General features: G+C 57.1%; 50 protein-coding genes and 2 tRNA genes (1 of these 52 only partly in view). 41 read left to right on the top strand and 11 right to left on the bottom strand.

From position 1 onward, the window contains the following. The 15 genes from leuD to LVD14_RS12530 form a co-directional block, all read left to right on the top strand. Positions 1 to 370, top strand: the 3' portion of a protein-coding gene (gene leuD, locus LVD14_RS12600; RefSeq protein WP_237134416.1) for a 3-isopropylmalate dehydratase small subunit. 284 nt of this gene lie to the left of the window's left edge; the window shows 370 of its 654 coding nt (coding positions 285-654); its start codon lies off the left edge, out of view; it ends in the stop codon at positions 368 to 370. A gap of 97 nt (positions 371 to 467) precedes the next feature. Next, positions 468 to 1,487 carry an aspartate-semialdehyde dehydrogenase gene (locus LVD14_RS12595; protein WP_237134415.1) on the top strand — a complete coding sequence of 340 codons (1,020 nt, stop codon included), beginning with the start codon at positions 468 to 470 and terminating at the stop codon, positions 1,485 to 1,487. Between the two features lie 42 nt (positions 1,488 to 1,529). Then, positions 1,530 to 4,022, top strand: a complete 2,493-nt coding sequence (locus LVD14_RS12590) for a FimV/HubP family polar landmark protein (RefSeq protein WP_237134414.1) — start codon at positions 1,530 to 1,532, stop codon at positions 4,020 to 4,022. 15 nt (positions 4,023 to 4,037) lie between these two features. Continuing rightward, complete coding sequence (truA, locus tag LVD14_RS12585) at positions 4,038 to 4,829, top strand: tRNA pseudouridine(38-40) synthase TruA (RefSeq protein WP_237134413.1); 792 nt, start codon at positions 4,038 to 4,040, stop codon at positions 4,827 to 4,829. Positions 4,830 to 5,070: 241 nt separating this feature from the next. Continuing rightward, the gene (locus LVD14_RS12580; RefSeq protein ID WP_411268282.1) at positions 5,071 to 5,739 is read left to right on the top strand and encodes a phosphoribosylanthranilate isomerase; all 669 of its coding nucleotides are present in this window, start codon (positions 5,071 to 5,073) and stop codon (positions 5,737 to 5,739) included. Between the two features lie 55 nt (positions 5,740 to 5,794). Next, the gene (trpB, locus tag LVD14_RS12575; protein ID WP_272907336.1) at positions 5,795 to 6,970 is read left to right on the top strand and encodes a tryptophan synthase subunit beta; all 1,176 of its coding nucleotides are present in this window, start codon (positions 5,795 to 5,797) and stop codon (positions 6,968 to 6,970) included. 26 nt (positions 6,971 to 6,996) lie between these two features. Continuing rightward, positions 6,997 to 7,809, top strand: coding sequence for a tryptophan synthase subunit alpha (trpA, locus tag LVD14_RS12570; protein ID WP_237134411.1), 813 nt, complete (start codon positions 6,997 to 6,999; stop codon positions 7,807 to 7,809). Positions 7,810 to 7,891: 82 nt separating this feature from the next. Beyond that, positions 7,892 to 8,770, top strand: coding sequence for an acetyl-CoA carboxylase, carboxyltransferase subunit beta (gene accD, locus LVD14_RS12565; RefSeq protein WP_237134410.1), 879 nt, complete (start codon positions 7,892 to 7,894; stop codon positions 8,768 to 8,770). A gap of 3 nt (positions 8,771 to 8,773) precedes the next feature. Then, positions 8,774 to 10,225: a bifunctional tetrahydrofolate synthase/dihydrofolate synthase gene (gene folC, locus LVD14_RS12560; protein ID WP_237134409.1), complete on the top strand. Its 1,452-nt coding sequence runs from the start codon at positions 8,774 to 8,776 to the stop codon at positions 10,223 to 10,225. A gap of 65 nt (positions 10,226 to 10,290) precedes the next feature. Then, on the top strand, positions 10,291 to 11,004 hold the full coding sequence (locus LVD14_RS12555) for an SPOR domain-containing protein (RefSeq protein ID WP_237134408.1): 714 nt from the start codon (positions 10,291 to 10,293) through the stop codon (positions 11,002 to 11,004). Positions 11,005 to 11,007: 3 nt separating this feature from the next. Continuing rightward, complete coding sequence (locus LVD14_RS12550) at positions 11,008 to 11,484, top strand: CvpA family protein (protein WP_237134407.1); 477 nt, start codon at positions 11,008 to 11,010, stop codon at positions 11,482 to 11,484. A 30-nt stretch (positions 11,485 to 11,514) separates the two neighbouring features. Beyond that, positions 11,515 to 13,023 carry an amidophosphoribosyltransferase gene (gene purF, locus LVD14_RS12545; RefSeq protein WP_237134406.1) on the top strand — a complete coding sequence of 503 codons (1,509 nt, stop codon included), beginning with the start codon at positions 11,515 to 11,517 and terminating at the stop codon, positions 13,021 to 13,023. A 271-nt stretch (positions 13,024 to 13,294) separates the two neighbouring features. After that, the gene (locus tag LVD14_RS12540) at positions 13,295 to 13,756 is read left to right on the top strand and encodes a hypothetical protein (RefSeq protein ID WP_237134405.1); all 462 of its coding nucleotides are present in this window, start codon (positions 13,295 to 13,297) and stop codon (positions 13,754 to 13,756) included. 50 nt (positions 13,757 to 13,806) lie between these two features. Next, positions 13,807 to 14,001: a hypothetical protein gene (locus tag LVD14_RS12535; RefSeq protein ID WP_237134404.1), complete on the top strand. Its 195-nt coding sequence runs from the start codon at positions 13,807 to 13,809 to the stop codon at positions 13,999 to 14,001. Between the two features lie 53 nt (positions 14,002 to 14,054). Further along, positions 14,055 to 15,260, top strand: a complete 1,206-nt coding sequence (locus tag LVD14_RS12530; RefSeq protein ID WP_237134403.1) for a DUF418 domain-containing protein — start codon at positions 14,055 to 14,057, stop codon at positions 15,258 to 15,260. A gap of 636 nt (positions 15,261 to 15,896) precedes the next feature. Here the strand turns inward: LVD14_RS12530 and yciH are convergent. Genes yciH through LVD14_RS12495 form a run of 7 tightly spaced genes read right to left on the bottom strand, consistent with a single transcriptional unit; the run spans position 15,897 to position 23,575 of the window. Then, the gene (gene yciH / locus LVD14_RS12525; RefSeq protein WP_237134402.1) at positions 15,897 to 16,280 is read right to left on the bottom strand and encodes a stress response translation initiation inhibitor YciH; all 384 of its coding nucleotides are present in this window, start codon (positions 16,278 to 16,280) and stop codon (positions 15,897 to 15,899) included. 8 nt (positions 16,281 to 16,288) lie between these two features. Beyond that, complete coding sequence (locus LVD14_RS12520) at positions 16,289 to 18,061, bottom strand: BatD family protein (protein ID WP_237134401.1); 1,773 nt, start codon at positions 18,059 to 18,061, stop codon at positions 16,289 to 16,291. A 39-nt stretch (positions 18,062 to 18,100) separates the two neighbouring features. Further along, positions 18,101 to 20,032 (bottom strand): VWA domain-containing protein, encoded by a 1,932-nt coding sequence (locus tag LVD14_RS12515; RefSeq protein WP_237134400.1) that lies wholly within the window; start codon positions 20,030 to 20,032, stop codon positions 18,101 to 18,103. Further along, complete coding sequence (locus LVD14_RS12510) at positions 20,029 to 21,066, bottom strand: vWA domain-containing protein (RefSeq protein WP_237134399.1); 1,038 nt, start codon at positions 21,064 to 21,066, stop codon at positions 20,029 to 20,031. Before LVD14_RS12510 ends, LVD14_RS12515 begins: the two co-directional genes overlap by 4 nt. Then, positions 21,059 to 21,604: a DUF4381 domain-containing protein gene (locus tag LVD14_RS12505; protein WP_237134398.1), complete on the bottom strand. Its 546-nt coding sequence runs from the start codon at positions 21,602 to 21,604 to the stop codon at positions 21,059 to 21,061. Before LVD14_RS12505 ends, LVD14_RS12510 begins: the two co-directional genes overlap by 8 nt. Further along, complete coding sequence (locus LVD14_RS12500; RefSeq protein ID WP_237134397.1) at positions 21,583 to 22,557, bottom strand: DUF58 domain-containing protein; 975 nt, start codon at positions 22,555 to 22,557, stop codon at positions 21,583 to 21,585. Before LVD14_RS12500 ends, LVD14_RS12505 begins: the two co-directional genes overlap by 22 nt. A gap of 58 nt (positions 22,558 to 22,615) precedes the next feature. Then, positions 22,616 to 23,575 carry an AAA family ATPase gene (locus LVD14_RS12495; RefSeq protein ID WP_237134396.1) on the bottom strand — a complete coding sequence of 320 codons (960 nt, stop codon included), beginning with the start codon at positions 23,573 to 23,575 and terminating at the stop codon, positions 22,616 to 22,618. A gap of 194 nt (positions 23,576 to 23,769) precedes the next feature. Between LVD14_RS12495 and LVD14_RS12490 the strand changes: the two genes are divergently transcribed. Both LVD14_RS12490 and LVD14_RS12485 read left to right on the top strand, forming a co-directional pair. Next, positions 23,770 to 24,783 carry a quinone-dependent dihydroorotate dehydrogenase gene (locus tag LVD14_RS12490; protein WP_237134395.1) on the top strand — a complete coding sequence of 338 codons (1,014 nt, stop codon included), beginning with the start codon at positions 23,770 to 23,772 and terminating at the stop codon, positions 24,781 to 24,783. After that, positions 24,780 to 25,055, top strand: coding sequence for a glutaredoxin family protein (locus LVD14_RS12485; RefSeq protein WP_237134394.1), 276 nt, complete (start codon positions 24,780 to 24,782; stop codon positions 25,053 to 25,055). Before LVD14_RS12490 ends, LVD14_RS12485 begins: the two co-directional genes overlap by 4 nt. A 12-nt stretch (positions 25,056 to 25,067) precedes the next feature. Here LVD14_RS12485 and LVD14_RS12480 read toward each other — a convergent pair whose 3' ends face one another. Beyond that, positions 25,068 to 25,862, bottom strand: coding sequence for a TatD family hydrolase (locus LVD14_RS12480; RefSeq protein ID WP_237134393.1), 795 nt, complete (start codon positions 25,860 to 25,862; stop codon positions 25,068 to 25,070). Positions 25,863 to 25,976: 114 nt separating this feature from the next. Between LVD14_RS12480 and LVD14_RS12475 the strand changes: the two genes are divergently transcribed. Both LVD14_RS12475 and topA read left to right on the top strand, forming a co-directional pair. Continuing rightward, positions 25,977 to 27,029 (top strand): branched-chain amino acid aminotransferase, encoded by a 1,053-nt coding sequence (locus tag LVD14_RS12475; RefSeq protein ID WP_237134392.1) that lies wholly within the window; start codon positions 25,977 to 25,979, stop codon positions 27,027 to 27,029. Between the two features lie 137 nt (positions 27,030 to 27,166). Then, entirely contained in the window at positions 27,167 to 29,791 is a 2,625-nt protein-coding gene (gene topA, locus LVD14_RS12470) for a type I DNA topoisomerase (RefSeq protein ID WP_237134391.1), read from the top strand. 302 nt (positions 29,792 to 30,093) lie between these two features. On the opposite strand, the gene lexA is transcribed toward topA, so the two are convergent. Further along, positions 30,094 to 30,720, bottom strand: a complete 627-nt coding sequence (gene lexA, locus LVD14_RS12465; protein WP_237134390.1) for a transcriptional repressor LexA — start codon at positions 30,718 to 30,720, stop codon at positions 30,094 to 30,096. 131 nt (positions 30,721 to 30,851) lie between these two features. Between lexA and nagZ the strand changes: the two genes are divergently transcribed. From nagZ to LVD14_RS12440, 5 genes are all read left to right on the top strand, one after another. Further along, entirely contained in the window at positions 30,852 to 31,880 is a 1,029-nt protein-coding gene (gene nagZ, locus LVD14_RS12460) for a beta-N-acetylhexosaminidase (protein ID WP_237134389.1), read from the top strand. 21 nt (positions 31,881 to 31,901) lie between these two features. Continuing rightward, a complete protein-coding gene (locus tag LVD14_RS12455; protein ID WP_237134388.1) occupies positions 31,902 to 32,447 on the top strand; it encodes a hypoxanthine-guanine phosphoribosyltransferase in 546 nt (181 codons plus the stop codon). Positions 32,448 to 32,480: 33 nt separating this feature from the next. Next, positions 32,481 to 33,074 (top strand): DUF1285 domain-containing protein, encoded by a 594-nt coding sequence (locus LVD14_RS12450; RefSeq protein ID WP_237134387.1) that lies wholly within the window; start codon positions 32,481 to 32,483, stop codon positions 33,072 to 33,074. A gap of 127 nt (positions 33,075 to 33,201) precedes the next feature. After that, positions 33,202 to 33,951 carry an electron transfer flavoprotein subunit beta/FixA family protein gene (locus LVD14_RS12445; RefSeq protein ID WP_237134386.1) on the top strand — a complete coding sequence of 250 codons (750 nt, stop codon included), beginning with the start codon at positions 33,202 to 33,204 and terminating at the stop codon, positions 33,949 to 33,951. A 15-nt stretch (positions 33,952 to 33,966) separates the two neighbouring features. Next, entirely contained in the window at positions 33,967 to 34,896 is a 930-nt protein-coding gene (locus LVD14_RS12440; RefSeq protein WP_237134385.1) for an electron transfer flavoprotein subunit alpha/FixB family protein, read from the top strand. Between the two features lie 119 nt (positions 34,897 to 35,015). On the opposite strand, the gene rne is transcribed toward LVD14_RS12440, so the two are convergent. Beyond that, positions 35,016 to 38,093, bottom strand: coding sequence for a ribonuclease E (gene rne, locus LVD14_RS12435; protein WP_237134384.1), 3,078 nt, complete (start codon positions 38,091 to 38,093; stop codon positions 35,016 to 35,018). Positions 38,094 to 38,775: 682 nt separating this feature from the next. Here rne and LVD14_RS12430 point away from each other — a divergent pair. From LVD14_RS12430 to LVD14_RS12350, 17 genes are all read left to right on the top strand, one after another. Continuing rightward, on the top strand, positions 38,776 to 39,477 hold the full coding sequence (locus tag LVD14_RS12430) for a recombinase family protein (protein WP_237134383.1): 702 nt from the start codon (positions 38,776 to 38,778) through the stop codon (positions 39,475 to 39,477). Positions 39,478 to 39,479: 2 nt separating this feature from the next. Continuing rightward, positions 39,480 to 40,709, top strand: coding sequence for an FtsX-like permease family protein (locus tag LVD14_RS12425; RefSeq protein WP_237134382.1), 1,230 nt, complete (start codon positions 39,480 to 39,482; stop codon positions 40,707 to 40,709). Between the two features lie 20 nt (positions 40,710 to 40,729). Further along, a complete protein-coding gene (lolD, locus tag LVD14_RS12420; RefSeq protein ID WP_237134381.1) occupies positions 40,730 to 41,437 on the top strand; it encodes a lipoprotein-releasing ABC transporter ATP-binding protein LolD in 708 nt (235 codons plus the stop codon). Next, positions 41,430 to 42,749 (top strand): lipoprotein-releasing ABC transporter permease subunit, encoded by a 1,320-nt coding sequence (locus LVD14_RS12415; protein ID WP_237134380.1) that lies wholly within the window; start codon positions 41,430 to 41,432, stop codon positions 42,747 to 42,749. The genes lolD and LVD14_RS12415 overlap by 8 nt, the downstream gene beginning before the upstream one ends. A 56-nt stretch (positions 42,750 to 42,805) precedes the next feature. Beyond that, positions 42,806 to 45,328 (top strand): DNA internalization-related competence protein ComEC/Rec2, encoded by a 2,523-nt coding sequence (locus LVD14_RS12410; protein ID WP_237134379.1) that lies wholly within the window; start codon positions 42,806 to 42,808, stop codon positions 45,326 to 45,328. 4 nt (positions 45,329 to 45,332) lie between these two features. Then, positions 45,333 to 46,037: a MotA/TolQ/ExbB proton channel family protein gene (locus tag LVD14_RS12405; RefSeq protein WP_237134378.1), complete on the top strand. Its 705-nt coding sequence runs from the start codon at positions 45,333 to 45,335 to the stop codon at positions 46,035 to 46,037. Beyond that, positions 46,034 to 46,495, top strand: coding sequence for an ExbD/TolR family protein (locus LVD14_RS12400; protein ID WP_237134377.1), 462 nt, complete (start codon positions 46,034 to 46,036; stop codon positions 46,493 to 46,495). Before LVD14_RS12405 ends, LVD14_RS12400 begins: the two co-directional genes overlap by 4 nt. Then, positions 46,488 to 48,341 carry a lipid A export permease/ATP-binding protein MsbA gene (gene msbA / locus LVD14_RS12395; RefSeq protein WP_317622720.1) on the top strand — a complete coding sequence of 618 codons (1,854 nt, stop codon included), beginning with the start codon at positions 46,488 to 46,490 and terminating at the stop codon, positions 48,339 to 48,341. The genes LVD14_RS12400 and msbA overlap by 8 nt, the downstream gene beginning before the upstream one ends. Then, entirely contained in the window at positions 48,341 to 49,402 is a 1,062-nt protein-coding gene (gene lpxK, locus LVD14_RS12390) for a tetraacyldisaccharide 4'-kinase (RefSeq protein ID WP_237134376.1), read from the top strand. Before msbA ends, lpxK begins: the two co-directional genes overlap by 1 nt. Next, positions 49,395 to 49,580, top strand: a complete 186-nt coding sequence (locus tag LVD14_RS12385) for a Trm112 family protein (RefSeq protein ID WP_237134375.1) — start codon at positions 49,395 to 49,397, stop codon at positions 49,578 to 49,580. Before lpxK ends, LVD14_RS12385 begins: the two co-directional genes overlap by 8 nt. A gap of 53 nt (positions 49,581 to 49,633) precedes the next feature. Further along, positions 49,634 to 50,371: a 3-deoxy-manno-octulosonate cytidylyltransferase gene (gene kdsB / locus LVD14_RS12380; protein WP_237134374.1), complete on the top strand. Its 738-nt coding sequence runs from the start codon at positions 49,634 to 49,636 to the stop codon at positions 50,369 to 50,371. Beyond that, positions 50,371 to 51,465, top strand: coding sequence for a UDP-N-acetylmuramate dehydrogenase (gene murB, locus LVD14_RS12375; RefSeq protein WP_237134373.1), 1,095 nt, complete (start codon positions 50,371 to 50,373; stop codon positions 51,463 to 51,465). Before kdsB ends, murB begins: the two co-directional genes overlap by 1 nt. Further along, entirely contained in the window at positions 51,462 to 53,459 is a 1,998-nt protein-coding gene (gene uvrC / locus LVD14_RS12370; RefSeq protein WP_237134372.1) for an excinuclease ABC subunit UvrC, read from the top strand. Before murB ends, uvrC begins: the two co-directional genes overlap by 4 nt. 49 nt (positions 53,460 to 53,508) lie before the next feature. Further along, positions 53,509 to 54,054 carry a CDP-diacylglycerol--glycerol-3-phosphate 3-phosphatidyltransferase gene (gene pgsA, locus LVD14_RS12365; protein ID WP_237134371.1) on the top strand — a complete coding sequence of 182 codons (546 nt, stop codon included), beginning with the start codon at positions 53,509 to 53,511 and terminating at the stop codon, positions 54,052 to 54,054. A gap of 104 nt (positions 54,055 to 54,158) precedes the next feature. Further along, positions 54,159 to 54,234, top strand: a tRNA-Gly gene (locus tag LVD14_RS12360). Between the two features lie 63 nt (positions 54,235 to 54,297). Continuing rightward, a tRNA-Cys gene (locus LVD14_RS12355) sits at positions 54,298 to 54,371 on the top strand. Positions 54,372 to 54,493: 122 nt separating this feature from the next. After that, positions 54,494 to 55,393, top strand: coding sequence for a serine hydrolase (locus LVD14_RS12350; protein ID WP_237134370.1), 900 nt, complete (start codon positions 54,494 to 54,496; stop codon positions 55,391 to 55,393). 41 nt (positions 55,394 to 55,434) lie between these two features. Here LVD14_RS12350 and LVD14_RS12345 read toward each other — a convergent pair whose 3' ends face one another. Continuing rightward, a complete protein-coding gene (locus tag LVD14_RS12345) occupies positions 55,435 to 57,432 on the bottom strand; it encodes a TonB-dependent receptor plug domain-containing protein (protein WP_237134369.1) in 1,998 nt (665 codons plus the stop codon). Positions 57,433 to 57,671 lie beyond the last annotated feature (239 nt).

Here is a 57,671-nt window from a genome sequence, read left to right as displayed (position 1 = left end):
CCCCTGGGCGCTGGATGATTATGGATTTCGCGTACTCATCGCACCTAGCTTCGCGGACATATTTTTTAATAATTGCTTTAAGAATGGCATATTACCCATTGTTTTAGATAAACAAACTGTCGATCAGCTGTTCAAGGAGGTTGAGGCCAATGAGGGCTATCAACTGACGGTTGATCTGCCTGCGCAAACCATTACCAAGCCCGATGGCAGCACCATCAGTTTTGACGTTGATGCGTTTCGCAAGCACTGCCTGCTGAACGGTCTGGACGATATCGGGCTGACGCTGGAAGATGCCGACGCCATCAGCGCGTTTGAATCCCAGTGGCGTGAGAAATCGCCCTGGTACTTTGGTACACCAGCGAAGTCCTGAGCGTACAAGTGATAGCCGAAGTGCCAGCCGCTGACAGCTGGCACTCAGGCAAACGCAGACCTGACAGCAATGATCCTCACCACTGAAGGGAGATGATATGAAAAAGTTCAATGTGGCCGTGGTCGGAGCCACCGGCGCCGTCGGCGAAACTCTGATCAGCATTCTGGAAGAGCGTAATTTTCCGGTAAACGAACTGTTCCCATTGGCCAGCGAGCGCTCTGCGGGCAGCACGGTCATGTTCCATGGCAAGCCTGTGACAGTTCAGAATCTGGCCGAGTTTGATTTCAGCAAGGCGGATATTGGCCTGTTCTCAGCTGGCGGCAGCATCTCCGAAGTCTACGCCCCCAAGGCGGGCGCAGCAGGCTGTATCGTGATCGACAATACCTCGCAGTTCCGCTACGACGACGACATTCCTTTGGTGGTCCCGGAAGTCAATCCGGAGGCGATCGCGAACTACACCAACCGCAATATCATTGCCAATCCGAACTGCTCCACCATTCAGATGCTGGTGGCATTAAAGCCGATTCACGATAAAGTGGGCATTACCCGTATCAACGTGTCGACCTATCAGGCAGTTTCCGGCACTGGCAAAGAGGCCATCGAAGAGCTGGCGGCCCAGACAGCTGCACTGCTGAATGGCAAAGAAGCAGAATGCAATGTGTATCCAAAGCAGATCGCCTTTAATGCGCTGCCGCACATTGATGTGTTCCTGGAAAACGGTTACACCAAAGAAGAAATGAAGATGTCGTGGGAAACCAAAAAGATCCTCGACAAAAGCGTTGAAGTGAACGCAACCTGCGTCCGCGTTCCAGTGTTCTTCAGCCATTCCGAAGCGGTGCATCTGGAGACTCGCGAGCCCATCACTGTCGAGGAAGTGCGTGAACTGATCAGCAAGGCACCTGGCGCCAAACTGATGGATGAGCGCAAAGACGGTGGCTACCCGACAGCGGTAGGCGACTCCGCTGGCAAGGACGAAGTTCTGGTCGGTCGTATCCGCAAAGATATCTCACATCCTAACGGTATCGATCTGTGGGTGGTGGGTGACAATGTCCGCAAAGGCGCGGCATTGAACTCCATCCAGATTGCTGAAGTGTTGATAAAAGACTATTTATCATAAATACTTGAGCCTGTTTCTCAGCACGCTGTCGAAAAGGATGCAATGATGGTAAAACGGCTGCTCCCACTAATTACCGCGCTGGCACTGCTGGCAGGCGGGCGGGCGGCAGCCGTTGAGCTGGGTGATCTGACACTGACCAGTAACAGTGACGAACCGCTGGTCGCCACCATCAGTCTGCTGGATATCGAAGGTCTGGATGCAGAGGCCATCCGGGTTATGGTGGCGGAATCCGAGGATTTCGAACGTCTGTCCCTGGAGCGCGACCCGGTCCTGGACAATCTGCAGTTTGACGTCAATCTTAACGCTGCTGGCGGACCAATCGTCACGCTGAGCGCTCCCGTTACGATTGATGAACCCTTCATCAGCCTCCTGTTGGACACCCGCTGGCCCAGCGGCCGTGTGCTGACCGAATATACCCTGCGACTGGAAGCCCCGGCGTTCACCGCCCAGACCGGCAATATATCCGAGTTTTCGCCAGTCCGTTCCGTGGTGCTGGATGTGCCGGAAGAGGAATCACAAGCTCCCGTCGAAGACTCCGCGGAGCAGGCCGAAACCGCTCCGGCTCAAACCCTTGCTGAGACATCCGGCACCGTCGAGACGGCTGCTCCCACTGATGCTGTCGCACAGCCAGACGAACAGACTTCTGCCAATAACGTAAGCTCAGAGCCAGCGACACCAACATCAAATGCGGCCAGCACACCCGATCCGGAACTTCTGGCCAACGCCAGCACCCTGACAGTCAATGCGGGCGATACCTTATGGGAGCTTGCACTGCGAGCGCGTCCCGACAGTTCGGTCAGCGTGCAGCAGACCATGCTGGCACTGCAGCGACTGAATCCTGAAGCCTTCATAGGCGGCAATATCAATCAGGTGCAACGTGGCGCCGTGTTGCGCGTGCCCGAACTGGACGAGATACGTCGTCTTGCCAATGCCGAGGCGGTGCAGGAAGTTCAGCGCCAGAATCAGGCGTTTGCCAATCGGGGAACCGCGCCTCAGCCGACGCAGCCGGCTACGTCAACGGCCAGCGGCAGCACCAATCAGGGTGAACTGCGCGTGGTCGCCGTCGATGAAGATGAAGAATCCGATGATCAACCTGACACCAGTGCCGCCGGAAACCAGGATGCTGAGCGGGAACGTCGTCTGAATGAGCTGGAAGATCGACTCGCCGTTCGTCAGGAAGAGCTTGACGAACTGGACTCAGAGAATCGCGAGCTGAACGCGCGCCTGGACATGCTGCAGCAACAGATTGCCTCCGCCCAGGAAATCATTCGCCTGCGCGACCTGGAACTGGCGCAATTACAGGAGTCACTGGCCGACCAGGACTCTGCACGAGCCGATGAGGCGGATCAGCCGGATACGGTTGTCACCATGGCGCCAGAGGGCGGACCGGTTCAGCAGTTCCTTAATATGATGATCAGCAACACCTGGTTGCTGTTGAGCCTGCTGGCGGCACTGGTGCTGTCGATTGTGGCCTTCCTGGTATGGCGCAACCGGGCCGCAAGGGCAGCTGAGCAGGAATCACAGCGCAGCAATGACGAGATGAAGCTGGGCGATGAGGATTCCGATGAAATGCTGTTTGCCGGTGTCGCCGCCGCGGCAGCCGAGGCGGATGCCAGCCGGCAGGCCGACTCAGTTGTTGACGCTGATGGCGAAGCGGCAGCCGAACAGGAAGACAGCGATGATGATGACGATGGTGTTGTCTACACGCCCAGTACCGCCGCGGCAACCATGGCGCAGGCCTATGAAGAGGTCGAGTCGGAACAGCAGGAAACTGACCAGGCTGACAGCGACCCGTGGCAGACCCCAGAAGAAGACACCGACGAGGCTATGGTCTTCGATGACGAATCGGCACCAGAAGACGCCATCGCCCAGTCACAGAGTTCAGAAACCCAGGTTTTCAGTGGCGACGACCTGAGTGATGCGGACAGCGCCTGGGATGATACTGATGCGTCTGCCTATGACCTCGATGATGAATTCGACCTCAACCAGCCTGATGAGTCGACAGTTGAGGCCGAGCCGGCGTCGCCGTCGGAGTCCGACTTCGAGTCAGAACTTGATGCCGAGCTGGAGTGGCCGGGGCAGGAGCGGGAGCAGGAGCAGTCGTTTGAGTCCGAGCCGGAGCCTTTCGCTGAGCCAGAACCGGAACCCGAAACTGTCATGGAGCCAGAGCCAGAGCCAGAGCCCGAACCAGAGCCTGAGCCAGAGCCAGAGCCAGAAACAACTGCCATTGCAGATGACTACGACCTCAGTGAGCCGGACGTCAAAGCTGATGCCAGCTCCACCAGTACCGATGAGTTTGATGATCTGGCCTTCATACCCAGTGAAGAAATGACCGAAGACGATGCGGCGGAAGACGAAGACGACTTCCCGCTGCTGTCGGACAGCGATGAAGCTGCAACCAAGCTTGATCTGGCGCGTGCCTATATCGACATGGGCGATGAAGCGGGTGCCAGAGAAATTCTGGGTGAAGTGCTGGAAGAGGGAACTGAGACCCAGCGCCAGGAAGCCCAGTCATTGCTTGACCGTCTGGAATAATCTGCAGGAATCGAATTGACTACCCGTATTGCTCTGGGCGTTGAATATAATGGCGCCCGCTTTTCCGGCTGGCAGCGCCAGGCCTCGCCACCACTGCCGACAGTCCAGGGCCAACTGGAAACGGCGCTCTCGCGTATCGCAAACCAGCAAGTGGCGATCAGCTGCGCGGGCCGCACTGACGCCGGTGTCCATGCCACGGGCCAGGTTATCCATTTCGACACAGCCATAGACCGGGGCGCCAAGGCCTGGGTAATGGGCACCAATACCCATCTGCCGCCTGAGATTCGTGTGCAGTGGGCCACGCCGGTTGATGATAATTTCCATGCCCGTCATTCGGCCCGCAGCCGCCGCTATCGTTATGTCATCTATGATCAGCCAGTCAAACCAACTGTGCTTGTGGGTCAGCTGACACACGTGCGTCAGCCTCTGAATGTTGCGATGATGCATGAGGCGGCCCAGCATCTGCTGGGCGAACATGATTTCAGTTCGTTTCGGGGCTCTGGTTGTCAGGCCAATTCACCGTTCCGGGAGATTCGCTCAATCGCGGTTTACCGGCACAACCGTTTTATCATTGTTGAAGTCGAGGCAAACGCCTTTCTGCTGCATATGGTTCGCAACATCACGGGTACATTGTTGCAGGTGGGCTTCGCCAGACAGCCCACAGACTGGGTGCGCGACGTGCTGATGAGCCGGGACCGCAAGAAGGGTGGCGATACGGCACGTCCCGATGGCCTGTTCCTGGTTCATGTTGGCTATCCCGATTATCCGGATCTGCCGCAGTTGCCGCTGGGGCCATGCTTTCTGTAGATTCTCGCCTGTGGCGCTGGCTGCAATTGCGCTGACGCAAAGTGTACACAGCAACATCCCTTGAGCATTTTTCCCCTCAGTCCCGGTTATACTCACACATGAACGCGTGTTCTCTGGTAAAATCCGGGCCCCTGCCTTGTGTCGAAACAGAGCTTGATGCAATCAGGCAGGACCTGAATGACGGCGCATGGCAGCGTCGATTTGCTCCCGGAAAAACAACTGAACGACCCTCAGGATGAGCATGACATTGCGAACACGCGTAAAAATCTGCGGCATAACCCGTCCTCAGGATGCCGTGCTGGCCGCCAGACTGGGTGCGGATGCACTGGGTCTGATGTTCTATGCCGGCAGTAAACGCGCCATCACACTGAGGCAGGCTGCCGAAATTCGCGCCGCAGTGCCAGCATTTGTCAGTGTTGTGGGTCTGTTTGTTAACCCGCAGCGTATTGATGTGGAGTCCACCCTGCAGGCGGTTCATCTGGACTGTCTGCAATTTCATGGCGATGAGGACCCCGCGTTCTGTGAGTCATTTGCCATACCCTACATCAAGGTTGTGCGCGTGCCGGCAGAAGCTGACGAGAGCGGCCACGGGAAGCTTCTGCAGCAGGTCGAAAAGCAGGCTGAGCAATTTTCCGGGGCCAGTGCCATATTGCTGGACACCTACGACCCGCAGCAGCGCGGCGGGACAGGTAAACAATTTGACTGGATGCTGGCGCGGCGCTGTGTAGAGCAGATTGCCGCACCGGTTGTCCTGGCCGGGGGGCTGAGCGCTGACAATGCCGCCCGTGCCATCAACGAGGTTCGACCCTGGGCGCTGGATCTCAGCTCCGGGGTGGAAAGCGAGCCGGGTATCAAAGACCCGGATAAACTGCAGGCATTTTTTGAAGAGGTTAACCGTGTCCGTATCTGAGTCAGAACATGTTGCCACTACGGCAACCGCGCAGGATCCGTTCAGTGGTCCCGACCTGACCGGCCATTTTGGTCGATTTGGCGGGATCTTTGTTGGCGAAACGCTGATGGCAGCTGTAGAAGAGCTCGATCGCGTCTATCGTCAACTGTCTGGCGATCCGCAGTTCTGGCGTGACTTCGACTACGACATGGCGCATTACGTTGGCCGGCCATCGCCGCTGTATCACGCTGAAAGACTGAGCGAACATGCCGGCGGCGCAAAGATCATTCTCAAGCGGGAAGATCTCAATCACACCGGTGCGCACAAGATCAACAACACCATCGGGCAGGCACTGCTGGCCAAATACATGGGCAAGCCGCGCATCATCGCCGAAACCGGTGCCGGTCAGCACGGAGTGGCCAGCGCCACGGTAGCGGCCCGGCTGGGGTTGGAGTGTCATGTCTACATGGGAGCCGAGGACGTCAAACGTCAGGCAGCAAACGTCTACCGCATGAAACTGCTGGGAGCCAATGTTGTGTCTGTGACTTCCGGGTCCCGCACTTTGAAGGACGCCATGAATGAGGCACTGCGCGACTGGGCAACCAACGTAGATAACACCTACTACATTATTGGTACCGTGGCCGGCCCACACCCTTATCCCATGCTGGTCCGAGATTTTCAGGCCATCATCGGTCGCGAAGCCCGTGAGCAGTCGCTGGCCGAGTACGGTAAATTGCCGGACGCGCTGGTTGCCTGTGTGGGTGGTGGATCCAATGCCATTGGTCTGTTCCATCCCTTCCTGCGCGACAAAGATGTGGCGATTTATGGTGTCGAAGCTGGTGGTGACGGCGTCGAGACCGGCCGTCATGCGGCGCCGCTGTCGGCGGGCAAGCCCGGCGTATTGCACGGCAACCGTACCTACATCATGAGCGATGACAACGGTCAGATTCTGGAGACGCATTCGGTTTCAGCCGGTCTGGACTACCCGGGTGTGGGCCCTGAACACGCCTGGCTGAAAGATGCCGGTCGCGCCAACTATGTGTCGGTCACAGATACCGAAGCACTGGATGCATTCCGCTTGCTGACACGCAAGGAAGGCATCATCCCGGCCCTCGAGTCGGCGCATGCGATAGCCTATGCTATTAAGCTGGCAGCGACCATGTCGCCTGATCAGACGGTTCTGGTCAATCTGTCCGGTCGAGGCGACAAGGATATCCATACGGTTGCCGGCATTGATGGCATTACCGTCTAGCAGAGCACAGGGAGAGGCAAGCGAACATGAGTAGAATCAGCAAAACGATTGCGGCCGCCAAACAGGCGGGCCGCAAGGTTCTGGTACCTTATCTGGTGGCTGGTGACCCCGACCGGGACACCACGGTGACCCTGATGCACCAGCTGGTCAGCAACGGCGCTGACATCATCGAGCTGGGTGTGCCATTCAGCGACCCATCCTCTGACGGTCCGGTGATTCAGCTGGGCGCCGAGCGCGCGCTGCGCCAGGGCGTGGGCATGAAGACCGTGCTGTCCATCGTCAGCGAGTTTCGTCAGAAAGATGACAAAACGCCAATTGTGCTGATGGGTTATCTGAACCCACTGGAAGTCATGGGTTATGAGAACTTCGTCAGCCAGGCCAGCTCGGCAGGCGTTGACGGCGTGCTGGTGGTGGATCTGCCGGTCAGTGAGGCGAAAGAACTGCTGGCACTGACGCAACCGGCCGAGATGGATATCATTTTCCTTGTGGCTCCCACGACAACCGAAAAGCGCCTCCAGGGTATCTGTGAGCACAGTTCAGGTTACCTGTACTATGTGTCGCTGAAGGGCGTCACCGGGGCTGCCATCACTGACGCAGACTCAATTGCCGAGCGTGTTAAAGCGCTTCGCGAGCGCACTGAGCTGCCTGTCGTGGTGGGCTTTGGCATCAAGGATGAGGCCAGCGCAACATCAATGGCAGCTATCAGTGACGGGGTTATCGTGGGTAGTGCACTGGTCCAGAAAATCGGCGAGCTGACTGACTCTGGCGCCCGTGATGAGGCCGCTGTAGCGCAGGCCTGCGAGCTGATCGGGCGTCTGCGCAAGGCGCTTGACGCATAGATTGGCGGAAAATGTTATAGTACCCGACCCGAGGCCATAACTTGGGCTTTAAACATCAGGAATCGATTGACAGGAATCAGGTATGAGCTGGATTAACAAAATCCTTCCCTCCATTCGCAACAGCAGTGCGGCGCCCGATGGTGCCAAACAGAAATCCAGTGTGCCCGAAGGGCTCTGGAAGAAATGCCCACGCTGTGAGGCAGTCCTGTATCGTCCCGACCTCGAGCGTAATCACGATGTCTGCCCCAAGTGCGACCATCACATGCGTATTACCGCACGGCGTCGTCTGGACCTGTTTCTGGACGATGACAGCGCACAGGAGCTGTTCGAGGATATCGAGCCCGTAGATATCCTGAAGTTCAAGGATCTCAAAAAGTACAAAGATCGTCTGTCCGCCGCGCAGAAAAGCACCGGTGAGAAGGATGCCCTGGTGGTTGTGCAGGGCAAGGTATGCGATGTCGAGGCAGTTGTTGCAGCCTTCGAATTCGGCTTTATTGGTGGTTCCATGGGTGCCGTGGTGGGTGAGAAATTTGTGCAGGCGATCAACACCTGCATCCAGCAGCGCCTGCCGCTGATCTGTTTCTCCACCAGTGGTGGCGCCCGTATGCAGGAAGCACTGGTATCCCTGATGCAGATGGCAAAAACTTCTGCTGCGCTGGAGCGTCTGCGTGGCGAAGGTCTGCCGTTCATCTCCGTGCTGGTCGATCCAGTTTACGGCGGTGTCTCGGCCAGTCTCGCGATGCTGGGTGACATTAACGTCGCCGAACCTCGCGCTCTGGTAGGTTTCACAGGTCCCGACGTGATTCGTCAGACGGTTCGCGTCAAACTGCCGGAAGGTTTCCAGCGCAGCGAGTTCCTGCTGGAGCATGGCGCTATCGATATGATCGTGCATCGCAAGGATATGCGCCGCACCGTCGCTGGTCTGGTTTCCAAGCTGATGCAACTGCCGCCGGCTGCCTGATAAATGACGCAGGCCGCCACCCTGGCGCAATGGCTGGACTATATCCAGCGTTTACACCCTTCTGAAATCGACATGGGCCTGGACCGGGTGCGTGAGGTCGCGCAGCGACTTGGCGTCACCCGACCGGCGCCTACCGTAATCACGGTTACCGGCACCAACGGCAAGGGCAGCCACGTGGCGGCGCTGGAGGCGCTATCGCTGGCCCTGAAGCTCCGTGTCGGTACTTATACCTCCCCGCACATCCTGAACTACAACGAACGTGTGCGACTCAACGGTCAGGACATCACTGACCAGCCATTGATCGATGCTTTCGAGCGCATCGAGCAGATGCGCGGTGATATCTCTCTCAGCTATTTTGAGTTTGGTACGCTGGCAGCACTGATGATTTTTCAGCAGTCGCCGCTGGATGTCGTGGTATTGGAGGTCGGTCTGGGTGGTCGACTCGATGCTGTGAACATCATCGATGCCGACGTCGCCATCATCAGCAGCATCGGCCTGGATCACCAGGAATACCTGGGTAACAGCCGCGAATCAGTGGCGCGCGAAAAAGCAGGCATCATGAGAGCCGGCAAACCGGTTGTTTGTGTTGATGCCAATCCGCCAGCCAATCTGCTGGAGATAGCCGAATCGCTGGCTAGCCCGCTTTATTTGATTGGTCGGGAATTTAATGCGATCGACGACGGTCCCGTGTGGCGCTGTGAATTGACGGTTGCCAGCACGCACTCTGGCGTCGCCGGCACGGCGGCAGACTCCCTGACGAGTGCAGGGGGTGAAAGCCGCGTGAGCGGGCCCCGGTGGCAACTGAACAATCTGCCCATGCCACGCCTGCAGACGCGCAATGTTGCTGGTGCTTTGCAGGCCGCGGTGCTGAGCGGCTTGATTACTGACCAGGAACAGCTGAACTCAGTCCTGCTGTCCATGTTGCCGACGCTGCAACTGGCCGGACGACTGCAGTACCTGACAATTGCCTTTGATCAGACCACAGATCCGGCACAAAACAAAAGCAGAACAGTACTGCTGGATGTGTCCCACAACCCCCAGGCGGCACTGTCGCTGGCAGCAGAGCTGGCGAGCTGGCGCAAACGGGATGGACAGGCGGGGCAGGGTAGCGAGACACCAGCGGTCGGGCACAGCCCCAGCATCCGGGTGATTTTGGCGATGATGCAGGACAAAGATCATATTGGATACGTTTCGCCTTTAGAAAAGCATGTCGATTTCTGGTATATTGCGCACGTCGATATGCCGCGCTGCATCGGTGCCGAACAACTCGCCGGGCGGCTGCGCGAAGCGGGTATTGGTGAGACCGCTGATACCGCCAGCATTCGTGCCTTTACGGATGTCGGCAGTGCACTCGACTCAGCCTGTCGTGAAGCGTCGCCGCATGATCTGCTTGTTGTATGTGGTTCTTTTTTCACCGTATCCGATGCGCTGCACTGGTTATCGCCGAAGACCTGATCAGCGTCGCCCGGAACACAGAGACAGACAGTGACAGCAACTGTTAAAAAAGAGGCCCTGCCGCTTTGAATCAGAACACCCGTCAACGACTGATTGGCACGCTGGTACTGGGCCTGCTCGCCCTGATATTACTGCCGATGATTTTCGACGGCGAAGGCAGTTACCAACCACCACTGCAAACCAATATTCCTGCAGAGCCAGCTCGTCCCGATGTTACCCGGGAGATGCCGACTCGACCGGTGATTACGGCCGATACGGATGCCATCCGCATAAGGCCACAGACCGAGCCTGAACAAGAACCCGCCCAAGCAACGGACGAGCCAGCTTCAGCCAGCGAACAGACTGAAGCGGGCACTGACAACGCAGGCCTCGCGCAGGCTGACTCCGGCTCAACAACGAGCGACACCGCCGAAGCCGAGCCGCAGACTGCTGAAGCCGCTCCAGAAACTGCACAGGCCGCTGCTGAAACTACACAAGCGACACCGGCCGATCAGCAGGCAGAAGTGACGTCGGCGCTTGATTATCGAGGACTGCCCGAAGCGTGGAGTGTGCGACTGGCATCGTTTTCCAGCCAGGCTAATGCCAGCAATCTGTTGAACCGCCTGGTGGGAGATGGGCATCGTGCCTACACACGGCAGATCGATTCAAGTCAGGGGCCGTTGACAGCTGTGTTTGTTGGGCCACTGGTAGACCGTGCCGCAGCCCAGAGTCTGCTGGAAATGCTGCGCTCCGATTACGAGCTCAATGGGCTGGTGGTGCGCTACCAGATTGAGGAGTAACAGATGCTGAACTGGGTCGATGTAGCAATCCTGATCGTGGTGAGCATCTCCGCAGTCTTTGGTATCTCGCGCGGATTTGTGCGCGAAGTACTGTCCGTGCTGGCATGGATCGCCGCCATCGTCGTGGCGCGGCTTTACAGCCCGCATCTGGCACCGTTTTTTACAGTTACTGACAATGAAACCGCCCGTTACGCGCTGGCCTTTGCCGTGCTGTGTCTGCTTACTCTGATCGTCGGCGGCATCATCAATCATTTCATGGCGCGACTGGTCAGCATGGTGGGTCTGCAGATGACCGACCGGTTGCTGGGCACTCTGTTTGGGGTGGCGCGCGGTGTGATCATTGTTGCCATTGTTGTCTATTTTGCTGCCAGCTCCTACAGCCTGGAGCTCTGGTGGCAGGAGTCTGTTGCCATTCCTTACATTGAACGTGTTATCGAATGGGGACAATCCATGCTCGGCAGCGATCCTGCCGCAGTCTGATTTTTTACGCTGGTTTATGGAGTATTTTGCATGTGTGGTTTAGTTGGCATCGTTGGCAACTCAGATGTGGCCGTTTCACTCTACGATACACTGACGGTGTTGCAGCATCGCGGTCAGGATGCGGCAGGTATTGCAACCTGCGATAACGGCAAGCTGAATTTGCGCAAAGACAACGGCCTGGTTAAAGATGTCTTTCGAACCCGACATATGCGGCGCCTGACCGGCAAGATGGGTATTGGCCATGTCCGCTATCCCACCGCCGGCAGCTCCAGTCCGGCGCTGGCGCAACCGTTTTATGTAAACTCTCCCTACGGCCTCTGCCTGGCCCATAACGGCAACCTGACCAACTCCGCCAAACTCTCCGAAGAACTGTATTCCGAAGACCTTCGTCACATCAACACCGATTCCGACTCCGAAGTCCTGCTCAACATTTTTGCCCACGAACTGCAGCAGGTTGGCCGCGTTGCGCCGACTGCTGAAGATGTTTTCCAGGCAGTGGAGGGTGTTCATCGTCGCTGTCGGGGTGGTTATGTCGCACTGGTCATGATCACCGGTTACGGCATTGTTGGTTTCCGCGACAAAAACGGCATTCGTCCACTGGTGTTTGGCAAGAAAGAAGTGGCAGGCGGCCAGACCGAATACATGCTGGCGTCAGAGAGCGTCGCGCTGGACTCGCAGGGTTTTGACCTGGTGAGAGACGTGGCACCTGGTGAGGCCGTGTACATCGACTCCAAGGGCAATCTGCACACCCGTATCTGCTCCGAGCCCGCGCCCTATGCCCCGTGTATCTTCGAACATGTCTATTTTGCGCGACCTGACTCCCTGATGGACGGAATCTCGGTTTACAAGGCACGTCTGAGAATGGGTGAGCGCCTCGCCGACAAGGTCAAACGCCTGCGTCCGGACCACGACATCGACGTGGTCATTCCGATTCCCGACACCAGCCGCACCTCCGCGCTGGAACTGGCCAACCATCTGGGCGTCAAATACCGCGAAGGTTTCGTCAAGAACCGCTACATCGGCCGTACCTTCATTATGCCGGGTCAGAGTGAGCGTCGTAAATCCGTGCGCCAGAAACTCAATGCCATCGAACTCGAATTCCGCGGCAAGAACGTATTGCTGGTCGATGACTCCATCGTGCGTGGCACCACCTGTCGCCAGATCATCCAGATGGCCCGCGAAGCCGGTGCCCGCAAAGTGTACTTCGCTTCTGCAGCACCACCCGTGCGTTACCCCAACGTCTACGGAATCGACATGCCGGCAGCCTCCGAGCTGATCGCTCATGATCGTACCGAACTGCAGGTACAGGAACTGATCGGCGCCGACTGGCTGGTTTTCCAGGACCTGCCCGACCTGATCGCGGCTGCCCACGAAGGCAACCCAAAGATCAAGCAGTTTGAATGTGCGGTCTTCAACGGTGAATACATCACCGGCGATGTCGATCAGCAGTACCTCAAGGCCCTGGAAGCCGCCCGCAACGACGCTGCTAAAAAAGCCCGCGCCAACACCAAGGCCGAGCCGGCTAACGATGAGGCGTGACGCCGATCAGCGACCAACTGATAAACCATCTTTCTTGCTCGAAAATCACCTCCCTTTACCCAATTGGCTAATAGGGAGGTAGTTAGTTTCGGGCTAAGATTCAGCGAATTGACAACTATAGCCTATAAAGTCCTACTGTGGTTTGGCAGTGATTAGAAAAATTGGATCTATTCTCCGTATACTGATTCTAGACCTTCCCAGTCGGGATCGGCCTAACAGAGTTTTGTTTGTTGGGGTAGCTCGCTTAGTTGGGTTTCTCTGTTTCATCATCGTGTGGCAAAACTTCCTCAACTTGATAAATGGGAACCCTACACCGGATGAAGTAGCTAGCTATAGCGGTGTTCTCTATGATGCAGGCGCGTCACGGTATGGTCGGTTTGTTGTTATTGATGGCGATGAAGGCTTCAAGTATTTTGAAGCTTTTTTACCAATCCGTTCAACCGATGGTACGCCCAGTATTGAGACGCTCCAAGGGATGCTAGGTGTGGAGGTCGACGTACTGTATGAGGTTAGATTTGGTACTTTTTTTGAGCAGGAAGTCCTGTTGAGACGACTGCAGATCAAAGGAACCGACTTATATGATTACTGGGATTTTGAAGGAAGATTTGTAACACGGACCGTACTTGGCCGCTTGGGTGCAATATCGGCATTACTACTATTTCTGATTGCCGTCTTTATATACATAACGATAACTAAATCACGGAGCGATCATGGGGTTACTACTGTTTCATAAAGGAGTAGACGAAGAAAAATATTTTAACTGCGTAAAGTAGTGCTCAGGTCGTGCCCGATCTGAACGCCGCCGCCCACGAAGGTAACCCCAAGATCAAGCAGTTTGAATGCGCGGTCTTTAACGGCGAATACATCAGCGGTGATGTCGACGAGCAATACCTCAAGGCCCTTGGAGCCGCCCGCAACGACGCTGCCAAACAGGCACGTGCCAATACCAAGGCGGAGCCGGCTAACGAAGAAGCATGACGGTCACGCTGTTTGTGATATAAGAGAGTTTCTGCTGACAGGAGCTCTCGATCATGCAACCAACGACGCAACGCATCGAAACACTGGACGTCCTCCGTGGCCTGGCGGTTCTGGGTATTCTGGTCATGAATATCCAGTCCTTCGCCATGCCCATGGCAGCCTATCTTAATCCTGCGGCTTTTGGCTCCCTGGAGGGGATCAACGGACTCGTCTGGTCGATCGGCCACCTGCTGACCGATCAGAAGATGATGGCGCTGTTCTCCATGCTGTTTGGCGCCGGCATTCTGCTGTTCTGCGAACGCGCTGAGGCCTCCGGGCGATCTGTTGCCAAATACTATTACCGTCGAAATCTATGGCTGGTGGTCTTCGGTTTATTGCACGGTTACCTGCTGTGGTCTGGCGATATTCTGTTCCTTTACGGAATCTGCGCCTGTCTGCTGTATCCGCTGCGCCGCAAATCGGTGCGGACCCTGATAATTCTGGGAGTGCTTGCGCTTTCAATCTCATCGGCGCTGTATCTGTTGACGGGAGTCGCTCTGAACGCGATGCCTCCCGAAGAAGTGACGACCACGATCCTGCCTGGGTGGCAACCCGCCCCACAGCAGATGAGCGAAGAAATTGCTGCATTTCAGGGTAACTGGGTCACTCAGATGCAGGCCAGAGTCCCGGCAACTCAGGAGATGCAGGGGCTGGTGCTGATGATGTGGGGATTCTGGCGCGCAAGCGGCATGATGCTGCTGGGCATGGCACTGTACAAAACCGGCATCATAACGGGCAGGGCAGAGCGTGTCGTTTATTTGCGACTGCTGTGGCTGGGTCTCGCGGCAGGCTTGCCACTGGTTGCCTTCGGCATATTCTGGAACTTCAGCAATGACTGGCAGGTTTCCTCGATGTTCACCGGCTCCCAATTCAACTACTGGGGCAGTGTGCTGGTCAGCCTGGGCTGGATGGCGCTGATCGTGCTGACGCTCAAGGGCAAGCGACTGACTGCCCTGACTGACAGGCTGGCGGCTACCGGTCGCATGGCGTTCAGCAACTACATCATGCAGACGCTGATCTGTGGTTTCATTTTCTACGGCCACGGGCTGGGACTGATCGGTCAGGTGGAGCGCTGGGGGCAGATCCTGATTGTGTTTGGGGTGTGGGTGCTGCAGCTGTGGCTATCGCCTGTCTGGTTGCGGCACTTCCGGTTCGGTCCGCTGGAATGGCTCTGGAGATCACTCACCTACGGCCAGCTGCAACCGTTCCGGCGCTCTTAAGTACTCTTGATTCTGGAGCGGGCCGAGAGGTGGGTGTCAGATCGCGCCCGGATCGCATCCTTTCACCTGGCGCCCGGCGGTGCGGAACTCGACCTCGCTCGCTACGCGGGCTCGGGACTCGAACAGTCCTACCCGCTTATCGGGCGCCATGCAAAAGGATAAAGCGCGCCAACCGCCATGGATGGCGGGAATGCAGGTTTTGCAGGAGCAAAAACCTGTCTGATGGAGATGCTGACACCCACCTCCCGGCCCTCGTGCCGCATTTTTAGCTCAGAACAAAAATCGCACTGACGCCGCTGCACCGGCTTCAATGCCTCGGGGGTCGCTTTCGAAAAGGCGATGCTCCTCGCCAGGTTTTTCTCGCTCGCGTTGCATCGACCGTAAGCGCATAGTGCTTTTACCGATCTATAGTGTGGCCGACGCTAGCACAAGGGCAGGGTGGCGGGTAGCAGATTACGACCAATCAGGGCGCGCTTATCCTTTTGCCTGTCACCCGATCAGCGGGAGGACTGTCTGAGTCCCGAGCCCGCGAAGCGCGCGAGGTCGAGTTCCGCCCCGCCGGGTGACAGGCGAAAGGATGCGATCCGGGCGATGATCAATACCCGCCTTCCGGACCGTAGCTGAAAGCGCCGATGCTCAGCCGCCGGCAATTTTGGCAGCGATGCCGCGTTCGGCCAGGAGTTGCTGGATCAGTGTGCGCTGGTCGCCCTGGATTTCGATTGTGCCGCCCTTGACTGCGCCGCCGCAGCCGCAGCGCGTCTTTAAATCTTTAGCCAGCTTCTCCAGATCTGATGCATTCATCGCCAGTCCCTCGACAATGGAGACACCCTTGCCCTTACGGCCTTTGGTTTCGCGGCGGATTCTGACCCTGCCGTCGCCCAGTATCTGTTGGGAGGCGGTTTCGGCACAGCGGCAGTCGTCGAGTGGCATCTGGCACTCAGGGCAGAGGCGTCCCTTGTCGGTGCTGTAGACCGAGCGCGTGGAGAGGCCGGCAAGTTGTTCCTGCAGCGTCTTCTTCATAACTGGTGTCAGTTGCGGTAGAGCGGGGGCAAAGCGTAGGGTGCGGCCTGGCGCTCCGCGCGGCGTTGCTGCGCGTTCTGGTCGCGGTAACGTGTCAGCAGATCAAGCAGGCGCTGGCGTTGCTCACTGGTATACGCGTCTTTGCCACTGTTGCCGCTGTACAGGGATGCCTGCAGCTGCGTAAAGGCATCACGTATGTCTACACTGTCCAGTCGTGCCGCCAGGTCGTCCAGGTTGTAGAGACCGGCGTCCATGAAGTACTGACGTCCCCAGGCAATCAGTTGCAGGCGGATCTGCTGAGCGTCGGCATTTTTCAGGCGGTTGCCCAGTTCAGTAAATGCCTGTTTCTCCTGGCCGTCTTCGATGTCGCTGGCGTAGGCTTCAGTCTTGTGAATGACAGGTACTTCTGTCTGCTCATTGCGCTGCTGCTGACGTCGCCACAGCCACCACATCATGCCCAGTACCACAACAATCACCAGAGCCATCAGATTCAGTATCCAGGCCGGCGTCTGAACTTCGCTGATCAGTTCATCCTGCAGCGAGTCGAGAGAGGCCAGGGTCAGATCGCTGCCTTCCTGGCCGGCTTCAACGGCCTCTTCTGCAACACCGCCCACAGGCGCGATGCGGATAAACGACGACGGTATGACGGCCTCGCGCTGTTCATCTTCGTCTGTATCCCACCAGGGCAGATTGATTTCCGGAATGACCACTGAACCGGCCTCGGTTGCTACCAGCTCGTAGCTCTCTACCCGAGTACCAACAACATTGCCGTCGATAACCGTGCGCTCGATGTCAGCCGGTTCCGGGTAGACATTCATGCCTTCGATTTCGTTTTGCGACAGTGGCGGCAGGGCGGCACCATCGAGGCCACTGGCGACCACGGTGATGGTACGCCGAACTGAATCACCGGGCTGCATGGTGGTGATGTCGCGACTCCAGTTTTCGGTAATCTGTATGTTCTGGGCGGGCAGCCAGGTGTTCTCCGGGAAGCCGGCAGGCCTTTCTTTCACTTCCACCGTGTAGCCATCGGCGAAGGCGGTGATCGGGCGCATATTGGGGTTGCGGAACACAAAGTTACTGGAGCCGTCGGTCAGCTCGCCGCGGAAGACAATATCGGGGATTTCCAGTTCGCCACTGCGCTGTGGGAAGATCACATAGTTGATTTCGTAAACGCCGTAACGCGTGCCATCGATCAGCCGCTCATATTGATGGGGTGGACCCAGCGTCTGGACCACAGCACCCTCCGGAGCGACTTCCGTAAAGTTGGGATTGCGGATGCCGGCAATCGTGTAATACAGGCGGATTGTGTAGAGCAACTGCTCCTGAACATAAATGGAGTCTTTACTTAGCACTGTCTCCATAAACACATCCTGGCCGTTGCCAGGGCCGGTGCCGGTTGGCTCGGTTACAGTGATTGTGTAGGAAGGGGTCTGTTCGCCCGCGACAGCGATAGGGGGTATTTCCTGCTCACCCAGGTTGCGGGGAAACAGTACCAGTCGGTAGTCAGTCCAGGATTCGATGCGGTTATTGACCGAGCGCAGATGGCTGGCAGAGCGCGTGGATACGACTTCAAAGGAATCGCGCAGTGGCTCCAGGTCAATCTGCACGCCGCCTTGCTGGCCATGCACGCGAACGGTCAAGGTGACGGTTTCGCCGCGCACGAGCTCGGTGCGGTCAAGCTGGGTTTCTACCCGCGCCTGTTGCCCCAGTGCAGTGGCACTGAACAGCAGAACCGTCATCAGGACGGTCAGTAGGCTTGTCAGGCTAAGCAGACGTTTCATAGTTCACCGTGTCATGTGTATCGTATTGTTGCAGGCATCTCACTGGCTTGCCTGGCGACGTTCCAGCATGCGACGTCGCGACTCGAACTGGAACTTGCGCTGCAGCAGTTCACCAGGATTGTCTTCAATGCGCCGCAGGAACTGTTCAAGAGACTCCTGGTCTTCCTCAAACTCGGTGTTCTCGCTGCGCTGATTCTTCTGCGAATCGTCAGTCTGGGCGTCTTCAGTTTCTTGAGGCGGTGTTTCCTGCTCCTGGGGTTCCTGAGGCTCCTGCTCCTGAGGCTCCTGTTCATCCTCCAGCGCAGGCTCGGCTTCTTCCTCGTTCTCTTCGCTCTCAGCCTCAGCCTCGGACTGCTCCTGCTGTTCCTGTTCCTGCTGTTCCTGCTCCTGTTGCTCCTGCTGTTGTTGCAACAGTTGTTCTACAATTTCTTTGTTGTGCAGCGCATCGGCGTGATCAGGTTCCTGGGCCAGGACGCGATCATAGGCGGCGATGGATTCTTCAAAGCGCTCCGCGTGAGCCAGGGCATTGCCGAGGTTGTAAAGAGAGCGTACGTCGTCTGACTGGCTGAAGCCTTCAATGGCGGCCTGGTAGTTACCGGCTTTATAGTTAGCCGCTGCACGCCAGGCCTCATTCTCGAACAGCATGGCTGCCGCGGCCGGGTTGTCTTCTTCCAGCGCGCGGGCGGCGCGCTGATCGCTGTTCAGATAGATGGCACGCCAGTCAAACTCGGGCGGGCCAACCGGCATCTGCATGTCCTGTGGAGCACCGCCAATACCCATTTCCTGGGTCAGACCCTGAACCTCGTCTGGCGTGGGCAGTTGTGTCTGGCTTTGCGTTTGAGTCTGCACCTGGGTCAGCGGATCAGTTGAGTCGGGCTCCTGCTCATCCTGCTGTGCCATCACAGGTGTCGGCTGCGCCAGGGTGGCCAGCAGGCCGGCAGTAAGCGCCACTTGCAACACCCAGCCGCGACGGAAGCACAGCGCGCAAAGTGGCAGCATCAACAGCAGCAGCCAGGGCCCGGCATCGCGCCACAGCTCAACTTCTTCTTCAGTTTCCAGGAAAGTATCGTTTTCGCCACGACGCAGGCTCTCTGCCAGCACGGTTTCCAGATCGTTACCGTCAACGGTGATGTCATGATAACGGCCACCCAGTGTCGCGGCGACATCCTGCAAAGCACCGCGATCCATGGCGCTGATCACTACCTGACCATTGCTGTCACGCAGGAATTCACCGCCAGCGGCTGGAATTGGTGCGCCCTGACGGGTGCCTACGCCGATGATATGAACGGGGTAGCCACCGGTACCGGCGTCACGCAGCGCGCCGACTTCGTCAGCCGGAACACCCGAGGTTATCAGCAGGATTCGGCCATTGGTGGTGCCGGCTTCGCGCATCAGGTCGTTGGCCATTGAGACAGCCATCGCCGGATTGTTGCCAATCACGGGCATGATATTGGGGTTAAGGGCGGGTACCATGGCGCGGATACTGACACTGTCGTCCGTCAGCGGTGTCACCAGGTGAGCTTCGCCGGCGTAGACCAGCAATGCCGTCTGACCTTCACGGCGGATATCTAGGATATCCATGATCTTGCGGCGCGCCACGGTGATTCGGTTGGGTTCGAAATCATTGGCGAACATGCCCAGGCTCAGATCCAGCACAATTACCAGTGCGTCCTGGCGCTGCTGTACTGGCTGGGTCTGTTTCGACCAGGTAGGGCCAGACAGGGCAACAATGCCCAGTACCCATACTGCCAGCAGCAGGTACAGTGGCAGTCGCTGCGAGGTGTTTTTGCTGGCATTGAGCAGGTAGGGCAGCAGGCTCTGATCAATGACCTTGTGCCAGGCTGAACCCTGCGCGTCCAGTTTCCACAGGCGACGGAAAAAAAACAGGGCCGGAATCAGGGCCAGCAGCCACAAGGGGCGCAGGAAATGGAAATCGGCGATCGCCTGTGCGAGTGTCACAGATTCGTTCATGCAGACTCTCCACCGGGGACTGAGTCACGGCTCTGTCCCGCGTTCATTGCTGGCGGCATGGCACGCAGCGCCAGCAGGAAGCTGAGCAGCAGTGCCGCACCCAGCGGCCAGTGGAAAAGCTGCGTTTCCGGTCGGTAAGTCTGCTCGTCCTGCTCGATCGGTTCCATGGCATCGAGTTCGTCGTAGATCTCTACCATGTCTTCCAGCGTGCGGGCACGGAAATACAACCCTCCGGTCAGCTCAGCTGCCTCGGCCATGGCTTCATCGTCGATCTCGGAGACCAGGGCGCCGGGCCGGCTGCCGCCAAACATGGAGCGCTGCGCAAACTGATCTGAGGCGACACCCACAATGTGCATCTTGATGCCTTCGGTGCGCGCCAGTTGTGCGGCCTGCAGTGGAGCCAGTTCACCGGCATTGTTGATGCCGTCAGTCAGCAGGATCAGAACGCGGTTGTTCTCTGGCTGTTGGCGCAGCTGTTTAACGCTGAGACCGATGGCATCGCCAATGGCCGTGGCTGATTCGTCGATCATGCCGATCTCCAGCTCCTCGACCATCTGCTGAACGGTTGCCAGATCATAGGTCATCGGTGTCAGCATGTAGGCGTGTGCAGCAAACAGGGTCAGGCCGAGCCGGTCACCGGTGCGCTTTTCCACAAAGTCGCCAATAACGGCTTTCATGACCTGGAATCGCGACAGCTGGGTGTTGTTCAGGAACATGTCCCGCGCTTCCATACTGCCCGACATGTCCAGGGTCAGCATCATGTCACGCCCGGTGGTGGGAATCTCGATCGGTTCGCCGACCCATTGTGGGCGGCTGGCGGCAATCACAACCAGCGTCCAGATCAGACCGCAGAAAATCAGCGTCAGCAGATTGCGGGTGTAGTCATGCGTTGTGTCAGTGTGCAGTTGGACCAGCTGGCGATAGAAGGGCACGCGCAGCGCTGCGTCCTGGCGTGGTGCCCGAGGCATGAACCAGTAGATCAGCAGTGGCAGTGGCAGGGCCAGAAAAACCCAGGGCCAGGAAAATTCAAGCATGATGTGCGCTCGCCGTGCTTGTTGGTTGCTTGCTGCTTTCGATTCTAGCCATATACATGCCCTTTATCCAATGGGCGGCCATCTCGTGCAGCGCGTCGATATCCACGTCACAGCGCGGTGCAAAACGCCCCTGCGCCAGTGCCGTGGCCAGTTGTGGTGTCAGCAGTCCGCGTGAGTCATGTCGGCGCAGGAAGTCGACCCAGGCATCGCCGCTCAGACCAGCTACCTGGTCATGCGGGAAGTGCGCCAGTGCCACACGGCGCAGTACGCTGTTGACGTTGTTTACGTAAAGCAGCCGTTGCTGCATGTCATCACTACCAGCGCTCTGCAGTTGCTGGTGATACTCGTTCAGTGCCTGCTCGGCCTGTTTCAGGCGGCGAGCGCGCTGCATTCTCAGCATCAGGCGCCACAGTCCATACAGTGCCAGTGCCGCCAGCAGCACAATCAGCACCCACCAGCCCGGAGCCAGCGGCCACCAGCCAACCGGTTGCGGGTTGTGTATGTCTGCCAGCTGGCTTAAAGCTTCTGCGATGTCCATTGATGTATCCGTTCGACGACTGGCTCGTCAGTTCTGAATGTCAGCAGTGGTATCTGCAGTTTGTTCATTTCGCCCTGCAGAAAGTCCAGCCGCTGCTGAAACACGCTGCGATAGCTTTCCCGTGCCTTTTTATTGAATGTGTTGAGTGTACCTTTGTCCTGGCCATCGGTAATACTGTAGTAACCGGGCACGGGCAGGTTCTCTTCCAGTGGATCGTAGACAAAGCAGCAGACAACATTGTTATGGCGGGAAATCTGCGACAGATACTGAAAACCTGCATCATCGATGCTGGTGAAATCACTGATGATGTAAAGCGTGCTGCCCGGTTTCGTGATCCGGCGGATTCGGCCCAGCGTGGTCGCCAGACTGCCTGCCTCAGGGTCAGTATTGGCGGCGCGGCGTGTCGCCGAGGCTGCCAGTTCCATATTAAACAGATGCACCTGGTTGAGCAGGTGCAGGGCAGAACGCCGGCTGCGCTTGGGGCGCACCAGACTGAAATCATCGTCTCCGTATACCAGGCCGCCGACACGGTCGCCGTTGTCGATGGCCATCCAGCAGAAAATGGCTGCCGCCTGGGCAGCAACAACTGATTTAAAGGCGGTCTTGCTGCCAAAAAACATGGTGCTGGACTGGTCGATCGCAACCAGCACCGGGCGTTCGCGCTCTTCTCGGTAGACCTTGGTAAAAGGCTTGCCGATGCGGGCGGTGACGCGCCAGTCGATGGTACGGATGTCGTCACCAGGCTGATAGGGGCGAAATTCTTCGAAGTCGATGCCGCGGCCGCGCATCTTGGACATATGCAGGCCCGAGATGCCCGCCACTGAGCGTTTGTGCGAGGCATATTCGATGGTACGCGCCGCGTAGCGCTGCAGCAGCAGATCCTGCAGCGTGATCACGGCGCCGTGAGCCTGATACAGCTCCTGGTGCGGCAGAGTGCTGGCTGTTGGACTCATAAGGTCTCCAGAGACAGGTCGGCAGATGCAGCGTCAGTCAGACAGATCATGACTGCGTTCAAGCCGACGGAACTCGCTCCAGAATCGTGCTGAGAACCTTATCGGGCGTAATGCCGCTGGCTTCCGCCTCAAAGCTGAGCAGTACCCGGTGGCGCAGCACGTCGAACATCACTGCCTGCACATCGTCGGGGCTGACAAAGTCCTTGCCCTTGATCCAGGCATGGGCGCGGGCACAGCGATCCAGAGAGATCGTACCCCGTGGGCTGGCACCAAAGTCAATCCAGCCGGCCAGGTCGTCGCCGTAGGTGGCCGGGTTTCGCGTCGCCATGATCAATTGAATGATGTATTCCTCAACAGCCGGCGTCATGTGCATGGCCAGGATCTCCTGACGTGCAGCAAACAGATCTTCCTGGCTCATCACCTGGGGCGCTTCCGGCGCGACATGGCGAGCCTCTTCGCGGACCAGGTGCAGAATGTCACGCTCTGCTTCGGTGTTGGGGTAACCTATGGATACATGCATCAGGAAGCGGTCAAGCTGGGCTTCCGGCAGCGGATAAGTACCTTCCTGTTCGATCGGGTTTTGGGTCGCCATAACCAGGAACAGGGGTGGCAGCTGGAAGGACTCACGTCCGACAGATACCTGATGCTCGGCCATGGCCTCCAGCAGTGCTGACTGCACTTTGGCCGGAGCACGGTTGATTTCGTCAGCCAGAACCAGGTTGTGGAAAATCGGGCCAGGCTGGAATCGGAAAGATCCATCTTCAGGGCGGAAGATCTCGGTACCGGTAATGTCGCTGGGCAGCAGGTCAGGAGTAAACTGGATGCGGTGGAAGTCGCCTTCAACAGCGCGGGAAAGATCTTTAATTGCCTTGGTCTTGGCCAGGCCAGGAGCCCCCTCTACCAGCAAGTGGCCATCCGCCAGCAGAGCGATCAACAGACGGTCAACCAACTTCTCCTGTCCGATGATCTGCTGCGTCAACCAGGTCTTTAATGCTGTTATTGTATTGTGGTGGCTCATAAATTTTCCTGTAACGTGCTGCTGCTTAAACTTGGCGGAAGTCAGCGATTGTAACCAATTCAAAGTTTATGTCTAGCAGCCCGGCCAGTGAGTTTGTCGCAGAGTGTGGCAGCCATGTGACGGCGATTGGCATCGGCTTGAGGCGCCTAGCTGGTTTATAATGATGATTTGCGTTCCCCTGGAGTAATAAGTCGATGTACTCATTGATGCGGTCTGCGCTATTCGCGCTGCCGGAAGAAACGTCTCACAGCGTTGCCCTTGGCAGCCTGGATCTTGCCAACTCACTGCATTTGAGCACGCTGCTCGGCGGCGCCCGCGCCGGCAGGGGCAAGCCGGTCAGCGTCATGGGTCTGGAGTTTCCCAACGCGCTTGGGCTGGCGGCAGGACTGGACAAGAACGCCGATCATATCGACGGGCTGGCGGCGCTGGGTTTCGGTTTTGTTGAAATTGGTACCGTGACACCGCGCCCGCAACCCGGCAACCCGAAGCCACGTCTGTTTCGACTTACCGCGCAGCAGGCCATCATCAACCGCATGGGTTTTAATAATAAGGGTATCGATTACGCACTGTCGCGGATTCAAAACAGCCGCTTCAAGGGCGTGCTGGGCATCAACATCGGCAAGAACTTTGACACGCCGGTCGAACAGGCTGCCGAAGATTATCTGATTGGACTGCGCAAGGCATGGCCACTGGCCAGCTACATCGTGGTCAATCTTTCCTCACCTAATACGCCGGGCCTGCGCACGCTGCAGTATGGTGAAGAGCTGCGACGATTGCTGACGCTGTTGAAGGAAGAACAGCATCGTCTGGCCAGTGCCGACGGTCGCCAGGTACCGCTGGTCATAAAAATTGCACCGGATCTCAATGACGAAGAACTGGGTTTGATTGCGCGGACCTTGCTCGAGTTTGCGGTCGATGGCGTCAGCGCCACCAATACCACGCTGTCGCGCGATGGGGTACAGGACAATCCGCGCCATGCCCAGGCAGGCGGTTTGAGTGGTGCGCCATTGCGCGATAAATCCACACAGGTGATTGCCGGACTGCACCGCGAACTCGATGGTCGCCTGCCCATCATAGGCATCGGTGGAATTGGCTCGCTGCAGGATGCACAGCAGAAACTGGCAGCCGGTGCATCGCTGGTACAGATATACAGTGGATTTATTTATCACGGACCGGCACTGGTGCGCGAGATAGTTGAAGGGCTATGAGTCAGCAGTCTGACAACAACGCCGGGACACCGGCGATACTTTTGTATACCACCGCAGGTTGTCATTTGTGCGAGCAGGCCGAGGCCTTGCTGGAGCCTGTTGTCAGGCTTAACAAGCTGCACTGGCGTCCGGTGGATATCGCAGAATCCGAGCAGCTGGTAGAGCGCTACGGTTTGCGTATTCCTGTCATTCGCGTCGATGGTGCCAGCCAGGATCTGGGCTGGCCGTTCGATGAGCCGCAATTGCTGGACTATCTGTCACGTCACCTTTGAGGTCGCTGGCGATCAACCCGGCAGTTTAAACAGACGCCGGGCGTTGGCAGTGGTCTCGGCAGCCACCTGATCAACGGGGCGCTGGCAATGCTCTGCCACCACACGCAGTACCTCAGGCAGCCAGGCAGGTTCATTGCGCCGCGTTTTGGGTCGCGGGCGCAGGCTGCGCGGTAGCAGATAGGGCGCATCAGTTTCCAGCAGCAGTCGGTCGGCCGGAATATCCCGGACGAACTCATGCAGGTGTGCGCCGCGCCGCTCATCACATATCCAGCCGGTAATGCCGATATGCATGTCCAGATCCAGATAGTCATACAGGGCCTGCCGCTGGTCAGTAAAGCAGTGCACCACGCCGCCACTCAGCTGATCGCGAAACTCTTTGAGAATGGGCAGGAATCGATCGTGGGCGTCACGCTGGTGCAGAAATACCGGTTTGCCGGTGTCGACTGCCATGGCCAGGTGTTCAGCAAACACCCGTTCCTGCGATGGGCGCGGTGAGAAATCCCGATTAAAATCCAGTCCTGTCTCACCAACTGCCTTGACCAGTGGGTCACCAAGCAGCTCACGGATGCCGGCAAGGACCTCCGCGTCTGCATGCTGCGCTTCGTGCGGGTGAATACCGGCCGTGGCTGACATGTCAGGCCACTTTTTACACAAGGCCAGCGCTTTTTGAGAGGCAGGCAACGTGGTACCTGTCACCAGGTGATGAACAAGCCCGGCAGCATGCGCGCGTTGCAGCACGTCTTCCAGGTCGTGGTCGAATGATTCGTGGCCCAGGTTGGCGCCGATGTCGATTAGCTGTAAATTCATGGCGCGCGATTATAGCAGTGGTATGCTGGCAGATTAAGCGGCTATCTAGGATAATGGCGCGCATGCCAGGCCGCTTGACCGCGAAACACACCGAATAGCATTGGATAGCAGCACATGAATCAGCAACACCTGCCAGAGAAAAAAGCACTCAACTGGGCCGAACTGGGATTTCAGTATCAATCTACCGAGTATCGGTTTCGCGCCGTACACCGCAACGGTGAGTGGTCCGAGGGCGAACTGATTACCGATAAAATGATCAGTGTGCATGAAGGTGCACCGGCATTGCATTACGCCCAGCAGTGTTTTGAAGGCCTGAAGGCACAAACGGCTCCTGATGGCCGTGTATTGTTGTTCCGTCCAGACCTGAATGCAGAGCGTATGCGACAGGCTGCCGGTCGCCTGCTGATGCCGCATGTGCCTGAAGAGCTGTTTATAAAAGGTGTGGAATCAGCTGTGCGCGCCAACTATGCATGGATCCCGCCACATGGCTCCGGTGCTGCCCTGTATATTCGCCCGATGCTGATCGGGGTGGGCGAGAACCTGGGGCTAAAAACTGCCAAGGAGTTTGAATTCCGCGTGTTTGTATCGCCGGTCGGACCCTATTACAAGAGCGCTGGTCTGGCGACGATTTCACTGGCGGTGTCTGATCTGGATCGAGCCGCACCGGCAGGTACAGGTAATTATAAAATCGGTGCCAACTATGCTGGTGGTCTGCTGGCCACCCGTCAGGCGCAGGAGCTGGGCGCCAACGAGGCGCTGTTCCTGGATGCGCGCGAACGCCGTTATATTGATGAGGCCGGGTCTGCCAATATCGTGGTTGCCATGACCGGTGGCCGCTTTGTGACGCCTGGCTCCAGTGCAGTGCTGCCCAGTGTCACACGCCGTTCCATCATGGCGCTGGCTGAACAAGAGCTGGGCCTGAAAACCGAGCAGCGTGGTATCGATCTGCGCGGTGAGATAGCCGATTTTGAAGAAGTGGCAGCCTGCGGAACCGCAGCCGTGATCTCTCCGGTTGGCAAGATCCTGGTGGATGGAAACTGGCATAGCTTCTATGGCAACGGCGAAGAGCCGGGCCCGATCACCCAGAAACTTTACGAGCTGCTGGTGGGTATTCAGCGCGGTGAAATCGCTGACAAATACCACTGGACACACGAAGTCAGTATCTGACTGAATTCGCAGTAAAGCTTGACCCCCAGCGACCGAATCTTTATATATGTCGGCTTCATTGCGCGTGTGCTGCATAGTCAGCGCACCCCAAAAGCCACGGCGCCGATGTATATCAATTTCAGGAAATCAGTATTTTAATGAGTAAATCTCTAGTCATAGTCGAGTCCCCCGCCAAGGCCAAAACCATCAACAAATATCTGGGCAGCGAGTTTGTTGTAAAGTCCAGTGTTGGCCATATTCGGGATCTGCCGGTATCAGGCAGCGGCAATAATACTGACCCTACCGAACGTGCCAAAGAGGCCGCCAAGACGCGTGCCATGAGCCCGGAGAAGAAAGCGGCCCACAAGCAAAAGAAAGCGCGTGAGCAGTTGATCGCGCGCATGGGTGTGGATCCGGAACACGGCTGGAAGGCGCGTTATGAGATTCTGCCCGGCAAGGAAAAAGTGGTCGCCGAGCTCAAAAAACTGGCCAAGAACGCCGACACTATCTACCTCGCAACGGACTTGGATAGAGAGGGGGAGGCCATTGCCTGGCACCTCCGCGAAGCTATTGGTGGAGACGATACCCGATACCGCCGTGTCGTGTTTAACGAGATCACCAAAAAGGCCATCAACGAGGCATTTTCACATCCCGGCGATCTGGACATGCGTTATGTCGAAGCACAGCAGGCACGGCGTTTTCTTGACCGTGTGGTCGGGTTTATGGTGTCGCCGCTGCTGTGGAGCAAGGTCGCCAGAGGCCTGTCCGCCGGACGTGTGCAATCAGTTGCAGTGCGCCTGATCGTTGAGCGTGAACGCGAAATTCGCAAGTTCATCCCGGAAGAGTTCTGGGAGATGTATGCCGACACGCTGACGACTCACAAGGACGAGCTGCGGCTGCAGGTTAACAAGCAGGCGGGTGAAAACTACCGCCCGGGCAGTGCCGATGAGTCCGCCCGCGCCGAGAAAGCGCTGGAACAGGCCCGGTTCATTGTCAGTGGGCGTGAAGACAAACCCACCAGTTCCAAACCGCGTCCGCCGCTGATTACCTCAACACTGCAACAGGCCGCAAGTACGCGACTGGGTTTCGGCGTCAAAAAAACCATGACGCTGGCGCAGCGACTGTACGAGGCTGGTTACATCACCTATATGCGTACCGACTCAACTCACCTGAGTGCTGATGCGCTGACCATGTGTCGTGACTATATCGAAGACAATTTCGGCAAACGCTACCTGACCGAGAAACCGGTGCAGTACAGCGCGCGTGAAGGGGCGCAGGAGGCACACGAAGCCATCCGCCCGACTGATGTCAATACAGCACCTACCCAGCTCTCCAATATGGAGCGTGATGCGGAGCGTCTTTACGCACTGATCTGGGCGCATTTTGTAGCCTGTCAGATGCCACCAGCACGCTATCTGAGCTCCGTCATCACAGTTACAGCAGGTGACTTCGAGCTGCGCACCAAAGGGCGTATCATGCAGTTTGATGGTTATCTGAAAGTACTGCCGTCCAAAGAAGAAGACGTGGTACTTCCAGATGTCAGCAAGGGAGAGGAGCTCAAGCTCAAGGCGCTGGATCCCAAGCAGAACTTTACCAAGCCGCCTGCGCGCTACACGGAAGCCAGCCTTGTCAAAGAGCTGGAAAAGCGAGGTATTGGCAGACCATCAACCTATGCCTCTATTATTTCCACAATTCAGGAGCGTGGCTACGTCAAGGTAGAAGGCCGCCGTTTCTTTGCACAAAAGATGGGTGACATTGTCACCGAACGCCTGCATGAAAGTTTCACCGAGCTGATGGACTACGACTTCACAGCGCGAATGGAAGACTCGCTGGATGAAGTCGCCAACGGCGATAAAGACTGGAAACACCTGCTGGACGATTTCTATCAGGATTTCACTGGCCAGCTGAGCAAAGCCTCGTCATCTGATGACGAAGGTATGCGTGCCAATACGCCCACCGATACGGACATCAAATGTCCGGACTGTGGCCGTCCCATGCAGATTCGTACCGCATCAACCGGTGTCTTCCTGGGATGTTCTGGTTATGCACTGCCGCCCAAAGAGCGCTGTAAAACAACCATCAACCTGACGCCCGGCGAAGAAGCCATCAATATTGATGACGAGGAAGAGGCCGAAGCGCTGGAGAACCGCCGTCTGCGCGAGCGTCATCGCTGCAAGTTGTGCAACACCAGCATGGACAGCTATCTGATTGACAGCACACGCAAGCTGCATGTGTGCGGCAACAATCCGGACTGCCCGGGTTACGAAGTCGAGCAGGGCAGCTTCAAGATCAAGGGCTACGACGGTCCTGTCATTGAGTGTGACAAGTGCGGCTCTGACATGCAGCTGAAGACAGGCCGTTTCGGCAAGTATTTTGGTTGTACCGGCAGCGAGTGCAAAAACACCCGCAAACTGCTGCGCAGCGGCGAACCGGCGCCACCCAAGATGGACCCGGTACCCATGCCCGAGCTGGCCTGTGAAAAAGTCGACGACCATTACGTACTGCGCGATGGTGCTGCCGGTATATTCCTGGCCGCCAGCAAGTTCCCCAAGAACCGCGAAACACGTGCGCCGCTGCTGAAGGAATTACTGCCGCATAAAGATGAGATCGACAGCAAGTACAGCTTCCTGTTCAAAGGACCGCTGGTCGACGGCGATGGTAATCCCACCATCGTGCGCTTTAGTCGCAAGGCGAAGGAGCATTATCTCCTTACGGAAGTGGACAAGAAAGCCACAGGTTGGAAGGCGGTATATAAAAACGGCAAGTGGGTCGTGGACAAGTAGTCTGTGGAAGGCGCAGTGCCGCGCCATTGCTTCGTTAAAAGCCGCTCAGAATGCTCATTTACTTGAACTATTCAAAGCGCATCAGCCTTGGCATTACGTCGTTAAAAACAGGCTCGGAAGGATCATTTACGAAATTGTAAACTCGGCTTTGGCATCCTGCGTCGCTCTAACTCCTGCATCCATGCAGTCGTCACCTCCCTCGCCTGTTTTTGCCTAGTACTGCCGGCGGCTGCTACGCTTTTCGCTCAGTGCTTACAATTTGAACTTAGCGAAAAGCCGCCATCATGCAGCCATGCTGCAAATCAACTATGTCTTCTAATGACGCCGACACTGATCCCTTCAATCGTAAAGCTGTCGCGGCGTAAATCCACTTCGATCGGTTCGTAGTCGTCGTTTTCGGGCATCAGTCGCAGGCGGTGGCGTTCGCTGGTTTCTTCCAGGCGTTTGACGGTGACATCTTCTTCCAGGCGGGCGACGATGATGTCGCCGTGGCGTGCTTTGCTGGTCTTGTGTACGGCCAGCAGGTCGCCTTCAAAAATGCCGACGTTGATCATGCTGGTGCCTTTGACGGTGAGCAGGTAGTCAGCGGCGGGGCTGAACATGGCGGCAGGCACATTGACGTATTCATCAATGCACTCCTGGGCCAGTATCGGGCTGCCGGCGGCAACCTGGCCAACAACCGGCAGACCCTGATTGGCGGCTTCGTCCTGATCGGCCAGGTCTGGCAGGCGGATGCCGCGCGAGGCGCCCGGCACGATTTCAATGGCCTTTTTGCGAGCCAGCGCCTTGAGGTGTTCCTCGGCGGCATTGGCCGACTTGAAACCCATTTTCTGGGCTATCTCCGAGCGTGTCGGCGGATAACCGGTATCCTGTTGATATTCGCGGATAAACTCAAGAATCTGTGCCTGTCTTGGGGTCAATGCCTGCATGGTACCCATCCTGTTGATCCATTCAGCCTGTGATTATATACAGTTATGCGATCTGAACAAGCCTTTTGTGGGATTGCTGGCGATAGGCGATAATGTCACACGTTAACAATCCCAGGATTCGAGAGGCCCCGATGAACCCCGCCAAGCAAGGCCCAGGTGTGCTGATGCTGGACCTGTCAGGTCAGACACTCACCGATGATGAACGTGCGCTGCTGCAACATCCGCAGGTCGGCGGCGTGATCCTGTTTTCACGCAATATTGCCGGACCGGCCCAGGTTCAGGCCTTAACCGCAGACATCCGTGCCTGCCGCCCGGACATTCTGCTGGCTGTGGATCAGGAGGGTGGCCGCGTTCAGCGCCTGCGTGATGGATTTTCCAGGCTGCCGCCGATGTATGCCCTGCATACGCTGTTCAGCAAGGAGCCTGAGCAGGCGCGTGTCATGTCCCATGACCTGGGTTGGCTGATGGCTTCCGAGGTGCTGGCCGCAGGCTTTGATATCAGCTTTGCGCCGGTTCTGGATCTGCATACCGGGATCAGCGAAGTGATCGGCGATCGCGCATTTTCCTCGCGTCTGGATACGCTGGTAGATCTGGCGACAGCATTCATGGCTGGCATGCACGAAGCTGGTATGGCGACGACGGGTAAGCACTTCCCCGGACATGGCAGTGTGGCAGCCGATTCCCATCTGGATCTGCCTGTCGACGACAGATCGCTGTCGCAGATTGAAGAGCAGGATCTGCAGGTTTTTGTGCGGTGCCTTCCGTCACTGGATGCTGTGATGCCGGCGCATGTCGTTTACCCCGCGGCCGATGCGCACTGCGCAGGCTTCTCAAGGTACTGGCTGCAGACGGTCCTGCGTGAGCGACTTGGGTTTGATGGCGTCATTTTCAGCGATGACCTGGTGATGGCGGCGGCCGGTGCGGCAGGTGATATGTCGCAACGGGTTAACCAGGCCCTCAAGGCCGGCTGCGACATGCTGCTGGTTTGCAATGACAGGGCAGCAGCACTGGACGCATTGCGAGCGCTGGACGAAGCGAGGCCCGCTCCATCGCCGCGCCTGCAAGGTATGCGACGCCGCTGTTCGCAGCAGCCAGACCTGGTAGCGCTGCAATCAGATGCCCGCGTGATCGATATCCGCAACCGAATTTCCATGCTGTAAACAATCAGAGTTTTAAACGCTATGCAGACCGAAAACATGCAGGACGTGCTGGACAAGGCTCAGTGCCTGTTCAGCGAATCCGAAATTGCCACTGCGCTGGACAGCCTGGCCAGCGAAATCACCGCGGCTGTCGGTGACAAGACCCCGCTGGTGCTGTGTGTCATGAACGGCGGCATCGTCTTGACGGGACATCTGGCACCACGGTTGAAGTTTCCGCTGAACCTGGACTATATCCACGCGACTCGCTACCGTGAGCAACTGACCGGCAGTCAATTGCACTGGCGTGTGACACCTGCCTCATCCCTGCAGGACCGGGTCGTACTGGTGCTTGACGATATCTTTGACGAGGGCGAAACGCTGGCCGCCATCGTCAGCTGGTGCCGGGAGCAGGGTGCAGCGGAAGTCTACAGCGCTGTGCTGGTCGACAAACAGCACGATCGCAAGACGGCCGATCTGAAAAAGGCGGACTTTACCGCTCTGTATGCCGAGGACAAATACCTGTTCGGTTACGGTATGGATTACAAAGGTTTCTGGAGGAATGCACCGGGCATTTTTGCGGTCGACTAGTCAGACGGGACACTACCTTACCCAGGAGGTCAGATGAGCAGCGCCGAGATCAAGACTGATAATCTGTTGAAGCACATCAAAACCAATCGGGGCCCGGCACCGGTGCACGACTGGGATCCGCCGTACTGCGGCGAGATGGACATGCGCATTGCAGCCGACGGACGCTGGTATCATGAAGGTTCGCCGATCGGGCGCAAGCGCCTGGTGCAATTATTTTCCTCGATTCTGCGGCTGGATCCGGATGGCTTTCATTATCTGGTGACGCCGGTGGAGAAAGTGCGCATCCAGGTTGACGATTGCCCGTTTGTAGCGCAGCTCGTCGATGTCGTCGAGCGCGATGGGCAGCAGGTGCTTCGGTTTACCCTGAATACTGATGAAGTTGTCGAAGCCGGGCCCGATAACCGGATCGAAGTCACTTTCGACGCTGATCAGCAGCCTCATCCAGTGCTGGAAGTGCGTCATGGGCTCAAGGCACTGATCATCCGTTCGGTTTTTTATTCGCTTGTGGAAGTTGCCGAGACGAGCCCTGTGGATGACAAAAAAAATAACAAAAACAACGATATGGAGAAGGTTTTGGTCGTGTCCAGTCAGGGCTGCAAGTTTGAACTGGGACGCTTTCAGGGGTAAACCCGGGCCGCGGTTTTATTGACGCGCGCGCTCAAAAACGGCATTATTGTCAGCCTTTTTGGGGCCGCAGGCATTTACCACTGGCACCCACAAGCCATTTTTCTAATCAGTAAAAGTTGGAGAATCCATGAAGATTCTGGTAGCGATCAAACGTGTAGTTGATCCATATGTGAAGGTTCGTGTTAAAGCTGATAACAGTGGTGTGGATCTGGCCAATGCCAAAATGGCGGTCAATCCTTTCTGCGAAATTGCCGTGGAAGAGGCAGTGCGTCTGAAAGAGAAAGGCATCGCCGAAGAAATTATTGTTGTCTCCATTGGCGAGAAGAACTGTCAGGAACAGATCCGTACTGCACTGGCGCTGGGCGCTGATCGCGGCATTCACGTAGAGGCACCCGTTGATGTGCAGCCACTGCCGGTGGCGCGCATGCTGCAGAAGATTGTGGAGAAAGAAGGCGTTGAAATGGTCATTCTGGGCAAGCAGTCCGTCGATTCGGACAACAACCAGGTTGGTCAGATGCTGGGTGCGTTGACTGGCATGCCACAGGGCACATTCGCCTGCAAACTGGAAGTTGCTGACGGCAAAGCGAAGGTCACCCGTGAAATCGATGGTGGCGAACAGACCGTTTCACTGAAGCTGCCGGCCATCGTAACCACTGACCTGCGTCTGAACGAGCCGCGCTACGCTTCTCTGCCAAACATCATGAAAGCCAAGAAAAAGACGATTGACTCCCTCACACCAGAGGAGCTTGGTGTCGACGTCAGCTCTGGGTTGAAGGTTATCTCTGTTGAGCCACCACCCGCTCGCTCTGCCGGTATCAAGGTGGAAAGTGTGGACGAGCTGATCAGCAAACTGAAAACCGAAGCAAAAGTTATCTAAGGGGTAGGGCAGAACATGAGCATTTTGGTAATAGCAGATCACGATAACGCCGCCCTGAAACCGGCGACCCTGAATACAGTTACAGCCGCCAAAGAAATAGGCTCAGATATCACAGTGCTGGTAGCCGGCTCCGGATGCGATGCGGTGGCCAAGGCCGCTGCAGCCATCGATGGTGTCAGCAAAGTTCTGGTGGCCGATAACGAAGCCTACAAAAACCAGCTGCCGGAAAACCTGGCCGAGCTCGTGGCTGAAGTTGGTAAAGATGCCAGCCACATTCTGGCCCCGGCAACTACCAGCGGCAAAAACTTCATGCCACGCGTTGCAGCCCTGCTGGGTGTTGCACAGATTTCAGACATCACCGCTGTAAAATCAGAAGACACATTTGTGCGACCAATTTACGCCGGTAACGCACTGGCTACTGTGCAGTCTTCTGACAGTGTGAAGGTGATTACCGTACGTGGTACAGCCTTTGATGCGGCAGCTGCTGAAGGCGGCTCAGCCAGCGTGGAGACGACTGACGTGGTCAAGACCCAGGAAGTTGCTGAGTTCATCAGCGAAGAGCTGACCAAGTCTGAGCGTCCTGAATTGACCGGCGCCAAGATTGTCATCTCTGGTGGTCGCGGCATGCAGAATGGTGAAAACTTCGCCATGCTGGAAAAGGTTGCAGACAAGCTGGGCGCAGCCATCGGCGCATCACGCGCAGCGGTAGACGCGGGCTTTGTACCGAACGACATGCAGGTCGGTCAGACTGGTAAAATCGTTGCCCCCGAGCTGTACATTGCTGTTGGCATTTCTGGTGCCATTCAGCACCTCGCCGGCATGAAGGACAGCAAGGTAATCGTGGCGATCAACAAAGACGAGGAAGCGCCAATCTTCCAGGTAGCAGACTATGGTCTGGTCGCTGACCTGTTCAAGGCGGTACCCGAGCTCGAAGAGAAGCTGTAAGTCTCACACGCTTTAAGCGCTTACAAAAAAAGGCAGTGGTTTTTCAACCACTGCCTTTTTTGTTGTCTGACATTTGATCCCTGACAGCATCACACGGCCGTCAGGGATCCAGTTCAGTCTTACTGCTTGTTGCTGTCCTCTGAGTCAGTCTGGCTGTCAGATTCAGCCTGCTTGCGAGCCTTCTCTTCTTCCAGGCGACGGCGACGAATCTCCCGTGGGTCGTTAGGCGCACGTCCGCCGCTCGCTGGCGCAGCCTGGGCGCTGGACTCAGGCTTTGATTCAGGCTGCTGCTCTGGAGCAGCAGCTTGCGCTGGTTCAGCCTGCACAGTTTCGGCTTTTTCAGGTTCTGATTTAGCTGGCTTCGCTTCTTCGGCCTTCTCAACTTTCTGTTCTTTCCCGGCCTTCTCGGCTTTCTCAGCTGCAACAGCTGCCTTGGCAGGCTTGTCGTCAGCTGCTGCTTTGGGCTCCGCGTCAGCGCTGGCTGCTTCCTCCGGTTTGGCGGCCTGCGGTTTCTTCTCGCCAGAGTCCGTCTTTTTAGACTCTGAAGTCTCTGCCGGCCCGACAGCCTTCTCCTCAGCTTTTGGCTCAGTCTTTTTGGCTGGTTTCTCGATAGCTGCTTTTTCAGCGACTGTTGCAGATTCAGTCACATCGGCTGCATTCTCAGAATCAGCTGAATCGGTTGAGTTGTCGTCCCCCGTAGACTTGTCAGCGCCTGCCTTGTCTGCGCTGGACTTGCCGCGACGCGAACGACCGCCACGACTGCGGCGTCGTTTGGGTTTTTCAGACTGTTCATCGGCATTCTGAGCCTGTTCGTCAGAGTCCTGCGTAGCCTTCGTCGACTCGCTTGCTCCTGCGTCTGCAGGCTGCTCAGCGGCAGCAACTGCCTGCTTGTCCTGTTTGTCCTGCTTGTCGGATGTTGCGCTGGCAGCAGTTTCTGCTTCATTGCCGGCAGTGTCTGTCGCCTGTGCGTCAGCAGCGACCTGCTGATCGTCTGTGCTCTCGGTCTGACCGTCGGGATGCGGGCCGCGCTTGCGCTTGGTAGTGTTGCGCGGCTTGCGCTCGCCCTTGGGTCGACGATTGCTGTTGTCCTGCTGATCGCCAGACTGCTCGTCACTGCTGTCAGACGATGACTTGTCAGCACTGCCACGATCCTGACGGTTGCCGCCCTGGCTGTCATCATCAGAGCGGTTACGGCCGCGACCGCCACGACGACGGCTGCTGCGCTGAGGCTTGTTGTCTCCGTCCTTGTCGTTGCTCTTGTCCTGGCTCTTGTCAGCCTGGGCTTTGCCGCCACGTTCGTCTGATTTCTGTTCTTCGCGCTTCTGGTCGTCACGTGGTGCGCGTGAATCGTCCCGGCTGCGTGAGTCGCCACCGCGGCCGCGATTGCCGCGATTGCGATTGCGGTCACTGCCACCGCTGCGCGAGCGATTGCGATTGTTGCCGCTGCCGCGCTGTTCGGTTTTGTTTTCTTCCTCTTCTTCGTCGTTGGCAGCGCCAAACAGCTCCCCAAACACTGACAACAGGGAGCCAAGGAAACCTTTTTTGGCGGGTGCTGACTTGCCTGCCGGCTTGTCACGTGACTCAGTGGCGCGTGGTGCCGGTGCGGCTGGCACTGTGGGTGCCTGCACTGCAGCCTGCTGCACGGGCAGCGGCTTCTGCGTCTGGCCGATTTCTTCGACGTGATCGTGTTCGGTTTCGATTTCAAAGCTGGCCAGCGCCACGCCGCCATCCTGGGCGCTCAGGCTCTGGATTTCGTAGTGGGGAGTCTCCAGCGACGGGCTGGGGATGATCAGCAGGCGGGTCTTGCTCTGCTGTTCGATGGCAGCCACCGCATTACGCTTTTCATTCAGCAGATAAGAGGCCACGTTGAGTGGCACAATCGCACGAATCTCGGCGCTTTTCTTCTTGTTTGCCTCTTCCTGCAGAATACGCAGGATGGACAGACACAGTGATTTCACATCACGGATCGTGCCCTGACCGCTACAACGCGGGCAGACCACAGCATTGGTTTCTTCAAGTGACGGACGCAGGCGCTGACGTGACATCTCCAGCAGGCCAAAGCGGGAGATACGGCCAACCTGAACGCGTGCACGGTCGGCTTCCAGCGCATCGCGGACGCGGTTTTCAACTTCTTTCTGATTCTTGGTGGAGGCCATATCGATAAAATCGATGACCACCAGGCCGCCCATGTCACGCAGGCGCAACTGACGGGCAATTTCATCTGCCGCTTCCAGGTTGGTATTCAGCGCCGTTTCTTCGATGTCAGAACCGCGTGTGGCACGCGAGGAGTTGATATCGATGGAGATCAGGGCTTCGGTTGGATCAATGACAATGGAGCCACCGGAGGGCAGTTTAACTTCACGCTGGAAGGCGGATTCGATCTGGTTTTCAATCTGGTAGCGATTGAACAGCGGCAGCGGATCCTGATAGTGCTTGATACGCGCTTCGTAGTGCGGCATCACCTGACGCACAAAGTTCAGGGCTTCTTCGTAGGCTTCCTGGGTGTCAAACAGCACTTCGCCGATGTCCTGGCGCAGGTAGTCACGGATGCAGCGGATGATGACATTGCTTTCCTGGTAGATCAGGAAGGGGGCTTTTTTCTGGTCGGAGGCATCCTTGATGGACTGCCACAGCGACAGCAGGTAATCGAGGTCCCACTGCAGATCTTCCTGGTTTTTGCCAACGCCGGCGGTGCGCACGATGATGCCCATGCCGTCCGGAATATTCAGGCTGTTGATGGCTTCACGAATCTCAGAACGCTCATCACCCTCAATGCGACGTGAAATGCCGCCAGCGCGGGGGTTGTTCGGCATAAGAACCAGATAGCGGCCGGCCAGACTGATAAATGTGGTCAGCGCTGCGCCCTTGTTGCCACGCTCTTCCTTCTCAACCTGAATGATGACTTCGGTGCCTTCGGCAACGGCTTCCTTGATGTTGACGCGGCCGCCGTCAGATTTGCCGGTGAAGTATTCGGGAGCGATTTCCTTGAGCGGCAAAAAGCCATGACGCTCAGCGCCAAAATCGACGAAGGCGGCTTCAAGACTGGGTTCTACGCGGGTGATGCGGCCTTTGAAAATGCTGGCCTTTTTCTGAATGCGGGTGCGGTTTTCGATATCGAGGTCGTACAGTTTCTGGCCATCGACCAGCGCAACGCGCAGTTCTTCTTCCTGCGTTGCGTTTATTAGCATTCTTTTCATAGTGAATTCACATCTCTGTTGAACCAGATCGGTGAATCCAGGTGCGAAACTGACAGGGACCTGTGGCGGGCAGGAACCAACGCGGGGAGCTGCCTGATTCAACTAGTGAATCAGAAATCCTTTTGGAACAATGGCTTGCAGTTGTTGTGCGGCTGCTGTGCTACGGTATTCAGTCAGCCTCAGGCGACAATGCATAACCGTCATTAACCATGTATCCCATCGCTGCGCAATGTGGCGCGCGATACGTTTGTTCGTGCCGCGGTCAAGCCCCGGCCTGCCCGAACCCCGGCTCAGTTGTTGTTGGAAGCCAGTCGGGTAAGGGCTGTGGTGCGCGCTCGTTGTTAACGGTTGCCACCAGCAAAAAATCGCTTTCTGGACTCCGCCCGCTGTGTTGTCACGCGGGTTCCGGATCCGGTTACTTAAGTTAGGTTGATAACGCTCTACTTAGTAACGTTGTTGTCTTACTGTAAAAACTTGCGTACAAAAATCTTAACAGTTCATCGCCATCGCAATGGCGGAATACTTTAAAATCTGGCTGCTGGCCTTACATGCAGAACAAGCAGCTCCGCGACTATAGCAGTAAGATTTGCATTGTTCAAACATTATGTTTTTATCGAACGGTCGCTGGGCAGCCCTAAACGTCTGGTTTGTTTTAAATTTCCGCCTCGACTAGAATCCGGGCATGAAAATTTTTGCCTACCAGAGACTCAGCAGTTTCGAGCAGGATGACGACGCAGTCGGATTCAGTGATCCGCGCGAGCGCGAGCAACTGCTGGACTACTGTCGTCGGCAGGGCTGGCCGGAGCCGCGCTGGGTGCGCGAGGTCAGCCATGACTGGAGAGAGGGCTTCAGTCAGCGTCTGTTGCCTGATTCGGAGGGTACGCACGATGGCTGGCGACCCCCACCGGGCAGCGATCTGCTGGTGGCCAGTCTGCGCCGACTGGTCAACGGTGCGCAGGATCTGGAACAGACGCTGGAGTGGCTGCGCGGCAATGATATCTGCCTGCATGTCGTCAGTCTTGATGCTGAGCTCAGCCAGACCCGGACATTAAAGCGTACGCGGGTGGATTTTGATGCGATCCTGGCAGAACTGGCTGTCATTGAAGGCCGGCGCGGTGCCCAGCGTATGCTCAAGGTCAAACATGAGCAGCGCAGCAAGGGTCGCTTCCTGGGCGGCAGCAAACCTTTTGGTTATATGATTCACAGTAATGGCAAACTCATCGAAAACCCGCTGGAGCAACGAGTGTTGAAACAGATTCGCCAGTTGCGCTCACAGGGGCTTTCGCTGCGGGCGATCGCCAGCCGTGTCAGCACGCCAATCGCACCGGTCAGCTTCAAGACGGTCCAACGGGTGCTGCAACGCGAACAGCAGGAGCAGGACTGATCATGCGCAAACCCCTGGCGCTGTTCATTGGTTTACGCTTCGTTCGCGCTCGCAAGAAAAATCAGCTGGTTTCCTTTGTGTCACTTATCTCCATGCTGGGCATTGCGCTGGGTGTACTGGCGCTGATTGCCGTGCTTTCTGTGATTAATGCCTCTACAGGCACCATGCGTGAGGAAACACTCAAGGCAGTGCCGCATGCAGCGGTTACGTTGCCAGACGATCTGCTTGACTGGCGGGAGGCAGCTGACAGCCTTGCAGCCGCGCCAGGAGTGATTGCGGTGGCGCCATTTCTGGAAAGTGAAGCCTGGCTGCAGTTTGATGGCCGCGGTGAGTTTGTTAATGTTCGTGGCGTAACACCGGAGACAGAAAAACAGATTCTGCAATCGCCAGACAGTCAGCTGCAGGCGATGCTGGATTTCCTGGCGGAAACACCCGATGGCATTATCCTGGGCACCCGGCTTGCCGGTCAGCTGGGCCTCTACCCGGGCATGCAGATGTCGGTCACGCCGCTCAACAGCCTGCTGCAGCGGCGTACCGAGGATGCCCGCAGTTTCCAGATGGTGGGTGTTGCAGATTTTGGATTCTATGACAATGACGCCATGGCACTGGTCAACCTGCCAGTCGCCAGCCAGTTACTTACCGGCCGCGACGACGCGGTTCCGCAATTACGGCTGCGGGTGGACGATGTCCTCAATGCTGGCGTCATCGCGCGTGAAGCAGTTGCTGGCCGGTGGCCGGTAGCAAGCTGGAACGAAACCCGTCGCAGCCTGTTTGATGCACTGCGCATGGAGAAAATCCTGACCGGCTTCATGCTGCTGATGATTGTGGTCATTGGCGCCGTCAACATCGTTGCAACACTGGTGATGGCGGTGGCTGACAAAAACGCCGATATCGCCATCCTGCGTACCATGGGGGCCAGCCGGGCAACCGTCATGTCAGTGTTTGTGATTCAGGGCTTTGCCGCGGGGGTGCTGGGCACGCTGCTCGGCGCCGCCGGTGGTGTGTTGCTGGCAATGAATCTGGGGCAGATCACGCGCGCATTCCAGGGCGCACTGAATGCGATGCTGGCGCCAGGTGATGTCTACATGATTGCCCATCTGGATGCGCTGATTCTTTGGTCTGATGTCGTGCTGGTCTGTCTGTGTGCTCTGGGTGTCAGTCTAATGGCCACCCTGTATCCGGCGTGGCGGGCTTCCCGTGTGCAGCCGGCGGACGTACTGCGCTATGAATAAGGTGTCGCCACCAAACATTAATGGAGAGAGTCGTTTTGGAGCAAACCGCTAACGTCATCAGTTGTCGTCACCTGCGCAAGTCCTACACCCAGGGACCTCAACAGGTGGACGTGCTGCTGGACATCAACCTGAATGTCCGTCCCGCCGAATGTGTGGCTATTGTTGGCAGCTCCGGCTCCGGTAAAACAACGCTGCTTAATCTGCTGGGCGGGCTGGATGCGCCCAGTGGCGGTGAGATTTCCGTTGCCGGGCAGGATCTGTCCAGACTGTCAGAGTCCGAGCGCGGTCAGCTGCGCAACCGTTATCTGGGATTTGTTTATCAATTCCATCACCTGCTGGGTGAGTTCAGTGCGCTGGAGAACGTTGCCATGCCTTTGCTTATTGGCGGGCAAAGCAGCCGCGAGGCCTATCCGCGCGCGTCGGAGTTGCTGGGTGAAGTGGGTCTGAGTCACCGTCTGAATCACAAACCCTCAGAGCTGTCCGGCGGTGAACGGCAGCGGGTTGCCATTGCCCGGGCGCTGGTCGCCTCACCCAGGTGTGTTCTGATGGACGAACCCACCGGTAATCTTGACCGTCGCACGGCTGAAGGCATCCACACGCTGATGCAGACACTGAATAAATCACTTCAGACCAGTTTTGTGGTTGTGACGCATGACGAGCGTTTTGCAGCGAGCCTGGATCGGGTACTGGTGCTGAACCAGGGCACACTGGAAGCTGAGCATGCTTGAGCAGGGCGATTCAGCACCGGCTGGTTTTCTTGCCTCATTCAAGCTGGCCGCGCGTATTGCGCTGCGTTATGTGGGCGCACGCCGACGGCAGGCAGGGGATGCGGGCGGGCAGAGTGGCCAGCTGGTCAACTTCATGTCACGGCTGACCATCAGTGGACTGGCCCTGAGCGTTGCCATACTGATCACTGTACTGTCGGTGATGAACGGTTTTGATCGTGAAGTCAGGGAAAATGTATTGGGCGTGCTGCCGCATGCAGCGATACAGACCGAGGACAGCGTCAGCGCCGAGCGCTGGCAGTTGCTGGCGCAGCAGATCGCGGCTATTGACGGTGTTATTGCCACTTCACCGGTGCTGGAGGTCAATGGTGTGCTGGCGCGGGACAACAACAGTCGTGCGGTACTGGTCAATGGCATCGACGTAGAACAGGAACTTCAGACATCCGCGCTGGGCAGCTTCATGCAACAGGGTTCGCTGCAGGCCCTGACCGAGCGCCGTTTCCAGATCGTGATGGGTCAGACGCTGGCGCAGCAACTCGGCGTTGGACTCGGAGACGACGTCAATCTCTACAGCCTGGACATTTCCATCAACCCGATCGCACCTTTGCCGGTGCAGCGTCGCTTTACGGTCGCTGGAATCTACCGGGTTGGCACGCAGGAGCTGGATGAGCGACTGGTGATGATCGCGCTGCCGGATGCCCAGGCTCTGTATCGCGAGCCGCAGCGATTCAACGGTTTGCGTCTGCGCACGAATGATGTGCTGGCGGTGAATTCCTTGCGAGCACCTGTGCAGGAGCAGCTGCCACAGGGCTTTTACCTGCAGACCTGGACGCAGTGGTTTGGTGCCATCTACGAGAACATACAGCTGTCTCGCACTATCGTTGGGTTTCTGCTTTGGCTGCTGGTAGCTGTCGCCGCCTTTAATCTGGTTGTCAGCCTGATCATGATTGTGCGCGACAAACGCAGTGACATCGCGATCCTGCGCACCATGGGTGCCTCACCGGGAACCATTGCCCGCATATTTCTGCTGCAGGGCTGCCTGATTGGCCTGGTCGGCGCCGGTATTGGCCTGCTTGCCGGCTCACTGCTGGCCCTTAATGTGTCGTCACTGTTTGCGCTGTTTGAACAGTGGAGTGGGACCCAGCTGTTGAGTGCAGACGTTTACCCAGTCGACTTCCTGCCCTCCCAGCTGATGCTGTCTGACATTGTCGCCGTAAGTATTGGCGTACTGGTGCTGTGCCTGCTGGCCAGCGTCTATCCGGCCTGGCGTGCTGCGCGAGTATTGCCAGCCGAAGCGCTGCGTTCTGCAGACTGACCCCAGAACAGCTATAACCCCAGCATAGACGTCAGCAATTCTTGGGGTGAGCAGGGATGCGCACAGCACTGGCCCTGTTCTGCCTGGGTATTTATGCCATCAGTTTTATGCCGCGACTGCCCGAGGTCGGTTCTGGCCTGGTAGTGCTGCTGACTGTACTCCCGCTTTTCACGCTGATTGCCATCTGGTGGCGCGCCCCAGCCAGCACCTGGAAAATCACTGCCTGCCTGTTGTTATGCCTGAGCCTGGGTGCCGGGCGTGCGGTTTATCACGGACTGCTTATTACAGAAAGTCGTTTGCCTGCCGCGCTGGAAGGCCGTGATATCTGGGTAGAGGGACAGGTTGAAGGGCTGCCAGAAGGCGCTTCGGCGGAGACTGTTACATACCGTTCTGGCGGACAGCAGACTCGTTTCCAGTTGCGCGTGGACCACAGCTGTCTGAGCTTGTTGCCAGAAAACTGTGAGGAGAGTGCGCCGGTTCTGATCGGTCATCTGATTGCGCTGAACGCCTACGGTTCAGTCACTGGTGAGTTTGATGGTGACGCTGCGGGTGTACCGCGAAGCGGGGAGACATGGCGCCTGCGAGTTCGGCTCAATCGTGTACATGGATTCGCAAATCCGGGCGGATATGACTTCGAGGCAGCTCAGGCTCAGCAGGGAATCGTTGCCCGTGGCTATGTGCGGGCAACCACCTTCAACCGGCGGCTGCAGCCGGCGGGCTGGTCGGTTGATCAGTGGCGCATCGGAATCCGTGAGCAACTGTACGCCACCGGATCACTGCGGTACCCGGGGTTGCTTGCGGCGCTGACGACGGGTCTGCGCAGCGGGATCAGTCACTCACAATGGGACACGCTGAGTGCCACTGGTACCAACCATCTGATGGTCATTTCCGGGCTGCATGTGGGTCTGGTTGCCACCGCCTTCTACTGGGTATTCAATCTGCTGTCACGCATGTCTGCGACCTTGCTGGAACGCATGCCAGCACAGCGCTTCGGTGCGTTGGCAGCTGTTCTTGGTGCCTGGCTGTACAGCGCCATGGCCGGATTTTCGCTGCCAACGCAGCGTGCGGTAATCATGATCTCTATGCTGATGCTCGCCCAGCTGTTGGGCCGGCAGGTGTTGCCCAGCTATCGTTTGTTGCTGGCCATGGCGGCAGTGCTGGGCTTCGATCCGCTGGCAGTCACCCAGGCCGGCTTCTGGCTGTCTTTTGTGGCGGTTGCGGCGCTGCTGCTGTTGTTTGCCGGCCCGCAGCAACTGGGACCGCCGGCCAGTGCACAATCCAGTCGGTCGCGTTGGGGGCAACATGCCTGTCTGGTCTGGCTCAAGCCGCAATTTGCCGTCAGCATTGCGCTACTGGTTCCGCTGCTGTTATGGACGGGGCAGGTGTCATGGATATCACCGCTGGTGAACCTGCTGGCAATTCCGGTTGTCAGTCTGTGGGTTGTACCGCTGGCGCTTGTCGGCATCGTGCTGCTACCTGTGTCGAGCGAAGCTGCGCGGTGGACGCTCAAGGGGGCCGACACAGGTCTGGTCATGCTGATGCAGGGGCTGGAGTCCGTTGCCAGCTGGCAGCCACTATGGCAGGGGCCGGCGATTTCGCCACTGACAGTGCTGTGTGTATCAGTTGGCTGTTTATTGTTATTGCTGCCTCGAGGTCTGCTGCCGCGCTGGCCGGCACTGCTGCTGATGTTGCCATTACTGGCACCGCCGCGACCCGATCGACCGGGCCCTGGAGAGCTCTGGCTGCAGATGCTGGATGTGGGTCAGGGCCTGGCCGTTTTGCTCCAGACTCGACACCACAGCATGCTGTTTGATACCGGGACGGCACTGGGTCCCGACTACGACGCCGGGCGCGCGGCTATTCTGCCGGCCCTGAAACAGGCGGGAATACGACAGCTGGACGTATTGATCATCAGTCACTGGCATCAGGACCATTACGGAGGCCTGAGCTCAATACTCGGTTCAGTGCCGGTGACGCGCCTGGTCAGCAGCGCTCCTGAACGGTTCCGGGATTTCAACGGCGTGCAAGATGCCATGATGAAGCCCTGTGGCAGCGGCGATTACTGGCAGTGGGATTCTGTCGAGTTTCGGGTGCTGCATCCTGACCCGACGGAGCGGGGCGGTATTGCAGGCAATCCCAATAACGCCTCATGCGTATTGCATGTATCGGCAGGCTCGCACGCACTGCTGCTGACTGGCGACATAGAAGCGCCGGTCGAGCGCAGATTGCTCGCGCAGCAGGGCGATTTGCTGGCTGCCGATGTTCTGCTTGCAGCCCACCACGGCAGTGACAGCTCCAGCACCGAGGCCTGGCTGCAGCAGGTATCGCCAGACTGGCTGCTGGTCTCGGCCGGTTATCGCAATCGGTTCGGTCATCCGGATCCGGCAGTGCTGCAGCGGGCCCGGGCATTGGGCATCGAGGTGCTGCGTACCGATCACCATGGCGCAGTCACGATGACACTGGGTGGGCCGGGCGAAGCAGAATTAAAAGGCCTGCATAGACACGAACAGCGGCGTTTCTGGCATAACAACCCGTCTGGCGAATATGGTAAAGTAGCCGGCAAATCAGCGGGAGATTAAGCTTGTGGTAGAAATCGTAATGGCCGGTGGCTGGTTGATGCTGCCAATTATCCTGTGTTCGATTCTGGCAATAGCCATCGTCATCGAACGATTCTGGACACTCAGCAACAATCGCATTGCGCCGCGTTATGCGGTTGGCCAGGTCTGGACCTGGATCAAAAACGGCGAGCTGGACTCCAACAAAATGCGCGAACTGCGCATGGGCTCTCCGCTGGGTCAGATTCTGGCAGCCGGTCTGCTGCACGCCCGCCAGGGCCGACAGGCGATGAACGATGCCATCGAACAAAGCGCCGCGGCTGTCATCCATGAACTGGAGCGTTATCTGAGCACGCTCGGCACCATCGCCGCCATCACCCCGCTGCTGGGCCTGCTTGGCACGGTAGTTGGCATGATCCGGGTGTTCACTGAAATCATGATTCAGGGCACCGGCAACGCCAATGCGCTGGCCGGTGGTATCTCCGAAGCCCTGATTACCACCGCCGCCGGCCTGACGGTGGCCATCCCGGCGTATGCATGTCATCGCTACTTTGTCCGCAAAGTGGATTCGCTGGTGCTGTCGCTGGAGCAGGAGTCTGCCAAACTGGTAGAAGCGCTGCACGGTGATCGCCGCGTAGACATCAAGGACTTTGTGACACTGCCCGAAACCAGCGCTGCCCGCGAGAATGCACAGCAGCAGGCGGCTGCCAGTGTTGAGGCAACTGGCTCGTGAAGTTTCCGCGTCGCACGCTGGAAGACCCCGCCATCAATCTGACGCCACTGATTGATGTTGTCTTCCTGCTGTTGATCTTTTTTATGGTGACCACCACGTTTACACGAGAGACCCGGCTGGCTGTCAATCTGCCAGAGGCGGAAGCGACGGCCGCCGAACCCGCACCCGACCAGATCGAAGTGATGGTCAGCCAGACAGGACGCTACAGCATCAATAATGTGTTGCTGGCCGATAACACCAGCGCCACATTGCAGGCACAACTGCTGGAAGTGGCCGCCGGCAACCGGCAGCAGACCATCCTGCTGGTGGCTGATGCAGAAGCCAGCCACCAGGCCGTAATTACCGCCATGGATGCAATAGGCCAGGCAGGATTCAGTGGCTTCAGTATCGCAACCCGCGAACCCGGTGAAGAGCAGGGTGCCGACAGTACTGTCGAGGGGGGCGGTGTCAATGAGTGATACCCAGCCACAACAGGCGCCAGGCCAGTCGCCGACATCCGGCCCCGAAGCCGCTGCGCTGATGACCGGTGCACAGGTATACGCGCGGCTGCTGCGATACATCCGACCCTTCCTGGGCTATTTTGCGATCAGTCTGCTGGGTTACATTATTTTTGCGGTCACCACGCCGGCTACTGCTGCCTGGCTGGGCTGGACAATCGATCAGATCGAAGCCAATAACGCCGACGCGCGTATCATCAGTCCCATTCTTTGTGTGCTGATTGTGCTGGCGCGCGGTGTTGGCGGGTTCCTGGGACACTATTCGCTGGAACACACTGCCAATCACGTGGTGCACAAACTGCGCTGTGAGGTGCTCGACCAGCTGTTGAATGTACCGATAGCCTATTACGATCGCAACACCATCGGCCGCCTGGTATCCAAAGTCACCTACGACGTCATGCAGATCAAGGGTGCGGCCACAAACGCTATTACCGTTGTGCTTCGCGAAGGCCTTACCGTGATTGGCCTGCTGGCCTGGCTTTTCTGGGTTAACTGGCGCCTCAGCCTGGTTTTCCTGCTGGTGGCGCCGTGCATGGCACTCATCGTTCACATGGCCACCAAACGCTATCGCCGCTACAGTCGCCAGATGCAGGACTCCATGGGTGATGTCACACAGATTGCCAATGAGTCCATCAAGGGCCAGAAAGTCATTCGTACCTTTAACGCTGGTGAATATGTATCGGAGCGCTTTCTGCGCTCCAGCGAGCGCAACCGTCGCCAGAACATGAAGATGGTGGTTACCGAAGCCACCGCCACACCACTGATCCAGTTGATCGTCGCGATGGCCATGGCCATTCTGATCTGGCTGGCGCTGGCGCCGGAATTTCTCGGCGGGGCATCAGCAGGGGAGGTGGTGACCTTCCTGACACTGGCCGGCATGCTCAGCAAACCACTGCGACAACTGTCCGGCGTCAATGCCATCATCCAGCGCGGTATCTCTGCCGCCAGCAGTATCTTTGAGCTGCTCGACAATGAACGCGAGCGTGACACTGGTACGCATACAGCGGGCCGCGTCAAAGGTCTGGTGGAGTTTGATCAATTGCAGTTTGCCTACGAGTCGGCCAAGCCCGTGCTGAACGGCATCACGCTGCGTGTCGAACCGGGTACCACTGTCGCGCTGGTGGGCCGCTCCGGCAGTGGCAAGTCCACGCTGGTGAATATGCTGCCGCGCTTCTATGACTATCAGCAGGGTGAGATCCGTCTCGATGGCGTTCCAATAACAGAATACGCCCTGAATAATCTGCGGCAGCAAATGGCCATGGTGACGCAGGATGTCGTGTTGTTTGAAGGCTCCGTCGCCGAGAATATTGCCTACGGTCTGGGCGAGGAAGTCACGCTGGAAAAGGTACAGCAGGCGGCGCGCAATGCACATGCCGACGAGTTCATTCAGAAACTGCCGGGTGGCTATGATGCCCAGGTCGGTGATGGTGGCGGACTGCTGTCGGGTGGGCAAAGACAGCGGCTGGCAATTGCACGCGCCTTCCTGAAAGACTCACCGGTATTGATACTGGACGAAGCAACCTCGGCACTGGATACCGAGTCCGAGCAGCATATCCAGCAGGCACTGGCAGAGCTGATTCGCGGCCGCACTACCTTTGTCATCGCACACCGCCTGTCCACCATCGAGAACGCCGATCTGATTGTCGTCATGGATCAGGGGCGCATCGTTGAAAGTGGCACGCATAAAGAGCTGCTGGCGCTTGATAAACACTATGCACGTTTGCACCGCATGCAGTTCAGTGAGTCGGGCCTCATGAATCCGCTCGACAGTGACAGTGAAAGTCAAGCCAGCGAGTCTGCGGGCTGATGTGGCTGGTCGATGCCTGGTATCGTGGTGCCTGGTGGCTGCAGCTGCTTCGCCCGTTATCCTGGTTGTTTAACTTGCTTGCCGCGGCACGCAGGGGACGTCTGACAGCACAGCAATGCACATCAGCCTTGCCTGTCATTATCGTTGGTAATCTGACAGTGGGCGGCGCTGGCAAAACTCCCGTTGTGCTGGCGCTCGGTAGTGCCCTGCGACAGCAGGGATGGCGGGTCGGCGTGCTGAGCCGGGGCTACGGTGGTCAGTCCCGCCACTATCCACTGTTTGTTGGGGCAGACACAGATGTGCGCGCCAGTGGTGATGAAGCACGACTGCTGCGCCGCCATCATCGCGGCCCTCTGGTCGTCGATCCTGACCGTTGCCGGGGGCTGCGTGCACTGGAGGAAAGCGGACTGTGTGATGTCGTCGTGTGTGATGATGGACTGCAGCACTATCGACTGGGGCGGGATATTGAGATTGTAGTGGTGGACGCCGAGCGTGGTTTCGGCAACGGCCTGACACTGCCTGCTGGCCCGCTGCGCGAGCCTGCGCAGCGACTTGCCGGAGTGGATGTTATCGTGTTGAATGGCAAGCAGGCAGAGGCTCAGCTGGCTACCACCTTAGCGCAACAATCCGCCCCGATCGGTTCCGTGCACTTGCAGCCAGCCGCGTGGATCAATGTAAAAACCGGACAGCGTGTCAGCCTGCAGAATTTTCAGATGGTGAAACTCTCCGACGAGAGTGATAAGCGCCAGGTGTATGCAATAGCAGGAATAGGCCATCCGCAACGCTTTTTTGATTCGCTGTCGGCGATGGGGATCACCGCTCACTGCGAGGGTTTTCCGGATCATTACGCCTACCGTGCTGCCGATCTGTCCTTCGCTGGCAAGGACCTGCTGTTGATGACAGAAAAAGATGCGGTCAAATGTGAACGCTTTGCCCAGGACAACTGGTGGTATCTGGCCATAGAACCACAACTGGACAAGGATGTGCTGACTGCCGTGATAAACAGACTGAACACCATTCGCAGCACGTCTGCGAACATGGGAGACAAGGAACATGGATAAAAAACTGTTGAGCATACTGGTCTGTCCCGTCTGCAAAGGGCCGCTGGACTACAAACGCGAGCAGGCCGAACTGATCTGTTACGCAGACGCGCTGGCCTACCCGATTCGCGACGACATTCCGGTGATGCTGGAAAGCGAAGCGCGGACACTGACCGAGCAGGAACGCGAAGATCGCTGACAGTAAGTGTGCAGTCATGCGGTCGCAAGATTCAGGAAAGCGGGGGTAAGACAATGAGTTTTGTAGTTGTGATTCCAGCACGGTTTGCGTCGACACGACTGCCGGGAAAACCACTGCTGGACATCGTGGGCAAACCAATGATTCAGCATGTGTACGAGCGCGCCTGCGAGAGTGCGGCCAGTGCGGTTTACATTGCCACTGACGATGAGCGTATTGCTGAGGTTGTGCGCGGTTTTGGTGGCGAGGTGGTGATGACACGCGCCGACCATCAATCCGGTACTGATCGTATACAGGAGGTTGCCTCACTGCTGGGCCTGGATGCCTCGGCGATTGTCGTCAATGTGCAGGGTGATGAACCATTGATTCCTGCAGCCACGATCAATCAGGTGGCAGAAAATCTTCAGAACAACGCTGATGCGGGCATCAGCAGTCTGTACCACGAGATAGAGGATTCGCATGAATGGCGCAATCCCAATGCCGTGAAAGTTGTCACCGATGGCGAGGGTTATGCGCTGTACTTCAGTCGCTCCCCGATTCCCTGGCAGGACGGTGAAAATATTCAGGCCAAACGTCATATCGGCGTCTACGCATACCGGGTTGCAACATTGAATCAGTTTGTTGGCTGGCCACGTGCCTGGCTGGAAATCAGCGAGCGGCTTGAACAGTTGCGTGCCATGCACCACGGAGTCCGAATTATCATGGACAAAGCCGTGCAGCATGTTCCCGCCGGTGTCGACACGCCCGAAGACCTGGAAGCGGTCCGCCGCTTCCTGTCGGATACAGAGATCTGATGAGCGCACCAGCGCACTGGCGAGCCAATGCTGATCTAGCCGGACTGACGACGCTGGCACTGCCGGCACGCGCCCGCTGGCTGGTGCGAGTTGAGCAGGAAGATGAGATGCCTGGTGTCCTGGCGCACGCCTCGCGCATGGACCTCCCAGTCATGGTTCTGGGCGGCGGCAGCAATGTGCTGTTCGCCAGAGACTACCCTGGTGTGGTCATTGTCATGGACCTGATGGGCCTGCAGTCGTGTGCCGATGGCAAAGATATGCTGGTGACCGCCGCTGCGGGGGAGAACTGGCACCAGTTTGTGGAGTACACGCTTTCCCGGGGCTGGTTCGGGCTTGAGAATCTGGCCTTGATTCCAGGTCGCGTCGGAGCTGCCCCGGTGCAGAATATCGGTGCCTACGGTGTTGAGCTGGCACAGCGTTTTCACAGCCTGCGCTACCTCGACCGCGAAGGTGGTCAGGTAGAAACGCTCACAGCAGAGCAGTGCGAGTTCGCCTATCGTGACAGCATCTTCAAAAACCGTCTACGCGACAAAGCCATTATTCTTTCCTGTACTTTCAGGCTGTCTCAGCAGTTTACCCCGGTGCTGACGTATCCTGCTTTACGCAATGCCTTGCAGGTGGCTGGCCTTGATTCGGACAACAGCAGCATTGCAGAGTCACACGAAGAAATCAGCGCACAACAGGTTTTCGATGCGGTCTGTGCAGTGCGCCGTAGCAAACTGCCGGATCCGACAGTGCTGGGTAACGCGGGCAGTTTTTTTCGCAATCCTGTTGTCAACCGGCAGCACTATCATGAGCTGAGCCAGCAGTGGCCACAGCTGCCACTGTTCGAGATCCCCGGCGATCCATTGCATGTCAAACTTCCTGCGGCCTGGTTGATTGAAAAGGCCGGCTGGAAAGGTCTGCGCCGCGGCAATATCGGCGTCCATGATCAGCAGGCGCTGGTGCTGGTGCATGATTTCCGTGCCGATGCCGGTCCTGTTCAGCCAGGTCAGGCGCTGATGGAGCTGGCCGCTCAGATTGCACAGGATGTCTGGCAACGTTTTGCCGTGCATCTTGAGCCAGAAGTTCAGATCATCAACGGAATCTCATGAGCGATATCATCAATCAAAATACCAGTGGTTTCGATGCCAAGGCCGCACTGGCGGTGATGAGCCAGCGGCCCGGCGTCTACCGCATGCTGGATGAGAAAGGTGAAGTTCTTTACGTAGGCAAAGCCCGCAATCTGAAAAAACGGGTCAGCAATTATTTCCGTGCCAGTGGTCTGGATGCCAAGACCATGGCGCTGGTCTCACACATTGCCAATATAGATGTCACGATCACCAACAGTGAAGCCGAAGCGCTGCTGCTTGAACAGAATCTGATCAAGAAGTATCGTCCGCCATACAATATCCAGCTGCGCGACGACAAGACCTATCCCTACATCATGCTGACGCACAAGGATGCCTATCCAAGACTGGCGTTCTACCGTGGCAGCCGCAAACGTGACGCTACGTTTTTCGGGCCATTTCCCAGTGCCAGTGCAGTACGCGAAAGTCTGGCGTTGCTGCAGAAAGTGTTCCGCGTGCGCCAGTGCGAGGACAGCTATTTCCGCAATCGCAGCCGGCCCTGTCTGCAGTACCAGATTGGCCGCTGTACCGCGCCCTGCGTGGGGTATATTTCACCGACGGACTACGCGCAGGATGTCCGCGATGCCACACAGTTTCTGCAGGGCAAAAGCGATTCACTGGTGCAGGAACTGGGACGGCGCATGGAGCAGAAATCTGCGGCACTGGAGTTCGAGAGTGCCGCCAGACTGCGCGACCGCATCAGTGACCTGCGTCGTATCCAGAGCGAGCAGGTTGTCTCCGGTGGCGGCAGTGATGCCGATGTCATGTCTGCCGTGCTGGAGGGCGCCTATACCTGCGTTCATGTGATCACTATTCGTGGTGGGCGCATCATCGGCAGCCGCAACTTTTTTCCCAAGGACAAGCTCGCAGAAACGGCGGCTGATCTGCTGGCATCATTTATCGCGCAGTACTACCTGCGGGATGGTGTCACCACCGGCTCGGGTCTGATCCCGGCGGAAATCATTATTGCACCTGCCATCAAGGGCAGTCAGAGCCTGCAGGAGGCGCTTGGCACCGCTGCTGGCAAACAGATCCGATTGACCGCCTCGGTACGGGGTCATCGCGCCCGCTGGCTGGCCATGGCCACCGGTAACGCCGAACAGGCCATTCAAAGCCATATCAATAACCGCCAGACCATGCTGCAGCGCTTTGAGCGACTGCAGGCCGAACTGGAGCTGGATTTTATCCCGCGGCGCATAGAATGCTTTGACATCAGCCACACCATGGGTGAAAGCACGGTCGCCTCCTGTGTGGCCTTTGACCACAACGGTCCGCTTAAATCCGACTACCGCCGCTACAATATCAAGGACATCCAGGCTGGCGATGATTACGCAGCCATGGAGCAGGCGCTGTCACGTCGGTTCCGGGTAGTGGCCGAGAGCCTGCTCGAAGATGCGCCTGAAGGGAGTGAGCAGGCCGCTGCGGGCGAGCAGGCTCCTGAAGTAGGGGATACGGACGTTAAAGGGGACGGAGTAATTTTGCGCGAGCGCAAAAAAACTCCGTCCCCTTTAACCCCAGACATTCTGCTGATTGACGGCGGCAAGGGCCAGCTTGCCCAGGCGGTGGACGTGCTCAATCGCCAGCTCTCGCCCGAGCTGCTGGGTCAGATGCTGCTGATTGGTATCGCCAAGGGCATCAGTCGGCGGGCAGGGCAGGAGACGCTGTTTCTGGCCGTCGGCGACAGCTATCAGGAGATTGCCATCCCGGCGCACTCACCCGCCCTGCATCTGCTGCAGCAGGTGCGCGATGAAGCCCATCGCTTTGCCATCACCGGTCATCGTCAGCGCCGCGCAAAAACCCGCACGCAATCACCGCTGGAGCAGATTCCGGGCCTGGGCCCGGCACGGCGTCGGGAGCTATTGAAGTATTTTGGTGGTCAACAGGAGGTAATGCGCGCGAGCGAGGCCGATCTGGCGCGAACGCCCGGCATCAGTAAAAAACTGGCCGCTGTTATTTATGAGTCACTGCATAATGAGTAGAATGCGGCGTCTCCGGGAAGAAGGTGTTACAGATGACAAGGAATAAGCCATGAATGCTGCCAATCTGGTAACCATGTCACGCGTGCTGCTGGTACCAGTGATTGTGATGGTGTACTACAGCGGACAGCCGTGGAGCCAGCTTGCCGCTGCCGTGCTTTTCACGGTTGCAAGCCTTAGCGACTGGCTGGATGGTTATCTGGCCCGACGACTGAATCAGACATCAGCCTTCGGTGCATTCCTGGATCCGGTGGCGGACAAGCTGCTGGTGGTCATGGCGCTGGTTCTGCTGACCGCCAACTTCCCCAGCCCCTGGTTTGTGCTGCCGACCGCTGTCATCATTGGCCGCGAGGTGTTCATATCGGCGCTGCGAGAGTGGATGGCGAGTCGCAATCAGCGTGATGCGGTGGCTGTAGCCTATGTTGGCAAATTGAAGACAACCGTGCAGATGATCGCCATCATCGTGCTGCTGGCCTACTCACCAGAATACCCGTATTGGCTCTTGCAAATCGGGTACGGATTGATATATCTTGCCGCCGCTCTGAGCCTGTGGTCGATGGTGATTTATGTGAAGAATGCATGGCCATCACTGAAGTAAATTAGATAAAAATTTACGGTTTCGGTGCTTGACATCGTAACGAATGGCATTAGAATAAGCGCCTCTTTCGCAGTGATGCAAAAGACGCAGTAAAACCAGTTAAAGCGGGAATAGCTCAGTTGGTAGAGCACGACCTTGCCAAGGTCGGGGTCGCGAGTTCGAGTCTCGTTTCCCGCTCCAAACTTTAGGCCACTGGCCAGTCCGGGTGTTATCTGTCTGCCAGGTAGGTCCCGAAACAATCAAGGCTGGGTGGCAGAGTGGTCATGCAGCGGACTGCAACTCCGCGTACGCCGGTTCGATTCCGACCCCAGCCTCCAACTTCCCTGATTTCGTTCAATCTCCACAAAATTCCTCGTCCAGTCAGCGCGCCCTGTTTAGTGACAGCTTTTTCGTATGCGGTTATTCTGCCGCTATGAAAACAACAACAGCTGGTCACTTCATGAAGAAATTTCCCTCGATCGCCATGCTGATGATGGCATTGGCAGGCACATCCCACGCCCAGCCCTCAGGCGACTGGCAGATGATGGTTCAGGCCCTGGAAACTAAAGTAGCGGCCGCCAGCCGTGACAATATTCGTCTTTCGATTGGAGTCGCCGGTCTGGCAGGCGTCAATAGTGGCGCCATGACTCTGGTTGGTTCCACTGAATCGTATCCTCCCGCGTCCACCATCAAGATGCTGCTGATTGCCACGCTGATGCAGCAGGTCGATTCAGGTATGCTTTCTTTGGAAGATACCACTGTCGTTGAACAGGACGATATCGTAGGTGGTTACGGCGAGATTCAAAATGAGCCGGTCCCCAACGAAGTGACGCTGGGCAGACTGGCAGAGCTGACAGTGACCGTCAGCGATAACACCGCTACCAACGTGCTGGTCGATGTGGTTGGGTATGAGGCCATGCACAGGGTGGCGGATGAACTGGATCTGGCCACCATGCAGTTTGGCCGCAAGATGTTCGAGTCGGCCGAGCCGCCTGCCAAAGAAAACTATATCAATGCCGAAGACAGCATTTTACTGCTCAAATCGATTTATGACGGCAGCTTTCTGAGTCAGTCGTCCCGACAAACCATCATCGACTGGATGTCTGCCCAGACGGTCAAAACCAAGATTGGCGCTGGCGTGCCCGACGGCGCGCCCATCGCCCATAAAACTGGTGAGAATGCTTCGGTAACCCATGATCTGGGGTATATTTTGTGGCCGGGTAATGAGATGGCTGTCGCGATTTATGCCCAGTCAATGGTCACTGATGATTTCGATACGGTGCAGGCCATCGTGAACCCGGTGGTGGCAGAGACGGCAGGTATCATTTACAGACACCTCAATCCGTCATCCTCAGAGTAGTCTTTTTCGATTAGTCATTCGTCGCTGATGCGATTGATGGATCAAAACGTCAATTTAACGCCACCATTGATTACAAAGCCGTCCAGTGGCGCATAAATGTCGCGGAACTCGGGATTCTGGATTGGGCCGCCATAAATGGATTCGAATCGTGTCTGGCGCGTGTCAGTGAAGTTTTCAAAATTCAGAAAGACCGAAGAATCCTCGTTGATGTACTTCTCCATCATCAATCCATAAATCCAATAGCTTTTACTGTCGCTGCCATCGTTCAATGTCTGTGGTCCGTAATAATAAGCTTCAAGCCCTACGCGAAGATCGCCGTGTCGCTCATAGACAAGCACGTTATTAAGACGGCTCCGAGGTACCAGCGGATAGTCGCGAGTCTCATTGACTCGATGCTCCTGTACGTCGGTGTAGGTGTAACCAAGAAACAGCTTAAGGTCGCCCCAGGTAAAACGAGCGTTAATCTCGGAACCTCTGGTGTCCAGCCGGTCATACGGTTGTGCAAACGCATAGGTATCATCAGCTTGCCGGAATAGCCGCAGAGGGTCGTCGACACGCGTGTAGAACAGCAATAGATTGACATTCAGGTCGACCCCCTGTTCCAGCTCGAATGACCGATTGATATCCATATTGACCCCGGTAGAACGCTCCGCGTCCAGTCGCGATGCCTGTAAGGGTCGCACGTTTTGATAGTGAAGGTCTTCAGCGTCGTCGCTGAACAGTGACGGCGTGCTGTACCCCAGTCCGCCACCCAGTCTGAGTGTCGTTGCGTCATCAAGCTGATACATCAGTGATACACGTGGCAGCAGAAAGTTACCGTAGTTGGAGCTGTGGTCGATCCGCAGACCGGATTCCACACTGATCGTATCCGTAAGCGAAGTAGTGCCCTGGAAGAAGCCTCCAAATGTCGAGTGACTGAAATCATGATTGAAGTCGTTTGCCGATAAGGGACGATGGTCAAAATCTTCTGTCTGGACAGTGACACCTGCTACCCAGTCAATGCCTCCGAGATAGCCAAGCACATGCGCTTCGCTGAAGCTGGAGAGTTGTACGCCAGAGAACTGCCAATCGGGTAAGGTGAGTTCGCGATCGAAGCGACTGATACTGTTGCGAACCACCAACTCACTGCCCGACGATAATTGAAGGCTGTAGTCAAACTGGGAGCTCAGTCGGTTTGTTTCGCTCTTTTCAAAAAACGCGGGTGTGCTTCGGTTGCCATTGATGAACGCCATCTCGCCGCCCAGTCGGTCCTCAACAACTGCACTCAAACCGATATTGCCTCGAGAACGTTCACCTTCAAAGAATAGTTTAGGTGCCAAAGTCCATCGCTCGAATTCGGGGATAGCGCTGAGTCCGTTATCAGCCGGGTCATAGCCTTCGCTTCGGTTAAAACTTGTAAAAACAGTGCCGCCGAGATCTCCGCGCCAGCCGGAACTGAACGCACTGGCATCCAGTCCGCGAGCAGACGTCGCATTCAGCAGCACTGAAGTTTCCGGTTCGTCAGCGGGTCTTTTGGAAATCAGGTTTACCAGTCCCGAGATCGCGCCACCACCATAAAGTGTCGAGTTGGCGCCCTTGATTACTTCCACCTGTTGCAAGTCGAGCGGTGCAATCTGCAGAAGACTCAGGCTGCCAGAGAAACCTCCGAACAAGGGCATTCCGTCCCGCAGCAGTTGCGTATATTTGCCGTCCAGTCCCTGAATGCGGATGCTGGAATTGAAGCTGGTCGGCGAGGTCTGCTGGACGTGAATGCCTGTGCTTTCGTTAAGCAACATACGAATGTCGCCCGGCTTCATGTTTGCCTTTTCGTTTATCTCCTCACCAGCCAGCACCTCGACTCGGGTAGGTTGATCAGCGAAGCTGCGACGATTCCGTGTGGAGCTGACAACAATTTCTTCGATCTCAGCGTGTTCGTCATGCTCTTCGTGCTCATCGTGATCCGCCTGTTGTGCCAGCAGTGTCGCTGGTAGCGTGAAAGAGGTGATCATTACCATGCGGGCAAGGATTGAGGGCAGAGGTTTTTTCTTGGCCAGCGTCATTGCAGTTCCAGTTGTAAAAGTGACAAACCATAAGCAAAAAACGCGGCACAGGCAATGTAAACGCAAGGGGCTGCCTGTAAAGTGCTGAATATTAGGGTCTTATCCTTCGGTGATCGGTTTGGTGCGGTGGCGTAACTCAGCAGGGCGACGAAAAGTGCAGGTTATGAATTTTGGTGAGCTTGATATACAATGCGCGCCTCGAATGGGTCGAGGCCTCTCGACGCCCCCATTCAAATTGC

The sequence above is a fragment of the Pseudohongiella sp. O18 genome (assembly GCF_021729085.1).
GTDB lineage: Bacteria > Pseudomonadota > Gammaproteobacteria > Pseudomonadales > Pseudohongiellaceae > Pseudohongiella.
This window is presented reverse-complemented; position numbering and strand designations above follow the sequence as displayed.

Coding starts and splice junctions, on each gene's coding strand:
- LVD14_RS12595 (WP_237134415.1), top strand. CDS start 468: ATGAAAAAGTTCAATGTGGCCGTGGTCGGAGCCACCGGCGCCGTCGGC.
- LVD14_RS12590 (WP_237134414.1), top strand. CDS start 1,530: ATGATGGTAAAACGGCTGCTCCCACTAATTACCGCGCTGGCACTGCTG.
- LVD14_RS12580 (WP_411268282.1), top strand. CDS start 5,071: ATGACATTGCGAACACGCGTAAAAATCTGCGGCATAACCCGTCCTCAG.
- trpA (WP_237134411.1), top strand. CDS start 6,997: ATGAGTAGAATCAGCAAAACGATTGCGGCCGCCAAACAGGCGGGCCGC.
- accD (WP_237134410.1), top strand. CDS start 7,892: ATGAGCTGGATTAACAAAATCCTTCCCTCCATTCGCAACAGCAGTGCG.
- folC (WP_237134409.1), top strand. CDS start 8,774: ATGACGCAGGCCGCCACCCTGGCGCAATGGCTGGACTATATCCAGCGT.
- LVD14_RS12550 (WP_237134407.1), top strand. CDS start 11,008: ATGCTGAACTGGGTCGATGTAGCAATCCTGATCGTGGTGAGCATCTCC.
- purF (WP_237134406.1), top strand. CDS start 11,515: ATGTGTGGTTTAGTTGGCATCGTTGGCAACTCAGATGTGGCCGTTTCA.
- LVD14_RS12530 (WP_237134403.1), top strand. CDS start 14,055: ATGCAACCAACGACGCAACGCATCGAAACACTGGACGTCCTCCGTGGC.
- yciH (WP_237134402.1), bottom strand. CDS start 16,280: ATGAAGAAGACGCTGCAGGAACAACTTGCCGGCCTCTCCACGCGCTCG.
- LVD14_RS12520 (WP_237134401.1), bottom strand. CDS start 18,061: ATGAAACGTCTGCTTAGCCTGACAAGCCTACTGACCGTCCTGATGACG.
- LVD14_RS12515 (WP_237134400.1), bottom strand. CDS start 20,032: ATGAACGAATCTGTGACACTCGCACAGGCGATCGCCGATTTCCATTTC.
- LVD14_RS12510 (WP_237134399.1), bottom strand. CDS start 21,066: ATGCTTGAATTTTCCTGGCCCTGGGTTTTTCTGGCCCTGCCACTGCCA.
- LVD14_RS12505 (WP_237134398.1), bottom strand. CDS start 21,604: ATGGACATCGCAGAAGCTTTAAGCCAGCTGGCAGACATACACAACCCG.
- LVD14_RS12500 (WP_237134397.1), bottom strand. CDS start 22,557: ATGAGTCCAACAGCCAGCACTCTGCCGCACCAGGAGCTGTATCAGGCT.
- LVD14_RS12495 (WP_237134396.1), bottom strand. CDS start 23,575: ATGAGCCACCACAATACAATAACAGCATTAAAGACCTGGTTGACGCAG.
- LVD14_RS12490 (WP_237134395.1), top strand. CDS start 23,770: ATGTACTCATTGATGCGGTCTGCGCTATTCGCGCTGCCGGAAGAAACG.
- LVD14_RS12485 (WP_237134394.1), top strand. CDS start 24,780: ATGAGTCAGCAGTCTGACAACAACGCCGGGACACCGGCGATACTTTTG.
- LVD14_RS12480 (WP_237134393.1), bottom strand. CDS start 25,862: ATGAATTTACAGCTAATCGACATCGGCGCCAACCTGGGCCACGAATCA.
- LVD14_RS12475 (WP_237134392.1), top strand. CDS start 25,977: ATGAATCAGCAACACCTGCCAGAGAAAAAAGCACTCAACTGGGCCGAA.
- topA (WP_237134391.1), top strand. CDS start 27,167: ATGAGTAAATCTCTAGTCATAGTCGAGTCCCCCGCCAAGGCCAAAACC.
- lexA (WP_237134390.1), bottom strand. CDS start 30,720: ATGCAGGCATTGACCCCAAGACAGGCACAGATTCTTGAGTTTATCCGC.
- nagZ (WP_237134389.1), top strand. CDS start 30,852: ATGAACCCCGCCAAGCAAGGCCCAGGTGTGCTGATGCTGGACCTGTCA.
- LVD14_RS12455 (WP_237134388.1), top strand. CDS start 31,902: ATGCAGACCGAAAACATGCAGGACGTGCTGGACAAGGCTCAGTGCCTG.
- LVD14_RS12450 (WP_237134387.1), top strand. CDS start 32,481: ATGAGCAGCGCCGAGATCAAGACTGATAATCTGTTGAAGCACATCAAA.
- LVD14_RS12445 (WP_237134386.1), top strand. CDS start 33,202: ATGAAGATTCTGGTAGCGATCAAACGTGTAGTTGATCCATATGTGAAG.
- LVD14_RS12440 (WP_237134385.1), top strand. CDS start 33,967: ATGAGCATTTTGGTAATAGCAGATCACGATAACGCCGCCCTGAAACCG.
- rne (WP_237134384.1), bottom strand. CDS start 38,093: ATGAAAAGAATGCTAATAAACGCAACGCAGGAAGAAGAACTGCGCGTT.
- LVD14_RS12430 (WP_237134383.1), top strand. CDS start 38,776: ATGAAAATTTTTGCCTACCAGAGACTCAGCAGTTTCGAGCAGGATGAC.
- LVD14_RS12425 (WP_237134382.1), top strand. CDS start 39,480: ATGCGCAAACCCCTGGCGCTGTTCATTGGTTTACGCTTCGTTCGCGCT.
- lolD (WP_237134381.1), top strand. CDS start 40,730: ATGGAGAGAGTCGTTTTGGAGCAAACCGCTAACGTCATCAGTTGTCGT.
- LVD14_RS12415 (WP_237134380.1), top strand. CDS start 41,430: ATGCTTGAGCAGGGCGATTCAGCACCGGCTGGTTTTCTTGCCTCATTC.
- LVD14_RS12410 (WP_237134379.1), top strand. CDS start 42,806: ATGCGCACAGCACTGGCCCTGTTCTGCCTGGGTATTTATGCCATCAGT.
- msbA (WP_317622720.1), top strand. CDS start 46,488: ATGAGTGATACCCAGCCACAACAGGCGCCAGGCCAGTCGCCGACATCC.
- lpxK (WP_237134376.1), top strand. CDS start 48,341: ATGTGGCTGGTCGATGCCTGGTATCGTGGTGCCTGGTGGCTGCAGCTG.
- LVD14_RS12385 (WP_237134375.1), top strand. CDS start 49,395: ATGGATAAAAAACTGTTGAGCATACTGGTCTGTCCCGTCTGCAAAGGG.
- kdsB (WP_237134374.1), top strand. CDS start 49,634: ATGAGTTTTGTAGTTGTGATTCCAGCACGGTTTGCGTCGACACGACTG.
- murB (WP_237134373.1), top strand. CDS start 50,371: ATGAGCGCACCAGCGCACTGGCGAGCCAATGCTGATCTAGCCGGACTG.
- uvrC (WP_237134372.1), top strand. CDS start 51,462: ATGAGCGATATCATCAATCAAAATACCAGTGGTTTCGATGCCAAGGCC.
- pgsA (WP_237134371.1), top strand. CDS start 53,509: ATGAATGCTGCCAATCTGGTAACCATGTCACGCGTGCTGCTGGTACCA.
- LVD14_RS12350 (WP_237134370.1), top strand. CDS start 54,494: ATGAAGAAATTTCCCTCGATCGCCATGCTGATGATGGCATTGGCAGGC.
- LVD14_RS12345 (WP_237134369.1), bottom strand. CDS start 57,432: ATGACGCTGGCCAAGAAAAAACCTCTGCCCTCAATCCTTGCCCGCATG.